This is a genomic window from Bacillus sp. VA15 (assembly GCF_055721145.1).
The window spans coordinates 1-57,671 of record NZ_JBVQPQ010000007.1 but is presented as its reverse complement, the minus strand read 5'-3'; the positions used below and the strand labels follow the sequence as shown (position 1 = coordinate 57,671).

Here is a 57,671-nt window from a genome sequence, read left to right as displayed (position 1 = left end):
ACTTTACCGAGTGTCCATGTTGTTTGAAGCCCCGCCGTTAGACCGGCCAGAAAGATCTTCTTCATCCCTCATCCCCCTTTGTTGACGTCTACTCTGCGTACCGCTCCTTCGAGTATCCCTTGACGCGTCTGAAGATGATGGCTGCCACAGCCAAAACAATCAATACGATTGAAATCACCTGAGCGATGCGAAGTGCATCAGTCAGCATTAAGCTGTCAGTCCGCATTCCTTCAATAAAGTATCGTCCGATTGAATACCAAATGATATAGATCAAGAACATCTCGCCTCTACGCAAATTTGCTTTGCGCAAGAACAGCAAAATGATGACGCCGACAAAGCTCCATAGTGATTCATATAAAAAAGTAGGGTGATAATATTGTCCATCAATGTACATTTGATTGATAATAAATTCAGGCAGGTGCAGGCTTTCTAAAAAGGCTCTGCTGACTGCCTCACCGTGCGCTTCCTGATTCATGAAGTTTCCCCAGCGGCCGATCGCCTGGCCGAGTAAAATGCTTGGCGCGGCAATATCCGCAAGCTTCCAGAACGAAAGGTTTTTCACTCTCGAAAACACATAACCTGTTAAAATGGCGCCGATCAATCCGCCGTGAATGGCAATGCCGCCCTTCCAAATCTTAATGATTTCTCCGGGATGTGCCACATAATAATCCCATTCAAATGCAACGTAATAAATTCGTGCGCAAATAATCGCAATCGGAATGGCAAACAGGACAAGATCGATAAATGTATCTTTCTGCAGCCCCCGTTTCTCACTTTCCCTCATCGCAATCCAAAGCCCAAGCAAAGCGCCGAGACCGATAATGATTCCGTACCAATGGACGGCCAACGGCCCTAGCTGAAACGCTATCGGATTGAGTGGTTCTATCGCTTCATTCATTTAACGCCAACTCCTATTCGTCTTGTTCACTGTCTTCAATGACATCCGCCAGCTTATTAGTAAATTGCTCAGCGGCGTTCAGCCCCATCCGCTTCAATCTGAAGTTCATTGCTGCCACTTCGATGATGACTGCGAGATTTCGGCCCGGACGGACAGGAATCGTCAGTTTTGTAATTTCTGTATCAATGATTTTCATGGTTTCTTCCTCAAGCCCGAGACGGTCGTATTGCTTACCCTGCTCCCAAAGTTCAAGATTCATGACAATCGTAATTCGTTTATTGCTTCTGACAGCTCCGGCACCAAACAGCGTCATCACGTTGATAATGCCAAGCCCTCTGATTTCAAGGAGATGCTCAATTAATTCAGGAGCGTTTCCGACAAGGGTATCCTGATCCTCCTGCCGAATTTCAACGCAATCATCGGCGACAAGGCGGTGCCCCCTTTTCACAAGCTCCAGCGCAGTTTCACTTTTTCCGACGCCGCTTTTTCCTGTGATCAGCACGCCGACACCGTATATATCCACAAGCACACCGTGAATGGCTGTGGTTGGCGCAAGTCTGCTCTCAAGGAAGTTGGTCAACCGGCTTGACAGCCTTGTCGTTTTCAGCGGCGATCTGAGGACAGGCACGCCGTTTTTCTCAGAAGCGTCAATCAGCTCCTGCGGGATAGGCATATCTCTAGAAAGAATAATAGCTGGTGTTACATCCGTGCACAGAGAATCCATTCGCTGCTTTTTATCCTCTTCCGGCAGCTGTTCAAAGAAAGAAAGCTCCGTTTTTCCGAGAAGCTGCACGCGCTCTCTCGGGTAATATGTAAAATATCCGGCAATTTCAATGCCTGGTCTTGATAAGTCACTCATTGTAATCGGGCGGTTAACTCCTTCTTCTCCGCTGATTAATTCCAAATTGAACTGTTCCATTACGTCTTTTGTGCGAACCTTTGCCACGATATGTTCCTCCTGTTCCGGGCTGCCCCGAGCTTGCTCACAATAATTTCATTTTATCACTTTCGGGCTTGAACCTAAAACAGATTTTATAAAAGACAGGAAAACGCCTTAGCTGGTCTAGATCACTAGTCTGAAAAGGGGTAAAATAAATGTATTCATATTCCAGAAAGGCGGATCACCTATGGCAGAAAGTCTTCTTATCAAAGGCATCGCGATCGTGACAGAAAACGAAGTAATCAAAAATGGCTATGTCGGAATCAATGAAGGAAAATTCAGCACAATCTCAACAGAACGTCCTAAAGAGTCTTATTCAAAAGAGATTCAAGCACCGGCAGATTCCGTTTTGCTTCCCGGGATGATTGACATTCATATTCACGGCGGCTATGGCGCAGATACAATGGATTCAAGCTTTTCAGCCCTCGACACCATGTCGTCAAGGCTGCCCGAAGAAGGCACGACGAGCTTTTTGGCAACAACGATTACTCAGGAACATGGGCACATTTCTCAAGCTTTGGTAAATGCAAGAGATTGGAAAGCAGCTGAGGAATCCTCTTTATTAGGTGCGGAACTGCTCGGCATTCATTTAGAGGGCCCCTTTGTTTCACCTAAAAGAGCCGGAGCGCAGCCAAAGGAATGGATCAGGACTTCGGATGTTGCGCTTTTCAAAAAGTGGCAGCAGGAGGCGGGCGGACTGATCAAAATTGTCACACTCGCGCCGGAAGAGGACCGGCATTTTGAACTGATCCGCTATTTGAAAGACGAATCGATTATCGCGTCGATGGGGCACACAGATGCCGACTCCGCATTACTGTCGGAGGCCGCGAAAGCAGGCGCGAGCCATATGACCCATCTTTACAACGCGATGAGCCCGTTTCATCACCGAGAGCCCGGAGTGATCGGAACGGCACTTGCCCATGATGGGTTTATGGCAGAGCTTATTGCCGACGGCATCCACTCCCATCCTTTAGCGGCAAAGCTTGCTTTCTTGGCAAAAGGCAGCACCAAGCTCATTTTAATTACCGATTCAATGAGGGCAAAAGGCCTGAAAGACGGCGTATATGAGTTCGGCGGCCAAAGTGTGACGGTAAGAGGAAAAACAGCTCTTCTTTCAGACGGAACACTTGCCGGTTCGATCCTCAAAATGAACGAAGGCGCACGGCATATGCGTGAGTTTACAAATTGTTCTTGGACGGATATAGCTAATATAACTTCTGCAAACGCGGCCAAACAGCTGGGCATCTTTGACCGAAAAGGCAGTGTGACAGAGGGAAAAGATGCGGATCTTGTCATTGTCAGCAGTGATTGCGAGGTGATTCTCACCATTTGCCGCGGAAACATTGCATTTATATCCAAGGAGGCTGACCAGATATGAAAGTAATAGAATGTCAAACATATGAAGAGCTAAGCCAAAAAGCAGCCAAAATAGCGGCAGACACAATCAAGGAAAAACCTGACGCCGTTCTCGGTTTAGCGACAGGCGGCACACCGGAAGGCACGTATCGCGAGCTGATCCGCCTGCACCAAACTGAGAATCTCTCATTTCAAAACGTCACCACGGTTAATTTGGATGAATACGCCGGACTTTCAAGCGATGACCCGAACAGCTATCACTTCTATATGAATCATCGTTTTTTTCAGCATATCGATAGCCTTCCAAGCCGGCATTTTATCCCGAATGGAAATGCAGACGACCTGGAAGCCGAATGCAGACGGTACGAACAAGTAGTCGAATCCCTCGGCGGCACTGACATTCAGCTTCTCGGCATCGGCCGAAACGGACATATCGGCTTTAACGAACCGAGAACGCCTTTCAAGTCGCGGACACACGTTGTGACCTTAAATGAACAAACCCGCCAGGCGAATGCCAGATATTTTCCTTCAATAGACAGTGTGCCAAAAAAAGCGCTCACAATGGGAATCCAGACGATTCTCACAAGCAAGCGCATTCTGCTGCTTATTTCCGGCAAAAGCAAGGCAGAAGCAGTGAAAAAGCTGTTAGAAGGAGACATAAGTGAAGATTTCCCTGCATCTGCTTTGCACCTGCATTCCGATGTAACGGTTTTGATTGATCGTGAAGCAGCGGCATTAAGACCTTGAAAGGAACATGCTGACTTATGAAGATCGATAAACAATCGCCTATTCCGATTTATTATCAGATTATGGAACAATTAAAAGCGCAAATAAAGAGCGGAGAGCTGCTGCCGGATATGCCTCTTCCCTCTGAGCGTGAATATGCCGAACAATTTGGGATCAGCCGGATGACGGTTCGCCAGGCTCTTTCTAATTTAGTCAATGAAGGCTTTCTCTATCGCCTTAAAGGGCGGGGAACCTTTGTCAGCAAGCCAAAAATGGAACAAGCACTCCAAGGGCTGACAAGCTTTACCGAGGATATGAAAAGCCGCGGGATGACACCGGGCAGCAGGCTCATTGACTACCAGCTTATTGATTCAACGGAGGGGCTCGCCGCTATATTAGGTTGCAGGCACCCCTCCCCTATCCATAAAATCACTCGGGTGCGACTGGCAAATGATATTCCGATGGCGATCGAATCCTCGCATATTCCGTTTGAGCTTGCGGGTGAATTAAACGAATCGCATTTTCAGTCTTCGATTTACGAGCATATTGAAAGGTACAACAGCATACCGATTTCCAGTGCAAAACAGGAGCTTGAACCAAGCGCTGCAACAACTGAAGAAGCAAGTATTCTCGGCATTCAAAAGGGGGCGCCTGTCCTGTTAATCAAACGAACAACATATTTACAGAACGGAACTGCTTTTGAACATGCCAAATCTGTATACAGAGGCGACCGTTATACATTTGTCCACTATATGGATCGGCTTTCATAAAAAAACCTCCAATCCTTTTTAAGGATTGGAGACATGGCGAAAATCTAACTGGTCTGGCGCCGGACGATATGTCTCTTTTTTCGTCTTGAACTTCCAGATCGGTGATTTCGTTTTGCCGTTAAAACTGTCTTCTACAATGATGTACCAATAATAAACAGAATGCGGCTCGAGATGATCCCAGCGGAATTCAGCAGTATCTCCGCTCTTTACTCGCTCCCGTTTTCCGAGCTCTTCATTGGTATATACATTACACTCAAAATAATCGGTTTCCACCTTTTTGATCCTCGGCTTCAAATCAAGCGAAAGAGAAAACTCATCCTTGTCACCGTGGGTATCCGCATCATAGTAGTTTTTATCTTGTAAATGCGGAGAGTACGTCGACACATGCACCATATCATTCGCCTGATCAAATTGCAGCAAACGCAAATACCCTTGCCCGCCTTCTGGCCCGCCCTGATAATCGGCCAGCATTTGATGCACGAGGCGATCCGGTTTTCCATCACCATCATCATCAAGCTCATCAGTTTTTCTCATCGCACTATGATAATGTCCGCTTAACACCATCACGACATTCGGATTCGGCTTCACGACTTTTTTAAATATTTTCTCTCCGATCGGGCTTCTGTTTCCGCTGACCAGCAAATACTCATGAAAAGCTAAAACAGCCATCCGGTCAGGGTGCTTCTTCAGTACCTGATTCATCCACGCGATGTCTTCATTGGTAATGCCCCACCCCATGTATAGCATGATGTAATCATTGCCGTTGCTTGAAATCAGGTCGTAATGCCCTCGGTTATTTTTATAGGAACCGCCATAATGCAATTTTTTATCAAAACGATCACTGCCAAAGTATTTGCCAAACGCCCTGTAGGAGCCGTCCTTATGCCCGACATCGTGGTTACCGGCCAGCACGCCGTAAGGAATCCCGCTTTTATCCAGAACGGACATTGACCGATTCGCGTTTTTCCACTGTCTGATATCAGCTGAATCATCTACAATATCACCCGTGTGAAACACATATTTGATATTGAGTTGCTTTTGATTATCTTTTATCCATGCAGTTTGTTTATCAAAAATATGCGGATAGCTTTCGGCGTAATACTGTGTATCGGACATCCAGACAAATGTGTACATATCCTTCGCAGGAGGAATTTCATCCTGTACGATCACATTCATCTTCGACTTCCGTACAAAATCGGAGGCGATCACAGACGCCTTCAGCATAAACGGTTTGTCATTCTTTGCAACAAAGCTGTCAACCGGCTGCCACTCGTTTGTCCGATAATTCCAAACATACATCGTCACCTTTCTCCCCGGCAAAGAACTTCCCTTCCAGACTGCTTCCGCCAAGTCATTCTCATCAACTGACGGATCAACCGCCACTTCAAAGCGATGATAAGGGAAAAGTTCCTTCTTTTCTGTCGATACTGTTTTTCCGTCAGCAGCAGATACCCTCTCCAATTCTTTATTCGTAAATGGGGTCTCGCTTTCCGGCACAAAGCTTTTCGGCGGTTCAGTCAGTGACGCATGCTTGAATATTTTCACATTGTTTCGCGCTGTATATTGAAATCCTCTATAAAAAGCGACATCCATGGCGTCATTCGTCGGATCCTTCACCCGCACAGAAAGCTTAGCCCTATGCGTGTCGGCTTCGCTGTCTATGACCTCCGGCTGATCTGGATGCTCTCGTTCTGTTTTAAACGTCCGCTCAATGACTGTTTTATTGCCCGCGAGATCCGTTGCTGTCACTTTTAGCGAATGTTTTCCCGGCAAAAGTTCAGAAGATGACGTATGGTATGGGAGTGTAATGCTTTCACCATCTAAAGACGCCTTCACTTCCTCAATTTTGCTCCATTTATCATACATATCCGCCTGCAGAATGAGGTTTCCTTTGTACGTTTGTCCCTCGGTGATATTCGGCTCAATGTGAGGCCCTGAATTATCTACCCGCACAACAAAGCTTACATTTTCCTTGCCGTCGCTTGCTTGAATATGGTGGACGCCTTCAGAAAGCTTTGATGTATCCCACTCCAGCAGCTGTGACGTAAACAGTCCGTCAGGCAGATTGAATTGAAATTGCCAGCTTTTATTCGAGCGCTGATTATCTCCAATAAAGAGTTCCTTCTCAGGAGAAACCCTCTGATCCCTGATCACCGTACCATCCGATAACACCAGTCGGGCGTTTTTGACTAAGAAATCATCACGGTTTTCAGCCGTATCAAACGGCGATACCTTTGAACCTGATCGTATCGTAATATGCTGCAGCTGCTTCCCTTTGCGAAGCAGCGTCTCCGGCAATGGAACAGAATAGGTGCGGTATTTATTTGTCGTATCATCGAACACCTTTAATACTTTGCCTTCCATCGTTACCGCGTTTTTAAAGTAAAGATTCGTTTTTCTCGTATCGAACGCAAAATACACTTCTTTTTCCATAGCGGGCTCTGTCACTTGTTTTTTTCCGTCAATCCACAGCCTAATGCTGTCAGTGCGCCCGTCTGTCGTCGCTTTTAGAAACTGAGTTCCCGATAGCGTGTCTCTGTTTTCAATATTCATCCGCAAACCGTGCGACTTGCTTGTTTGTTTAATATCAATCATTTTGACCGGGGTTCTTGCTTCATTGATCCCGTCCCCTGCAGTCACGTAATACTCAAGCTGATCCTTCCCGATCAGTTCAGGCGAATACACAATATAATGATAGAGATTGTCGTTGCGGTCTTTTTCAGCGAAAATGCGCTTAAACGGTTTGTTTTCATCTGTCCGATAGTAGAAAGCCGCCGTTTTCACAAGACTGCGATCCCGTATGTCAGCACGCAGCTCAATGCTTTCAGCAGGACGGACAGGCTTGCGGTCAGTCAAATCCTCAATGACTGGTTTTTCTTTATCAAGCTTGATTTTTCGTTTCTGCTCAGGCACCTGCGCCTGTAATACAGTTCCGGGGGACGGATTCTTTTCTCCGATTGAAATATTGAGAAGTTCTGCGGTACCGTCCATCGGATACTTGTAAAGCACAGATGACAGCCGGCGCAGCGCATGTTTCCGATAATGTGCAACCGAAATATCTTTTCCTGTATTCGTTGATATCACGGCTGCCCGCGGTCTGGTATTGGCCATGCCCTCTGTCTCTTCTATCACCGCAAGATTTTTCCCTTCCGTTAATTGTGTCTGATAATATCGATTGAAATCCTCCGTCGTCAATTCTGGATGTCCGGCAGGCTTCAGCCAAAACACAAACGTTTCACCGGATGGAATCGTGATCTTTTTTTCCGGTCTCCAAATCAGATCGGAGTCAGGCCCTTCTTTCGGATAGCGGTAACGGATGTGATAGTCTTTAAAATCAATCGTTCTGTCAGTCGTATTATAAATCTCAATAAATTCATAACCGTCTGCACGTCCAATGTTCTTTGTATCAACTGCTAGCTCTGTGATCAGAAGCTCCGGAATATGGGCAAGATCAGCCTGATATCCTTCGAGCTTCAGTTTCTTCATCTCCGACTCGACCCGCTGCTTCCCATTGGAAACCACAATGTAATACTCAAGCTCGCTGTTCCAAATCAATCGTTTCGGAATTTGCGCGAAAAACTTGCGGACCGCTCCAGGTGTCGGATCCATCGGCACCATTTTGTAGCCCAGCTCATTACTTTGTTTATAAAACAGAAAGGCAGAAAATGCTTGATACTCATTGTCACGCACTTGAGCCTCAATCATCAGATTGCTTTTCATTTCAGCTTTCACATCGATTTGAGGAGGATTTTCAAGCAAGGGTATGTAATGAGGCGTTTGGAATGGTTCCTGATTTATAACAGGAAAAGCTTTCGGTTCATGATGGCCGCCAGACAAAACTGAAAGAAAAGACAAGAATAAAGAAGCAATAACAGTGTATTTCCTCATCAAAACACCTCCCTTTTCATGTATTTTGCGTCTGAACAGGGAAGCTTATGAGTTCATTTTTGTGCATAAAGAACAAAAAAAGCGTCTGCCTCTTGAAGATTCCACTATTACCCAGTAAACTAAGGATAGTTAACCAGTTAACAATTAAATCAGAGAGGCAAATTGATGGACAACAGTATTCATGATGAATTAATTCAAGCTATACAACAATTCGCTTTAAAAAGGGATAAACGTGTCATGCAAAAGGTACAGATACCGTCCCGCGACATGTCCTCAGAACATCTCGAACACCTCAGAAAAGAATGGACATTGACCCAGCTTCACATTGTTTCCTGTATACATACCAGCCAAAATGTGAACAACAGCTTCTTAGCATCCCGCTTACACATTTCAAAAGCCGCTGTTTCAAAAGCAGTTCAAGCTTTGTTGAAACACAATATCATCACAGTGACAAAAAAGCCCGGCAACAAAAAAGAAATTTTTTATACGCTAACTGAAAGCGGCAGAGAACTGGCGGCATTACATGAACAGCTTCATGAGAAAGCAAAGGAGCAATACAAACAGCTCTTCAATGAATTTTCAATTGATGATTTAAAAACAGTGACTGCGTTTTTCAACTTGTGGGTAAAACATATGTAAAAAAAGCCTCCCCCGCATGGGAGAGACCTTTGAAATCTTATTACGCCCTGTCAAACGCAACGTGAAGTGAGACAGGTCCGCGTGTATACAGACCGGACTCAGCATAACGAAAACCTTCCTCTAATCTGATATTCCGCATCTTATCCAGCACAATATTGGCTACAATCTCGATTTCGGTTTTGGCAAAAGCTGCTCCTACACAGTTATGGATGCCTGATCCGAAAGCGAGATGCCGGGCGGCGCCGCTAAAAGCGCTCTTGATGCCGAGATCTTCCCGATGAATATGAAACACGTCAGGACGTTCAAACGCTTCAGGGTCCCGGTTAGCCGCTCCGATCATACAAAAAACAATCGTATCTTTTTTGATTTCCATACCGCCGACCACCGTATCTTGGGACAGCTGCCGCGGAATCAGCTGAACCGGCGGTTTATAACGCAACGTCTCCGCAATGGCTCTCGGCACTAACGAACGGTCAGCCAAAACATCATTCATCTGCTCGGGATTGTTGAGCAAATGATAAATCATCAGTGCCAGCGTCTTATCTGCCGGTTCCGTTGCGGCTAACAGCACATTGAGAATCAGTGCCAGTATATCCTTGTCCGACATCGCCATGCCTTCATATTCAGAAGTACATAGGATGGAAATTAAATCAGATCCCGGATTGACGCGGCGTTCTTCGATGACCGGCATCAAGTATTGAGAAAGCTGTTCGCTGCACCATAAAGAATGCGCCCGCGCTTCTGGAGTCTGAGAGATACTCGTAATAAAATCGGCAACCCCGCTGTGCCACTCAGCGACTTTTTCATGATCTCTTTTATCCAGCCCGAGCATGTCCATCGTGACACACACTGCAAACGTCTTTCCAAAATCATTGACGAGATCGATTCTTCCTCTTTCAAGATAAGGTGCTAACAAGTTTTCTGCATTTTGTTTAATCAATGGAGACAGATGATCCAATGCGTCCCCTACAAAGCTTCTCACTACAATTCTTCTTTTAGCGGAGTGTTCTTTCCCATGCATTTGGGCCAGCACAGGGCCGCGCATGACCGGTTCAGCACGCTGAACAAGTGATTTTGTCGTGAAAATATCAGGATGCTGAAGGATATAGCGGACATCGTGATAGCGGCTGATAAAATAGCTGTCTATCGACTCTTCATAATGAACAGGATCTTCCTCCCGCAGCTGTGAAAAATAAGCATATGGATTTTCTTGAAATTGATCAGAAAGCACGCTAAACAATTTAATGGGTTGATTCATGTTAACTCCCCCTATCATCCTTCAGATGTGATCCGTGTTTCAGAAAGCATCTGCGCCATTTCTTGCACAATGAGATACCCTTGATTCGGCCGCATACGAATAGAAAATTCATGGTTACTGATCTTCTCACCCAGCTTCCACGGACGATGATAAGCAAGGAGCGTCTCTTCCACCTCAAGAATATCCGGAGCTCCGATAAAAAACGGCAGCTCAGCAATGACATATTCCACAGCCAAATTCAGCATATCCTCACTGACTTCTTCCATCATCAAACTGATTCCGCGTGCACGCCCGATAATCGCTTCACGAGACATGTCCAAACAAGCATGCCGAAAATGTGGCTGCTCAAAAAACGCATGTTCAACTTCTTGTCTCATCAGCTGATAGGCTTTGTTTTCCGTGAAATCAGAAAATGTATGAATCGCCTTCGTGTCCCCGCCATGAGCCGCAAGAGCCCTTTCTGCAAATCTCCTGTTTCGCGATACCTCTTTCCTTACCTTTCGTTCAGCCTTGCCTCTGGGAGTTCCGAGCGCTTCAAGAAGGTTAGCCGCCTCATGCCCCGCAAGCAAAACGGAAACGCTTTTAAATTCAGCTGTCGCCCATCCAATCAATCTGTAAATATAATCTTCAGAAAACCTGCTGTTAAATGGGCTGATCCCCACCAAAACATGCTGGCGCCGTTCAAATATTTCTCTGCAATTTTGTGTCAGTGGCTCAGCAGTAAAATCTATAGGCTTTCTTTCCGTCGCCATTTCGGTCATCTCATTCACCCCTAAAAAACTTATCCCGCTTTAAGTCATCACCCTCATAAAGAGTTGGAACAACTGGCACAACTGAACAAGACGAATGGCAGGCAGCACTTAAAGTTACCAAGCGAATTATGTTAAGATTCAAACTTCTATGTTCATTTTTCAAGGTGCATATCATAATTAATGTTTACTAGTAAACATTAGTCATTTTATCCCTTATTCCTCTACCCGTCAATATAATCTGTACCCAAATATTTGAAAATAAATGTAAATGTCACATTTTTCACACACTTTTTACACTCATATTCAGCATGACGCAACACCAAATAAAGCTTAAACACCAGCAATTGACAACGAAAACAAGAAAAGATAAAATAATATTGTTCACCGGTAAACAATATTGTTTATTGTTTCATCGTAAACTATTATTCCTAAGAAAGAAGGTAGCCTATGTCTGATTTGACGAAGCAGATGATATACGACATATATGTGAGACTGCTGCACCTTAATGAACAAAAAGCGAATACTTCACTTCAGCAATTTTTTAAGGAGGCCGCAGAGGAGGATGTGATCGATATCCCTAAAAACATGACAAGCATTCATGTCATTGACTGTATCGGCCAGCATGAACCCATTAACAATGCGGGAATCGCCAGAAAAATGAACTTATCGAAAGCGAATGTAACGAAAATCAGCACAAAACTGATCAAGGAAGAATTCATTAACAGCTATCAGCTGACAGATAACAAAAAAGAAGTGTATTTCAAATTAACTCGTAAAGGCAGACGGATTTTCGACTTGCATGAGAAATTGCATAAAAAAAAGGAGCTGGCTTTTTACCAATTCCTCGACTCATTTTCACAAGACGAACAAAATGCTGTATTGAAATTTCTAGAGCAGCTGACATCTACACTTGAAGCAGAACAAAACGATGAGACTCCGGACAAACCTGTAAAGTAAACAAAAAGGCGGTGTACACTTATGACTCAAACAAAATCAAAGGCGGTATTGATCTTATACATTGTTTGCTTCAGCGCATTTTTTGCATCTTTAAGCCAAAACATTTATTCACCTATTATCCCGATTATTAAAGAATCATTCCATGTTTCCGCAGCAATGGTAAACCTGTCAGTCTCAGTTTTTATGATTGTGACAGCGATTATGCAAATTATATTAGGGACCGTCATCGATTTTAAAGGCGCGCGGTTTGTCTTGATTGCCGGAATTATGGCAACGGCAGCTGCCAGCATCGGCTGTGCGGTAACCACTGACTTTACTTTGTTTCTGATATTCAGAATGATACAGGCTGCCGGTTCCGCAGCACTGCCTCTTATTGCTGCCACAACGATCGGACAGCTGTTTACAGGCAGTGACCGCGGGAGTGCAATGGGAACATATCAAATGCTCCTGTCCGCCGCGCCGGCTATCGCCCCCGTTCTCGGGGGATTCATAGGCGGAGCAGCCGGGTACGAAGGGATCTTTTGGATGCTTACGGCCATCTCTGTCGTTATGCTGGTGACAAACAGCATCATCTTTCCTAAGGACTCTCCCGCTGGATCTAAGCAGCAAGCCCAAGGCAATGTGTTCGCTCATTACAAATCAATATTTACAAATCGAATAGGAAACGTCATTTTGACCTTAAGTTTTGTCCTCTTTTTCATTTATTTTGCGGTGATCGTCTACCTCCCGATATTGCTGACGGAGCATTATCATATTGATGTGAGCATAGCAGGACTGTTATATTTGCCACTGGCGCTAAGCACGATTGCCGGTACGTTTCTGTTTAAAAAAATACAGGCGAAAATCGCGCTGAGCACCTTGTTTATCGGCAGCAATGTAATCGCAGTCTGCAGTATCATGTTGTTCGCCGTTACACATTCCGTTTCTCTCATTCTCATGGCTCTCACACTGGCACTGTTTGGCATCTCGATGGGGGTCATCCCTCCCTTGTACTCCACAATGATCACCAATGAATTTGAACACAATAGAGGGAGTGCAATCGGAGTTTTTAACTTTATCAGATATACAGGCATGGCGGCAGGTCCGATGATATCCGCCTATCTGCTCACACTGATGCCGTCTGCCATGTCCTTTGGACTCTTAGGCCTTGTATTTGCCGCATTGAGCTTTTGCCTTCTACCGCAAATGTATCCGCCGCAGAAGCGCGTAAAACAAAAAAAACACCACATGTAAAAAAAGCTGCCTTCTGTATGGCAGCTTTTTTTATTTCTTTCGCAGCGGCTCTAAAATGCCTTTTTGAATCAGCAAATGGAACACCGACAGGATAACAGATGCCCATATCGCTGTGCCGAAGCCGTCAATTTGAAAACTGTCACCCATAATGGACGCGGTCATCATCAGGGTGATGGCGTTAATCACAAACAAGAAGAGACCAAGCGTTACCATCGTGACCGGCAGTGTAAAGATAATCAAAAGCGGTTTAATCAGCACGTTTAAGATCGATAAAATGAGGCTGGCGATAATCGCTGCCCCAATGCTGCTGACATGAATGGAGTCAATGTATCCATCAATGACGATTAATAACAATGCATTTACCAAAATGCTGACTGCCCATTTTACCATGTCATTTCATATCCCTTTCTGACGGGACGATAAAAATCCAAATGATATAAATGAGCAAAACAGGGAAAACACTTGTCATAATAGCTAGGATGACAGTTATGACTCTGAGGAGTGATGCATCCCAATTGAAATATTCCGCGAGACCTCCGATGACACCGGCCATTTTCTTGTTTTTTTCTGAACGATAAAGCCTATTCATTTGATCACCTCTGTGAGTACTTTAGTTTGATGGCGCCTGTTAATGATTCTGAGAAGACGGTGATGTTTTGATCATGTGCCTGATTTGAAGTGAACAACATTTCTTTTTGAATGGTATCATTTTTTTCTTTCAGCATCTCAACATCCATTAATTCATGGGACAACGAACCAAGATTGCTTTTTAGCTCTGCCTTCACTGCAAGATCGTCCGGAATCGAAAGCTCCACATTTCCAGTTGTCGTTTTGGTATAAATGGAGCGGCAGTCAGAGTCTGTTACGTGAATCGCAATATTTCCGTTAAAGCTTTGAACGTCAATGGATTCGCTTCTCCCACGGAGATCGATCAATCCGTTAATGGTTTCCGCTTCTATCGTGCCACAGCTGTGGCTGGCAAGCTTAATTTGCCCGTTGGCCGTTTCGGCTGTGGCTTTTTCGGCTGTTAAATGCGAGAACGACAGCACGCCGTTTGTCGTTTTCGCCGAGAACTCTTTTACATGTAAATGTTCCCCTCTGACCGGCCCATTAAACAGCTTCACCCGAATCTTATCATACTCCTTCTGGGGAATATATAAAGTCACATTGGTTTTCATTGTTTTCTTCTCAGTACGGATAAAAAACTTATTTCCTTTGATTTCACATTCAATATGCTGAAGAAATGCATGTCTCGCCGCATCCTGGCTGTCAGCGCGATATACCTTTGCCTGGCATTCCGCTCTGATATCCTCGTCTTCCCAAGGGACGATATTCACGCTGCCGTTGGCAATTTGAAGCTCAACACTAGAGAAGTCAGTATCTTTAAATTGAAAAATGTGCTGAACATCATACGCATGGCCAAAGTTCAAATCAAGGTCAACTTCCTTGACCTTTTTCACAGCGGAATCAATCCAATCAAACAGCTTGGCTCCTAAAGACGGCTTGCTGCTTTCTTTTTTTTCTGCTGTAAACGGCTCTTCCTCGTCATGTACATGAACTGAGAGCGCTGTGATTTTTTCTTCTTTTTCCTTGTAGTCGCTGTCAAGTTTTTCAATCAGTGTCAAAGCCTCTTGTGCTGTAAGCTTTCCTTCCTCAACAAGCTTAAGGATTCGTTCCTTTTCTTGCTTCATGACGATCTCCTCCCCATTGTCTACTTATGCTGCACGCAGCACCTTAATGCCCTGAATCACATTCCAAATCATAATGCCAATAACAACTAAGAAATAAATAACTGCTCCCCCAATGATCACAAATACAGGCAGCAGGCTGTCTCCATCAATGGCAATGGCTCCGCCCAGAAAAGCGATAAAAAGGACCAGCCAGCCGGCAAAAGGAACAATGTGAGAAATAAGAGAACGTATCGCATGGCGTTTTGTTTCTTTCTCATCTACAACAAAATAAGCGACAATCGGCACAATGATTGGCGCAATGAACACACTGAAATAGCAAAGTGATGCAATAATAGCTTGATTACGGTTCAATTCATTCCACACTCCTATTGTGAATTTTACCCATGACAAAAGATCAAGGACGTTTTACTTATATATACGTTTAAAACGTCAGCAGGTTTCAAACTCATTCTTTAGACATGCTCCGATTTACGGAAATTGGATTTTAAAAAGTTTTAGAAGTAGAATCCTCTGGCTGTACCGATTACAATATGTAAAAAGCTTACGGCAATCAAGGAGGCTGGACAAGCAATGGAGAAAGACCCCAGTGACCATACAGTAACACAGGAATCGGTGTTAAAGCTGATTCGTGAACAAAAAAGAATGAATCGTGAAATGATCGCTGAGCTTGAACAGATCCACGGACCTCTTCCGATCTCTCACGATATTCAATACATAAAAGTACTGCTTGACAGCAGCAACACGCATATCGTTCAAGATTTAATGAGTGTAAGTAAGCAGCTGTATAAGAAGACTTTGTAATTGCGGAAAAAGTTGCATTCATTATAACTGAAATCAAGCTAAAGGTTAGATGACAATATCTTGCCTTTTTTTGTTTTAAAGAAACAAGTGACTCCCTGGCTGTCACACAATGATTGTAACAAAAAAAGCTTGCCGGCATATCCAACTAATGGACCTGTCGGCAAGCTGTGACTATCAGAAATATATAGCCGTTCAGAAATTAACGTAATAATTGAAGTACGTTTTGCGGCTGTTGGTTAGCTTGAGCAAGCATAGCTTGAGAAGCTTGAGAAAGAATGTTGTTCTTTGTGAACTCGCTCATTTCTTTAGCCATGTCAACGTCACGGATACGAGACTCAGCAGCTGTCAAGTTTTCACTAGATGCGCCTAAGTTGTTGATAGTGTGCTCTAGACGGTTTTGTACCGCACCGAGTTTAGCACGTTGTTTTGACACATTGTTGATTGCAGTATCAATACTTTCAAGTTGAGTATCAAAAGGAGTAGTAGGAAAATCTTTTACATTAAGTGTGTCTACTCCTAAAGCATTTGCTGACATGCTGTCAATGTTAACTGTAAGCTGTTGGCCAGCATTTGCACCAATTTGGAAAGTGAAACCATCAGTTTCAGTTCCATCTAATAACTTTTTGCCGTTGAACTCAGTACGGTTTGAAATGCCGTCAATTTCTTCAATAAGTGCATCCATTTCATCTTTAATTGCACCAAGATCTTCTGCTTGCTGTGTACCTGTGTTTCCTGCTTGAACAGTAAGTTCACGCATACGTTGAAGGATCGCATGAGTTTCAGTCAATGCACCCTCAGCTGTTTGGATAAGAGAGATTCCGTCTTGAGAGTTTTTAGAAGCCATTTCTAAACCTCTGATTTGTCCTCTCATTTTTTCAGAGATCGCAAGACCCGCTGCGTCATCTCCCGCACGGTTGATACGAAGACCTGAAGAAAGTTTCTCCATGTTCTTTTGTGCTGCACCGTTGTTTGAAGATAAACGGTTCAGTGTGTTAAGTGCTGCGATATTGTGGTTAATTCTCATGTGTAAAATACCTCCATGTGTATTTGTTTTTGAAATCAAAGACTTCCTTTTCTTTGATTTCTGGCGTATGAGATCCCAGTAAAGCTTCTAACTTATGTAGATCCGGTAATTGATTAAGGATAGATTCAAATCCCTTAATAGGACTTTTTTGCTTAATATGGAAAACATCATCCGCCTTTCAATTCATTTATCGGTAGCACTTTGTAAATGTTTAGGCATTTTCCCAAAGAAATTTTCCCCATTTTAAAAAGACTATTCTAAACTATCACACAAAAACCCTAAAGAAAAAGCTTGCCTGCTAAGCCCGAGGATGGACTTGCTGACAAGCTGAATTCCCTCTGAAAAGAGGGTTTTAAGATGTTGCCGTTTCTTTCGCTTCCAAGAGCGATGTCATGCGTTTTTTGTCACGCTCCATAACAGGCTTCAAATAACGGCCTGTATACGATTCTTCCACTTCAGTGATTTCCTCAGGCGTTCCTGACGCGACAATGGTTCCGCCTCCGGCTCCGCCTTCTGGCCCCAGATCGACAATGTAATCCGCCGTCTTAATGATATCAAGATTGTGCTCAATGACGAGTACTGTATCTCCATTGTCAACCAAACGCTGAAGCACGACAAGGAGTCTGGCGATGTCGTCGACGTGCAAACCTGTCGTCGGCTCGTCTAAAATGTAGAGCGTACGCCCCGTTGAGCGTTTGTGCAGCTCTGATGCAAGCTTCACACGCTGCGCTTCTCCGCCCGACAAGGTTGTCGCTGGCTGACCGAGCGTAATATAACCTAAGCCAACATCAAAAAGGGTTTGGAGCTTACGCTTGATTTTCGGGATATTTTCAAAGAAAGAAAGAGCATCTTCAACCGTCATATCAAGCACATCAGAGATGCTTTTTCCTTTGTACGTCACTTCAAGCGTTTCACGGTTATAGCGTTTGCCGTGGCACACCTCGCACGGAACATACACGTCAGGAAGGAAGTGCATTTCAATTTTAATAATCCCGTCTCCGCGGCAGGCTTCACAGCGCCCGCCCTTCACGTTAAAGCTGAAACGGCCTTTTTTATAGCCGCGGACCTTCGCTTCATTTGTCTGCGCGAATACATCCCGAATGTCATCAAACACACCGGTGTATGTCGCAGGGTTGGATCTCGGCGTTCTTCCAATTGGCGCCTGATCAATATCAATGACTTTGTCTAAATGATCCAAACCTTTAATCTCTTTATGGCTGCCGGGCTTCGCCTTCGCTTTATGAAGCTTTTGCGCCAGCGCCTTATGCAAAATTTCATTGACGAGAGTACTCTTTCCTGAGCCGGAAACCCCTGTAACCGCTGTGAACGTTCCAAGCGGGAACTTGGCATTCACTTTTTTCAGGTTGTTTTCTGCAGCGCCTTTAATTTCAATGTAACGGCCGTCCGGCTTTCTTCTTTCAGGTGGCAATGGGATGAACTTTTCCCCCGATAAATAGCTGCCCGTTAATGAATTTGGATCTTCCATCACTTCTTCTGGCGTACCCGCAGCCATCACCTGACCGCCGTGAATGCCGGCACCAGGTCCAATATCTATTAAATAATCGGCTGCCATCATCGTGTCCTCATCGTGTTCGACAACAATCAGCGTGTTCCCAAGGTCTCTCATATTTTTCAGAGCGCTGATCAAGCGGTCGTTATCACGCTGATGCAGGCCGATAGACGGTTCATCTAAAATATAAAGCACACCGGATAAGCGCGAGCCGATTTGCGTTGCCAGCCTGATGCGCTGCGCCTCTCCCCCGGACAATGTTCCCGCTGCCCTGCTCAATGTCAGGTAATCAAGGCCGACTTTGTCCAGAAAGCTTAAACGCTCCACAATTTCACGCAAGATCAAATTGGCAATCTGCATATCCTTCTCAGAAAGGGTAAGGCCTTTGAAGAAAGCAAGTGCGTCGGCTACAGACTGCTCGGTAATTTTTCCGATGTGGCGGCCGTCAATCAGTACGGCAAGCGCCTCTTTCTTTAACCGATAGCCTTTGCATGTCGGACAAGACTTCTGAGACATATACTGCTCCATTTGCTCACGGATGAAATCAGAGCCTGTCTCCTTATACCGTCTTTCAATATTGCGCAATACGCCTTCAAATTGAATTTCGCCTTCACGGATTTGCCCAAAATCATTTTCGTAACGGAAATAAATCAGGTCGTCTCCGCTGCCGTACAGCACTTTATCCAGCTGATGCTGCGGCAGATCTTTTACTGGCACGTCCATATCAATCCCATAATGGGTGCAGACCGCCTCAAGAAGCTGCGGATAATACTGTGAACTGATCGGTGTCCAAGGGGCGACCGCATTCTCCTTTAATGACAAATCTTGATTGGGGATGACGAGATCCGCATCCACTTCAAGCTTCATTCCGAGACCGTCACACGTCGGACACGCTCCGAACGGGCTATTGAACGAAAACAACCGCGGCTCAAGCTCACCAATTGAAAAACCGCAGTGCGGGCAGGCATGATGCTCACTAAACATCAGCTCTTCCTCACCGATGACATCAATCATGACCCGCCCTTCACCTAAACGAAGCGCCGTTTCCAATGAATCTGACAGACGGGCCGTCACACCTTCTTTCACCACAATCCGGTCAATGACAACCTCAATCGAATGCTTTTTATTCTTTTCTAATTCAATATCATCAGAAAGCTCAGCCATTTCGCCGTCAATTCTGACTCTGACATAACCTTGTTTTCTGATCTGGTCAAGGACTTTGACATGGGCGCCTTTACGGCCCGATACGATCGGGGCCAGCACCTGAAGCTTCGTCCGTTCCGGGTATTCCAGAATTCTGTCGACCATTTGCTCGATGGTCTGCGATGTAATCTCAATTCCGTGCTCCGGACAATGAGGCTTCCCTACTCTCGCATACAAAAGACGCAGATAATCATAAATTTCAGTTACCGTACCGACAGTAGACCTCGGATTGCGACTCGTGGTTTTCTGATCGATGCTGATGGCGGGAGACAGCCCCTCAATCGCATCGACATCCGGCTTATCCATCTGTCCTAAAAACTGGCGGGCATAGGCAGACAATGACTCGACATACCGTCTCTGCCCTTCTGCATATATGGTATCAAAGGCAAGGGAGGATTTCCCTGATCCGGACAAACCCGTAACAACGACAAGCTGATCTCTTGGAATCGTTACATCGATATTTTTCAGGTTATGCGCCCGGGCTCCCTTCACCTCTATCCGATCCATAGCCATTTGTTCATCATCCTTCCGCTTTTAGCTCTAAAAGTAAATCGCGAAGCTCCGCGGCTCTTTCAAAGTCAAGCGCCTTGGCTGCTTCCTTCATTTCGTGCTCCATCTGTTCAACGACTTTCTGGCGTTCTTTCTTCGTCATTTTCGACAGCTTCGGCGCGGCTTTTGTTTTGTATTCCGCTTTATCCTCAGCTGCTACTGTGGCACGAATGACATCGCGAATTTCTTTATTTATCGTTTTTGGCGTAATGCCGTGCTCTTCGTTAAATCGCTCCTGCTGCTCGCGGCGGCGTTTTGTTTCATTAATCGCAATTTCCATAGACTTCGTCATTTTATCTGCGTACATAATGACGCGGCCTTCTGAGTTTCTTGCTGCCCGTCCGATGGTCTGGATCAGCGAACGCTCAGAACGAAGGAAGCCTTCCTTATCCGCATCCAAAATCGCAACGAGAGATACTTCAGGAATGTCGAGCCCTTCCCTCAGCAGGTTGATGCCGATAAGCACATCATGCTTGCCGAGACGCAGATCACGGATAATTTCAATCCGTTCAAGCGTCTTAATCTCTGAATGCAGATAGTTTACTTTAATGCCGATTTCCTTTAAATAATCGGTCAGGTCTTCTGACATTTTTTTCGTCAGGGTTGTCACGAGCACCCGTTCATTCCGCTCAATTCTTGCTTGAATTTCACCGATCAAATCATCAATCTGGCCTTCAATCGGACGCACATCAATCAGCGGGTCAAGAAGCCCTGTCGGACGGATGATCTGCTCGACCATTTCATCCGTGTGCTCAATCTCATACGGCCCTGGCGTTGCTGATACATACACGATATTGTGCATATGCTTTTCAAACTCTTCAAAACGGAGCGGACGGTTATCAAGCGCTGACGGAAGCCGAAAACCGTGATCCACGAGTACCTGTTTCCGCGCCTGGTCTCCGTTAAACATGCCGCGCACCTGAGGAATTGTCACATGCGACTCATCCACCACGATCATAAAATCGTCAGGAAAATAATCAAGAAGCGTATACGGTGTTGAACCTGGAGGCCGAAGCGTCAAATGTCTTGAATAGTTTTCAATGCCGGAGCAGAAACCCATTTCCCGCATCATTTCAAGATCATATCTTGTCCGCTGCTCTAAACGCTGCGCTTCAAGCAGCTTGCCGTTTTCATGCATGACCTTCAGCTGCTCCTCAAGCTCTTTCTCGATATTTTGAATCGCTTTCTCCATTTTCTCGGCCCGCGTTACGAAGTGGGATGCCGGGAAAATCGCGACATGATCACGGTCGCCGAGAATTTCTCCTGTCAAGGCATCCACTTCTCGGATCCGCTCGATTTCATCTCCGAAAAACTCGACTCTGATACAGTGTTCATCACGGGATGCCGGGAAGATTTCCACTACATCTCCGCGCACACGAAATGTACCGCGCTGAAAGTCGATATCGTTGCGGGCATATTGGATGTCTACAAGCTTTCTGAGCAGCTCGTTGCGCTCAATTTCCATTTCAGACCGCAGTGACACGACCATTTCCCGGTATTCTTCAGGCGAACCGAGACCATATATACAAGACACACTCGCAATAATAATGACATCTCTCCGCTCAAACAGAGACGATGTTGCGGAGTGTCTTAATTTATCTATTTCATCATTAATACTTGCGTCTTTCTCTATAAACGTATCCGTTTGAGGCACATACGCCTCCGGCTGATAATAATCATAGTAGCTGACAAAATACTCGACAGCGTTGTTCGGAAAAAATTCCTTGAACTCACTGTAAAGCTGTCCGGCGAGGGTTTTGTTATGGGCAATGACAAGCGTCGGCTTATTGACTTCTTTAATCAAATTGGACACCGTAAATGTTTTGCCCGTTCCTGTCGCCCCCAGCAGAGTCTGATGCTTCTTGCCCTCCTGAATTCCTTTTACAAGTTTTTCAATAGCTTTCGGCTGATCTCCCTGGGGCTGATATTTCGAGACTAACTCAAAGCGATCTTTCACAAAATAAGCCTCCGTTTCTTTAACGAAATCTTCCTATAGATATAGTAACACAATGGAATGCAAAATCACTAAAAATACGAACTAAAGTTCGGTGGTTTTTTATTTCCAGCTGTTTTCGTGTATAAAAAACCTGCTTTTAAAACGTAAAAGCAGGAATTCAGTCTTTATATTCATTATGTCCGATTTATTCTTCTTTTTTCTCAGCAGCTTTTTTGGCCATATAAAGCCCGCCAGCCACAAGAGACACAACATCCAATCCTACAATAAAATACGTTTCTGTATAGCCTTTTAAATAAGAGGCAAACAGCAATGCAGCTGTTAGAGCGATCGCCACATAATGATTAAAGGTGACTCTTGTAAAAAGAACAACGAGCATAAAAGGGAAAAACAATGCAAAAACGGCTTTTGTAATCAACAAAAACCCTCCTCAGGGATTCTTCATCTCATCTGATTATAGTAAAAAATGAAGAATCGGACAATCGTGCAATCGTTCCCTCTTTCTACACCATACCCTTTTTCAGCCAAAATCAATCACTATATTTGCGCTTTGGTCCCAGTCAATAGAAACATCAATAGATCAAACAATGATAAATAATAGAATGGAATGATTCACAAGATAAACAAGCAGAGTTATATAGTATGGTTGTAGATCTGGGCAGTTCAATACAAAAATGGACAGGGAGTGGACAAATATGAAGTTCAAGTTCGTTACATATGTTTCAACAGCAGCGGTACTCCCCGGTCTCCTTATGGCATCACAACCTGCTTTTGCAATCACAAGTCTAGCTGATAAAAAAAAAGTTCAGCCCTCGAAGTTCTTCTCGATAATCATTATAGATGGAAGCTTCAGACGGCTGCCGATGAAGAATGGTTCCTTTGGACAATTGTTATCCAAACTGAAGATCATGGCCAAGGAGGAACTTACTCTCGATTAAGAAGTCCGGAGAACGTGTGTATATGAGGCTGAAATCCCATGATGGCGACTACAGCACAATAAGCAACTATGATTTCACTTATTCCATAAAGTAAGAACATATATGAATTTACATGAGTGCCGCTGTTCCAATCAGCGGCACTTTTTTTATTAAAGCATGCCCGCCGCCAGATTCCGAGAATATAAGAAAAATAGGCATACAGCACCAGCCTGGCCCCATTTTTCATGATAATATAACTAACTTAACTATTCATTTTATTTAGGGCTTTCTGCGTTTGACAGCATTTTCCTGAAAACCTACAATTGAATGATAGTGTTTACTATCATTTTTTAAACACAGGCTCCGTCATAAAAAGACTAGAGAGAAAAACAAAATGAAGGAAAGAGGGGTTTCAAATATGTATTCTGTAATATTTCGCCAAGCAGAAGAGTCCAGCCAGCTTGCTGGAGCAAAAGGCATGAACTTGATTAAATTGACCAAACACGGTCTTCCTGTTCCGGACGGGTTTATTATTCAGACGAATGCGCTCGCCCGTTTTATGGAGGATAACCAGCTTCATGAAACTAGCGAAAACATCGAAAGCGGGATCATCGCCGGAACGTTTTCTGAAGAACTGAAACATGAGCTGACAAGTTCCTTCTACAAGCTGAGAGAATCATACCAATCCGTTGCCGTGCGTTCTTCATCTGCCTCAGAAGATTTAGAAGGCGCTTCATTCGCGGGTCAATATGAAACCTACTTAAATATTAAAACAGAGGAAGAGTTTCTCACTAAAGTGAAAGAATGCTGGGCCTCATTTTTCTCTGGCCGAGTCAGCAGCTATAAGAAAAAAATGAATAACCAAATCGCAGAGCCGTTAATGGGAGTTGTCGTTCAGGGCCTGATCGATTCAGAGGTATCAGGTGTTATTTTCAGCCGTAATCCTGTTACCCATGATGATAGAGAGCTATTAATCAGCGCCAGCTATGGTTTGGGGGAAGCTGTCGTTTCGGGAAGTGTCACCCCAGACACATTTATAGTCAATAAATCTTCGTTTGAAATTCAGAAAGAAATAGGTGCAAAGGAAATCTATATGGAGTCTGCAGCAGAAGGAATCACAGAAAAAGAAACGAGCGAAGATATGCGCAGCCGTTTTTGCCTTGCAGATGAACAAGTAATTGAACTGACTGAAATCACGAAAAAAACCGAAGACCTGTACGGATATCCAGTCGATATAGAATTCGGAATCGCTGATCATCAAGTATACCTTCTGCAGGCCCGCCCGATTACAACCATTGATCAGGACAAAAAGGAAGCAGAAGAAGAACGCAGCTTCATGATTACAGACGCTGATATGAATGATTTCTGGCTCAACATGGAGTCAAATATTGAAGGTCCGGTGAGCCCGTTATTTTCATCCTTGATCGTACCGGCATTGGAGTATGGCTTAAAGAAGAGCATGCAAAAGTTCCCGATTGGTGTTGTTGTTGACGAAGTAAAACTTTATCGCGGGCACATTTATTCCAAAAACCAAGGCGGACAACAGCCACCTTCTAAAGACTGCGGCAAAGAGCTTTTTCCAATATTATCGGAGCGTATGTATGACATCATCAATCACACATACCTCCCATTTTATAGAACGCTTGACCAGCTCACACAAACTGAGCATACTGCAGAAAGTGCACTAGATGCTTTTCAAAAATTAAAGGCTTTTTATCTCACGGCTTATGAGGAGCACTTCAATATCGTTTTTCCGCAAGTTCTTCTAACAAACAAATTGCAAGCGATGTACCAACATATTCAAGGAGAATCCCAAAACGCTCATTTTTACGAGATGCTGACAGGCAAAATGAACAAATCACTGGAAACAGACCGCCGCCTGTGGCTATTTTCTGTTGAAGTTCAGGAAAACCCGAATCTGCTGTCCATTTTTGAAAACACCAAGCCGGAACAGCTGCAGGAAAAAATGGAACAAACAGATGAGGGCAGACACTTCCTGAAGAACCTCCATGAATTTTTACAGGAATACGGATGGCGATCTGTAAAGAGCCATGATCTGATTCAAGAGACCTGGGCAGAAAATCCGTATTATGCCCTTGCCAATATTCAAAATTATGTCCGCAATGGCTATCATTTTGACAATGAATTTCAGAAAACGAAAGAAAAACGAGAGAAATTATACAATGAATTCTTGAAAAACATAAATGATCCCGATTTACGGAAAGAATTTGACCGTTATTATCAGTGGACGTTGAACGCTGCAAATATAAAGGATGATCATCACTTTTATATTGACGCCATGCTGGATGCCAAGGCGAGAGTCTTTTTGCTTAAGGTAGGTGAATTGTTGGCGGAAAACGGTGTCATTCAAAATTGTGAAGACCTTTGGTTCTTATATGATGATGAAGTGGAAAACGCGCTTCTTCACCCTGTATCCCTGCAAGAAAAGGCTGAAAAACGCAGACAGACCTTTCACGAGTATGAGCTTGCTCAAGCCCCTGCCTATCTCGGCACTCCGACAAAAGAACAGCTCAAAGCTGCAGAAGAAATTGTCGGCGCTGTGATAGAGGATGAAAAAAACACGGAGAATCATATTTTTGGCATTGCTGCATCAAGCGGCATTGCAACAGGTCCGGTCAAAATCATTCGGGACGCCAGTGAATTTTCTCAATTCGAGCCTGGGGATGTCCTCGTTTGCAAAATGACCACACCGCTATGGACCAGCCTGTTCCAAGACGCAAAAGCAATTATTACAGATACAGGCGGCATTTTGTCTCACGCTGCAATCATTGCTCGCGAATACGGCATTCCCGCCGTTCTCGGCACACGTACAGCAACGGAAAGACTTCGGGACGGTGACATCATCACTGTTGATGGAAGCAACGGCAAAATCACAGTTGTCAGCCGGGCCTGATGCGTCCTCCCTCTTTCTTATACAAGCGGGGCAGGTGTATACTTGTCCTGCCAGTATATTCGTGAGGTGAAACGTATTGAGACCGACAAACAAGAGAATCCTTGACGCTGCCATGCAGCTGCTTGTCAAAAAAGGATATCGCGCAACGACTACAAAAGAAATTGCAGAAAAAGCAAATGTAAGTGAAGCGACGATTTTCAGGAATTTTAAAAACAAACAGGGACTAGTCGAGGCTTTGCTTTCTCAGCATTCTCCAAACAGAAGCAGCATTCTGGAACAAACTGAAGGCGATTTGTACAAAGACCTGCTTCATATCGGAACCTGTCTCTTAGAGGAGCTGGAACATAGAAAAGATATCATTAAAATCAGCTTTCGTGAACCGGCCATGTTTCAAGATGTCATCAACCACGTAACAGAATATCCCCAATCTATGAAACAGCTATTGGTTGATTATCTCAAAACAATGGGTGAAAAAGGGGTTATTCAGACAGGAAATGAAGCGGAGCATGCCGACGTGTTTATGTCGATTATTTTCGGTTATTTTATTCACCGTCTCCATTTAGGAGACCGGGTGATTTCAATGCCCCAGGAAAAAATGCTAGAGCATAGCACAGCTCTATTTGTCAAAGGAATTTCGTGATGAACTCCTTGGCATAACAAAAAGGAGGATCCCAATGAGTTCAAGAAAAGAATGGGCGCTGATCGTCTCGCTATTATTAGGGGCCATCCTGGTTCCCATTAACTCCACGATGATCGCGGTCGCGCTCTCATCTATATCCCATACGTATAACGAGTCCATCGCCAGCATCACTTGGGTGGTTACCGTTTATTTAATCGTGATGGCAGTCACACAGCCGATTGCCGGAAAACTTGGTGACATGTACGGCAATAAAACCATGTACTTATGGGGCGTCGGCCTTTTTCTAATCGCGTCCTTAGGCTGCGCACTCTCACCGAGCCTGCTGCTGTTGATTGTCTTTCGGGCATTGCAGGCTGTCGGCGGTGCACTGCTTACGCCAAACAGCATTGCCATTATCCGTCACGTTGTTTCTGAAAAACGCCTTCCGAAGGTGTTTGGATTTTTTGGACTTGGCGCAGGACTTGGGGCAGCACTCGGGCCTTTTATTGGCTCTATACTGATTGACAGCTTCAGCTGGCATTCGATTTTTTGGGTCAACATCCCATTTCTCGCCATTGCTTTATTTACGGCATTAACCATGTTCCCTCAATATAAAGAAAATAAATCTGACGCGCCACTGGATATTATCGGCTCTGTCTTGCTTGCAGGCAGCATCGTTTCGATTATCCTGCTGACGAAAAACGAGGCTTCATGGGGCTATGCGGTATACAGTGTATTGATACTTCTTTTTGTCCCGCTTTTTTTCAGAAGAGAAAAACGCACACAGCACCCAATTATTGATTTTACTCTGTTTAAAAGCTCAACCTTTACAAATGCCAATCTATCAGTCTTATTAAGCAATCTGATGATGTATGCCGTTTTATTGATCATGCCGTTATTCATGACGAGCCAATTTGGGCTTAATACGTCTAACAGCGGCATGGCGCTCTCTGTATTTTCGATATTCATGTCGGCCAGCAACTGGGTCGGCGCCCAGCTCCATCACAAATGGGGAGCAAAAAAAATCATTTTTCTTTCATTTGCCATGATGGCTGGAGCGAATCTATTATTTTTGCTGTTAAGCAGCTCACATTCCGTCTTGTTCCTCATGCTCTCTCTTATCCTGGGCGGGCTCGCGTCCGGAGTCGGCCTGACCAGCATGCAGGTGTCTTCCCTTGCCACAGTAGACCCCGGCATGTCAGGAGTGGCGTCTGGTATTTTCTCGACCTTCCGTTATTTCGGAAGCATCATTTCATCAGCCTTAATCGGCTTGATTTCGGGATATCACACCTTATTTATGATTCTCTTTGCTGTATCCATTATTGGCGTTTTTGTTTCATTAGGCATCAAATCTGATGAAACGGCACGGATGGAAAAAAACTCAGCATAACACAAAACAGCCCGGCACCACATCTTCTCGCGGTGCCGGGCTGTCTTTTATGATCCGGACAAAGCGGCTGCTTCGTCTTCACGGTCATCCTTTACGAAAAGGATACCCAATTCATGATGTTCTCCCTCATAAGAAGCTCGCTGATCAAAACGAATTTCTCCATTCAAACCGATAATTTCAAGCTTCACATATGCACGGTTATGCTGGAGCGCTTCATAAAAATCAGAAACATTCTTAACCGGTATGCCATTAACTTTCGTAATGATTTCCCCGATTTTCAATTCCAGATCCTCAGCAGGTGTGTTTGGTATAATCCCAAGCACCATTAAGCCCTGATCACGTTTCGAGAAATAAAACGGAGCCGCGTTATCATTCACCCTTTGCTTAATGGACAGAAAAATACGTCCTAAAACAGCCACACAGACGGCTGCACCCGCAAGCGGCGTCCACAGTAAGCTCGCTGCACCGAGAACTGTGACGGCAAGGCCGAGAATACAAACGCGTTTCGCTGTGATCCTTATGCTCGTTTCAGGCAGCGACCCCTGCACCCTTTGCCCGAATCCGACAAAGTAAGGAATCCATAGAAAATGGAATGAGCCACCAGGAACAGTAAACACAGGCCACCAACTGAGGTGCGATTCTAATCCGTTACCGGGTACGAGAAGGAACAGCGGCAAAAGCCATATCCGGTTTGCCAGCTGCTGTCCAATCGGCAAACCGCGGCTGCTTACGACAAGTGCCGGTGATGTTCTCACATGTGCAGAACGATAAGCAACCGCTCCTTCAATGATAATCAGCAAGCCTAAAAACACACCCATAGCCGGCCAAACGACTGCAAATCCTTGCGGAAATCTCTCTAGAAAAGGCTCCGCCTGATACATTTGCAGTCCAAAACCTATCAGCATACTCACACTGACGATATATGCAGCAGACATCCAGTTTGCGCGAAGAGTGAGCGCTGCCACTGCAGTGATAACGGCAATAATCGCAAGTAAACCGAGAGGAATCGAGATTCCGAGTACGCCTAAAACAACTGACAAAAGGAGACCAGGGATCAGTCCCTTTGTATAAGTAAATTTCAGATCATCATAAATATCTGCTATTCTTGTATGAAAGGTTTTACGTTCCCGTTTGATTCTAACATAGCCGAAAGCCAGGCTTATGATGATAAAAAACCAGAAAAGCGGGTGTAAGAAGAACAGGCCCGCACTTTTTAACAGTTCAATTCCCCATTGAACAGACACTATCTTTCACCGCCTCAAGCCAAACATGTTACTCATATTCTATCAAATATTAAGTGGCTTGGATATCCTCAGGAGGGTTTATCTCTCTTGCGTCATCCACAGCGTGACATTCGATAGTGAAAAATCCTTTAAATAATGGTTTACATCCACATCCAATAACCCGCTGATCAGATGCATCGACCTTTTTATATCTGTCAGATTGATTCCTAGTCGCTTATGGTTTTTCATTAAGTAATTAAAATAATGTTTGGCACATTCTTCATTGATGTCATTTACTGATTCGACATTGGTGTAATTGACCAAATACCTGCTGAATAGCATAAGAAGACTTAGTGCTTTTGTAGCCGAAAATGTTACATCTTGTGTTCTGTCTTTTAATTGTTCAACTAATTCATAATATTTTTTTTCACGCACAATACTTGCCCTCTTCAATTGTGAACCCCCATTTTCTTTATACAGATAAGCACGGGCCAGTATAAGCAGCAGTACTGGAGTGCTAACAAGCATTCTCGCTAACGTTACTCTTTAATACCTGTCGTTCAGCTGCCATAAACCTGATTACTGTTCTTTTTAGAACCTTCTTATATTGTATGAAGTAAACAAAGACTAGGCAACTTGCAAAAGTTTCATTTTAAATGCATATTATCTCGTTAGAAAGTCTCTCTCATATATTGATATCGGGTAATCACAGTCCTTTATAAATGTTTATTTGTGAAAATTTTTTTAATTTCTTGTCAAAAACTCAATTTTTATGTGACTTATGGTTCATTTTATCGTTAAGTATAAAGAAATAGGAGATGGGACACCATCTCCTTTAATTGACAAATAATGATTTAAGCGCTGTTTGAAGCTGCAAGTCATTTTTTTCGTCGGATTTTTTCTTTTCTACCAGCTGATTTAATGCCTCTGCAGTGCGAGTGTCGATTACACCCGTTTTATCCAGCTTATTTTGATCCTGAAAGGCCATAACCGCTTTTTTCATGTCTTTGCTGAAATAGCCATCGTCACGTCCCGGATCAAAGCTCAGGCCTTTTAATAATACCTGTGCATGCTTGACGTCTTCATTGTTCATATCCACTTTAAGCGGCTCTTTCAGCTGCAAGGGCCCGGCGGAAAAATAATCAGGCTGCTTAATTGCAATGGTCGGCTCAATTCCTTTCTTATGAATCCAATTCCCATTTGGCGTCAGCCACTTGTAAAGCGTCAATTTGATGTTGCTGCCGTCTCCCATCGGAACAGCCTGTTGAACCGTTCCCTTACCAAAAGACGTATCACCTACAACATCATAATGCCCTGCTTCTTTTAATGCGCCAGCAAGAATTTCTGATGCGGAGGCACTCCCTTTATCCGTGATCACATTGACAGGATATGATTTTTTATGGGTCAATGTTGAAAAATAACGTTTTTTATCTCCATTGCGTTCAGCAATTTGAATATACGGCTGATCCTTTGTGACGAAGTGCTTCAGAATTTCTTCCACACTTTGAAGATATCCGCCCGGGTTGCCGCGTACATCAATAACGAGGCCTTCTATTCCTTTTTTCTCAAGATCCTTCAGCTCTTTTGCAAAATCCTCCGCGGTATGCTCAGAAAAAGTAGAGATGGCGATATATCCGACAGAATGCCCCTGCACTTTTTTCTCTGAAGCAAAAACCGTTTCGAGCGGAATCTCAGCTCTTTTGATCCGGAATGACAGCTGCTTCTTCGTCCCAGGCCGCTGAATCTTCATTGAAACGCTGGACCCTTTCTTTCCTCTTATTTTTAACACAGCGTGGTTTAAATCCTTGCCGGCCATCGATTCTCCATTGATGCTGATGATTTCATCATTAGGCTTGAGCCCGGCTTTTTCCGCTGGCGATTTCTTAAATGGGGAAACAATAATAATTTTGCCGTCTTCCATTCCAACCTCAGCCCCGATGCCTTCAAATGAGGAATCAAGAGAATCAGAAAATTGCTTAGCCGTCTGCTTGTCCATGTAGACAGAATAAGGATCATTTAGTGTTGACAGCATTCCCTGGATGGCTCCCTCGAGCAACTTTTCTCTATCAACTTTTTCTACGTACTCATTCGAAATTAACTCATACGCTTTTTCGATTTTGTCCATAGCCTTATCCCGTTCAGAGTCAGCTTGTGCCGTCGCGGGAACTGCTGCAGTCTGGGGCTTATCCATCTCAAGCAGGTTTATTCCCGCATATACACCGGCGCCTCCGAACAACATGCTCCCCGCTGCGATCACAGCCATTAATTTTTGCTTCATCCTTTACTCCTCCTGTATGCCAGACTGTCTTTATCAAAACCTAGAGATAGTATATGTAAAGGATGGAGATTTCATGTAATCATAGAAGAAAAAGAAGGCAAAAGAAAAGCCGCCCCGGTAGCGGGACAGCTTTTCTCTTTATACTCGCAGAAACTTGCGGATGGAAGTCAGACTTCCCCATACGCCAATTACGGCGCCAATTGCAATAAGCACTAACGAAATTTGGAATACAAATGGATTATAAGGAAGAAGAGAGACAAATGAACCTTGAACCTTCGGAACGACCCATCCGATGACGTATTGGTAAGTGCTCAGCACCAGTGCGATCGGAATCACTGAACCGAATACGCCAAGCAGCAATCCTTCAAGGAAAAACGGCCAGCGGATAAACCAGTTCGTCGCGCCGACAAGCTTCATGATTTCAATTTCTTTTCTTCTTGCGAAAATTGTAATTTTAATGGTGTTGGAAATTAAGAACATCGCCGTAAATACCAGGCCGATAATTAACGCGATTCCGATGTTGCGGGAAACGCCGACCACTTTAAACAAACGGCTGACCTCTTCTTTTCCGTAAGTAACTTTATAGACATGATCCATTTTTTCAATCTTTTTCGCCACGTTCGGCGTATCATGCGGATCTGTCGTTTTTACGACAAACGCGTCATTAAGCGGGTTTTCCTGATCCTTCATTGTCAGGGATTGTCCACTGTCGCCAAAGCTGTCAACCAGCTGGTCAAGCTCTTTTTCTTTAGATGAAAAAGTGACACTTTGAATGCCCTTTAAATCCTTAATATCGCTCTGCAGCTTATCCTGTGCCTTCTGATCTGCAGTCAGATCAATCAACACTTTGATTTCGACTTGTTTTTCAGCATTCGAAGCCATGTTATTCAAATTCAGCATAATCACTAAAAACACGCCGACTAAAATCAGCGTAACGGTTACAGCACTAATGGATGCAAACGTCATCCATGTGTTTCTCCCGAGAGATTTAAAACTCTCACGCAAGTGGCGCCCGAGAATTTTAATCATATGAACCATACTCCCCTCTTGACTCATCACGCACAATGATACCATCTTCGATTGCAATGACACGTTTCTTAATGGTGTTTACGATTTCTTTGTTATGTGTCGCCATCACGACTGTTGTCCCGCGGTTATTGATTTCCTCCAGCGTCTTCATGACTTCCCAGGACGTATCCGGATCAAGGTTTCCTGTAGGCTCATCAGCAATGACAACATCAGGGTTGTTCACAATTGATCTGGCAATAGATACACGCTGCTGTTCCCCGCCTGAAAGCGTGTCAGGAAATTGTCTTGCTTTATGCTTCAGCTGCACGAGATCAAGCACTTCAAGCACCCGTTTTTTAATGACAGACGGCTGTTCTCCAATCACTTCAAGGGCAAATGCCACATTTTCAAAAACAGTTAGTTTAGGCAGAAGCTTAAAATCCTGGAAGACAACACCTATTTTACGGCGCACAAAAGGAATCTCTTTTTCTTTAATTGTAGCGAGATCTTTATGATTGATTAAAATTTGTCCTTTTGTCGGTTTTTCTTCTCTGTATATCATTTTAATAAAAGTAGATTTACCCGCTCCGCTCGGACCGACAACATAAACAAACTCGCCGGGATGAATGGTAACAGAAATCCCATTGAGCGCTTTAACGCCGTTCGGATAGGCTTTGTATACTTCCTTCATCTCTATCATGAAATCACCTAATCTTTTATGTCATTTTATCTATCACACGGTCATACTCTTCGAATGTATTCGACAATTTATGACCCTTTCATTTGTAAAAAGATGAAAAATCTGAAAGTTTCATTTTTCAACACACTTCATTATACGTCAAATTTAGACATAATACTATTACAGTTTCTTTTCATTCATATTGTCATGGCATAAAAAAATCCTTGCCTGCACTGCGGCAAAGATTTTTCATCTTACTTTTTTTCTGACAGCCATTTGGCAATAACAGCGGCTTCCTTATCATCGACAAGCCCCTTCGGCATATTGCCGCGGCCGTTTTTAATAATACTTTCAATTTTGTCTTCGTCGTATTTGCCTCCGACCTCTTGGAGGTTAGGCCCTGACATACCTTCTAAATCCTTTCCGTGGCAGCCTACGCAGCTTTGCTGATATAATTCTTCCCCTTCAGATGCTGAGGCTTCAGTCTTGCTGCCGGTGTCTGTCTTCTCTTCTTTTGCATCGTTTGAACCGCAGGCAGCCAATAGAACAGAAAGCGCAAATACAAGCATTAGTATCGATAACTTTGATTTCATGTTGAGAAGCACAACTCCTTTACGATCTCTTCCATATTATAACCTCGTTTAAGCGCGTTTGAAACCCTCGCCCAGCACCTCACTCGCATCCGCCACAATCACAAAAGCTGACTCATCAATCTGTTTGACGATTTGTTTCAATTTGGTGAATTCAGTTTGCCCAACCACACACATTAAAATCGGGCGGTCATCGTCAGTATATCCGCCTACCGCGGAAATTTTCGTCACGCCTCTGTCAATTTTCTGTAAAACGGCTTCTTTTACAGCCTGCTCCTGCTTTGTAATAATGAGCGCCATTTTTGAACGATTGAAGCCGACTTGAACGACATCAATCGTTTTGCTGGACACATAGACGCCAAGCATGGCATATAAGCCTTGCTCAATATTAAATACGATCATAGCCGTAACGACAATCAATCCGTCAATGAGGGCGAGACACGTCCCTAATGACAAACCGGAGTACTTATGAATGATCTGTGCAGCCAAGGCCGTTCCTCCCGTCGAGCCTTTCCCTAAGTACACAATGCCAATTCCGACACCAATGCCTACGCCGCCAAAAATCGCCGCCAGAAGCTCATGATGGGTGGCGGGCTGAATATCTCTTGTCAAAAAGACAACAAGCGGCAAAAAAACAGAACCCGCAAGCGTCTTAAGCCCAAATTTTCCGCCGAGCAAAATGACACCGGCAATAAATAAAGGAATATTAATAATCCACTGTACATACGCCGCTTCAAAACCATATGACTGCAAAATTGTGCTGATTCCGCTGACACCGCCGGCAGCAATCTTGTTTGGAAGCAAAAATACATTAAAGGACACACCTGTAATCGCCGCGCCTATTAATATGTATACATAATCCCGCAAAACCCGAAGTGTTTGATTCCGTACATCCATCATATATCCTCCGTTTCTTCCAGTGCTCTCCGATAGCATTTTAATCCTTCCCTGATTAGATGTAAATAACACCCAAATACAGTGGTAATATGCTAAAGCAGCAGTGAAATCAAGGATATGAAGAAATTAAAAAACACACCTGTATACATCAGGTGTGTTTTTCTGCTTATGATAGCTTAGAACGCAGGTAGGCATCAATAAATGTATCAATGTCTCCATCCATTACCGCTTGAACGTTCCCCATTTCTGTATTGGTCCGATGGTCTTTTACCATGGAATACGGATGGAATACGTAAGAACGGATTTGGCTGCCCCAGCCGATTTCTTTTTGTTCACCGCGAATTTCATCCAGCTCTGCCTGCTGTTCTTCAATTCTGCGCTGATACAGCTTGGCCTTCAGCATTTTCATGGCTCTTTCACGGTTTTTAATTTGTGAGCGTTCCGTTTGGCATGTCACGACCACATTCGTCGGCAAGTGAGTAATCCGAACGGCTGAATCCGTCGTATTGACGTGCTGACCGCCCGCTCCGCTAGCACGGTACGTATCAACTTTAATATCCTCCGTACGGATATCAATATCGATCTCATCGTTAAATTCAGGCATGACTTCACATGAAACGAAAGACGTGTGGCGGCGGCCTGATGAATCAAACGGTGAAATCCGCACGAGACGATGGACACCTTTTTCTGCTTTGAGATAACCGTAGGCGTTGTGCCCTTTAATCAGCAATGTAACTGACTTGATTCCCGCCTCATCACCCGGAAGGTAATCGAGCGTTTCCACTTTAAAGCCGCGGCGTTCTCCCCATCTGGTATACATTCTAAGAAGCATAGAGCCCCAGTCCTGTGACTCTGTACCGCCAGCACCAGGGTGCAGTTCTAAAATCGCATTATTTTTATCATACGGCTCACTGAGAAGAAGCTGAAGCTCAAACTCATTGAACTCTTTTGTTAATGATTTTAGTTCTTTTTCAAGCTCAAGCTGGAGGTCAGAGTCCGGCTCTTCCTTCAAAAGATCATGAGTCATTTGCAATTCTTCATGTGATTCATTTAATTTTTTATACGAATTGACATAATCCTTTATACCGTTTGCTTCATTTATGACCGTTTGAGCTTTCTGCTGATCATTCCAGAATTCCGGATCAGCCATTTGTTCATCTAGCTCAGCAATGCGGGCCTCCTTTGATTCGAGGTCAAAGAGACCCCCTAAAGTCCGCTAAACGAGAAGCCATATTTTCGAGTTCTGCTCTAATTTCTGATAATTCCATTCCATTCACCTCATTAAAAGATCCGCGGGCGCCTACAGGCGCCGCGGTCAGTAAACTTGCCCGAGCGGACTATTCAGTCCGGCCGCAGCAATTTTTATATTTTTTCCCGCTTCCGCAGTGGCATGGGGCATTTCGGCCAATATCAACCACTTTGCGAACCGGTGCTTTCTTTGCTTTTTTGTTATCGTCGCCTTCTTGCTGCTGATGAGCCGTTGTCTGGCCCTGTACAACCTCTTCACGCTCCAGATTGTTTTCAATCTCAGCTTTCATCACAAATTTTGCGACCTCGTCCTCGATCGATTCAATCATATTCTCAAACATCGCAAAGCCTTCCATTTGATACTCTCGAAGCGGATTCGTCTGTGCATACGCTCGAAGGTGAATTCCTTGGCGAAGCTGATCCATTGCATCGATATGATCCATCCATTTTGAATCAACGGCTCGAAGGACGATGACTTTTTCGAATTCACGCATTTGCTCTTCGCCGAATTTCACTTCTTTTTCATTATATTTCGTCATGATGCGATCCATAATGAGTTCATGCATTTCATCCGGCTCTTTGCCAAAGATATCGCTCTTCTCAAGCGCACCTTCATCAAGATAAGTCGTGTTGACAAGCTCAACAAGACCATCAAGCTTCCACTCCTCAGGAAGCTCTTCCCTTGGCGTATAGGCTGCAATTGCACGTTCGAGAGAAGACTTGATCATATTTTCAACGATTTCGCGCAAGTTTTCAGAGTCAATGACTTCAAAGCGCTGCTTATAAATAACCTCACGCTGCTGGCGGAGAACGTCATCATATTGCAGAAGCTGTTTACGTGAATCGAAGTTATTGCCTTCGACGCGTTTTTGAGACGATTCAACCGCGCGGGATACCATTTTGCTTTGAATTGGAGTAGAGTCGTCCATCCCGAAGCGGTCAAGCATTGCCATTGTCCGCTCAGCTCCGAATCTGCGCATCAATTCATCTTCCATAGAAAGATAAAATTGGGTGATCCCCGGGTCTCCCTGACGTCCGGAACGTCCTCGGAGCTGATTGTCAATCCGGCGTGATTCATGGCGTTCCGTTCCGACAACTGCAAGACCGCCAAGCTCTTTTACACCTTCGCCAAGCTTAATGTCCGTTCCGCGCCCCGCCATGTTTGTCGCAATCGTAACTGCGCCTTTTTGGCCGGCCTCTTCAATGATCTGCGCTTCACGTTCATGGTTTTTGGCGTTTAACACTTGATGCGGGATTCCTTTGTTTTTAAGCAGCTTAGAAATCAATTCAGATGTTTCAACCGCAACCGTACCGACAAGAACAGGCTGTCCGGTCATGTAACGCTGTGCGACATCCTCCGCAACAGCCTTAAACTTACCTTCCATCGTGCGGTAAATTAAATCCGGACGGTCGTCACGGACAACAGGCTTGTTAGTAGGGATTGTGACAACCTGCATGTTGTAGATGTTGCGGAATTCTTCTTCCTCTGTCTTAGCTGTACCAGTCATACCGGCAAGTTTTTCGTACATCCGGAAGTAGTTTTGGAACGTAATGGTCGCCAAGGTCATGCTTTCGTTTTGAATCTCAAGCCCTTCCTTTGCCTCAATTGCTTGGTGAAGTCCCTCGCTGTAGCGGCGGCCTTTCATCAGACGTCCCGTGAAGGAATCAACAATAACAACCTGTCCGTCTTCCACTACATAGTCAACGTCCTTCTGCATCGCAGCGTGCGCTTTTAAGGACTGGTTGATATGGTGGTTAAGCGCGACATGTTTCACATCAAACAGGTTATCGATGCCGAACGCTTTTTCTGCCTTCGTCATTCCTTCCTCAGTCAGCTGTACACCTTTTGTTTTGATATCATACGTATAATCCTTCTCTGCTTTTAACGTGCGGACAAAAGCATTTGCCTGCACGTACAGCTTAGTGGATTTCGCAGCTTGTCCAGAAATGATAAGCGGTGTTCTCGCTTCATCAATTAAAATAGAGTCAACTTCATCTATTACCGCAAAATGAAGCGGGCGCTGAACCATCTGCTCTTTATAAAGAACCATATTGTCACGCAAATAGTCGAAACCAAGCTCGTTGTTTGTGGAGTAAGTAATGTCAGCGGCATAAGCTTCCCGTTTTTCGTCTTTTGACATTGAGTTTAAATTTAAGCCGACAGTCATACCGAGAAACTCGAAAATTTTCCCCATCTGCTCAGCGTCACGGCTTGCCAAGTATTCGTTGACAGTCACGATGTGTACGCCTTTACCTGTTAACGCATTTAAATAAACAGGCAGAGTAGACGTTAACGTTTTCCCTTCCCCTGTTTTCATTTCAGCGATATTTCCGTCATGGAGCGCTACGCCCCCCATGAGCTGGACTTTGAACGGAAACATTCCGGTTACGCGGCGCGAAGCTTCACGAACAACAGCGAATGCTTCAACAAGAAGATCATCAGTTGTCGCCCCTTTTTCAAGGCGCTCTTTAAATTCAATCGTTTTATGCTTCAGCGCGTCGTCAGAGAGATTTTCATAGTCTCCGCGAACCGCATCAATATCGTTAGCTATTTTTTCGTATCTATTCAGCGTACGTTTTGTTGGATCAAACATTTTATTTAAAATTCCAAGCATTTATAACGCTCCTCTATCATCACATGCCTGATTTGCAGGCATGTATAAATAATTTACTAGTCCATGTATACCTCTCATTATCATATCATACCTTTTGTTATTTCCAAAGAATTTGCAAATAAGAAAAACAAAAACCTTCCGCGGTCATCACGGAAGGCTTTTGTTCTTTATTCAGTCGGTTCAATCAAGCCATATTTCCCATCATTTCTGCGGTACACGACATTTGTAAGGTTTGTTTCTGCATTTGTGAAAACAAAGAAATTATGGCCGAGCATATTCATTTGCAAGATCGCTTCTTCACTGTCCATCGGCTTTAAATTAAAGCGTTTCTGACGGACAATGTCCAAGCTCTCCTCATCTTCTATTTCATCCTGAACCGCAATATCTGTATCAGAGCCAAGGCCGTTTGCCAATAAGTATTTTGGAGAGCCCTGCTCACGGAATTTACGGTTTACTTTCGTTTTGTGCTTACGGATTTGACGTTCCAGTTTGTTTGTTGCGAGATCAATTGCGTTGTACATATCCTCGTTATGCACCTCGGACCGAAGCGCCAGATCTGTCATCGGAATCGTAACCTCAACTTTAGACTCCTTGTCGTTGTAAAACTTCAAGTTGACGTTCACATCGGCATTCACGCTATGGTCAAAATAACGCTCCAGCTTGCCGATCTTTTTCTCGACATGATCCTTTAACGCGGGTGTCACTTCAATATTTTCTCCTCTGATGTTATAGTTCATCAAAGAACGCCTCCCTTTTATTAAGGATATGTATCTATTTCTACTTTACCCTTTACAATTCCTGCTGAAACGTAAACCTTTTGTGAAAATTCAGTGAACTTTGTCGAATTGTGTTTGTATGTGCTGATGATTTGGCGGTTCGGAGGTATATGTATATGCTGATTGTAAGAAACAAATACCTCACCCTCGCCTAATTGATTACAAAGGGCTCCATACATTGATGAATGGACAGCATCCATTTTCTATAATGAATCAGAAAATGTTCTTTTAAAAACTCGCAGAACTCATAAGAGGGAAAAGAGAAAGAAACCAATTGATCAAACTCCGCAAAAATTTCGTCAAATGCTTTAATACATATTTCAGCACACCGCGTGTTCATAACAAAGAGGAGTGTTGAATGTGTTGAATCCAAATAAAAAAAGGCTTGGATCAGATCTTGGTAGATCCGATCCCCTTCTGTTTTTGATAAATTCTGTTCAGCTTCTATCAAATAACATAGCCCTTCCTCAATGGTAAAAAGAAGATGATAATAAGCTGATAAAAGCGTATAATCTTCAATGCTCTTCAAGGCACTCACCTATTTACGCTTGTCATAATATCTGCCGTCAATCGTAATGTTGTTATAAGGATTTAAATACGTCGTGTGCATCGCACGTTTTCTTTTTACCTGCTGAAGTTCTGTTGCGATTGACTGCTTTAGTCTTTTCATTTCCTTCACAATAAGCTGATCCCATGTCAGGACAAGCTTCATCTGCTTTTTTTCTTCTTCTGAAAGCGGCAGAGATATCTCCTGAATAAGTTCAGACCGTTTAGCCACAAAGTCTTCAATTTGCTTTAAAAGTTCATCGCTTTCAGGTGTATCTTGTATGTGTGACAGCATACTCTGCGTCTCAATGTATAGTTGATCTATGTTATTCATGCGATCCCGCCTGATCCGTGCCGGTCCTTCCGTTCACTTTGAATGGCTTGTTTCCATGCATCGCGAAAATCTGTTACATATCCTTCAACCTCAGCCAGCATGCTCGTATCATTTTTGATGTTTGCCTGTACCAATCTTCGATACATATAATCGTACATCGCACCCATGGAGGCGGAAAGCTCTATGTTGCGGTTCAGCGTAAAATTTAATTCCTGAATGATATTTTGCGCTTTAATCAGATTTTCATTTTTACGTTCCATATCATCATTCTCAATGGCCTGAGATGCGAGTCTTATAAATTTCAAACAGCCATTATACAGCATAAGTGTCAGTTCACCTGGTGTAGCAGTATTCACTGAATTTTGCTGATAGGCTGTATAAGGATTTTGGATCGCCATGTGTCATCCTCCAAATTACATTTATTGTACAAGAAGCTGTGATAAATAGGACGCTTGTTCGTTCATTTTTTGAATCGCAGAATCCATTGCACTGAATTTTTTATAATAACGGTTTTCTATCGTGTTCAACCGGTCCTGCATTTTGATGATATCAGTGCTGATCGTGTTTAAATTTTTACCGATTGAGTAGTTATCGGCGCCCATTGTCGAGTTGCCGGCTTTTGCTTCAATGCTTTTCACTGTGCTTTTCAGTGTATCACCGATGCGTTTCATAATTCCTTTATCACTATAGTCACTGCTGTTCGTTCCGCTTGTAAATAAGGCGGCAACACTTTGCGGATCTTCTTGTATTTTGGCTTTCAATTTGTCTTCATTAATCTCCAAATGCCCCCGCAATTGGTAAGCACTTGAAGTTGTGATGCCAAATTCAGTTAATTGATAGGTTTTCCCATTCGCATTTACTTGAGAATAAAAATCAGTCCGCATTTGGTTCGTACCGGTGCTTATACTGGTATCATTTCTTAGCAAACCGCTTTTCGCTTTCTCTTCCCAGAGTTCTACCTCTTTATCGGACATTGCTTCTTTTTGTTCACTCGTCAGCGGCGTATAATCTCTGTATTTTTCTTCCTTAAGCTTTTCATTCAGGCTGTCAACCAATTCATTATATTTATCTACAAACTCTTTAATTTGATTATAAATCCCGTCAACATCAGTAGAAACAGATGTGGTAACAGGGCCTGTGGCTGCCGTTGTATTTTTGATCGAGTAGGTAACGCCATTAACCGTAAAGTTGTTTGTCAGCTTCTCCATTTCAAAGCCATTAATTGTGACTTTTGCATTTGTTCCTTCTTTGTAAGCAGTTAGCTTATTATCAGCGTCTAAAGAAAAACCAAGCTGTCCGGACATAAAGTCGGCTGTAGCAGAGTCTGCTGCCTGTATGCTGCCTCCTGCACCTGTTGCTTTAGAAGAAAACGCAATCGTTTCTACATACTCTGTACCATTCCAAATTTTATCTTTAAATGCTGAGACTCCTAGATCTGAGCTGTTAAGTTTAGAAATCACATTATCAATCGTATCTGCGCTCGTCACACTGATGTTTACTGTTTTTGCTGTTGTCTCGCCAGGCGCCACAACGTTAAATGCCAAATTATAATCGCCTTGTGTGTATCCCGTGTAATTATCTGCCTTATACGTTGCTGCGGTTGCCAAGCTCGCTACTTCAACAGTAGAAGAAGAATTTGGCGCACTTGCGTTTCCTGTAGCAGTTAACACAGACTCATTGGAGCTGGTCACAGTTTTGCTCTGATACGTACTCGGATATGTCAACGTATTTTTAGACATATAATCTTGCAATTCTTTTATTTTTGAGTTTACTTCACGATAGCTGTCACGCTGCCATTCAAGAGTCTGCTTTTTTTGTGTCAGCTTATCAAGCGGCGCTCTTTCTGTCTGCATCAGCTTTGATACGATATCATCTATATCCATTCCTGACGCCAGACCTGTTATTCTCGTGACCATTCCAAACCACTCCTAATCTACTTTTTTTCATCTACAAACAACCCAAGAAATTCAGTCATAGCCGCATAAAAATCAAGCCACCGTTTCGGCGGAATTTCGCGGATAACTTCATTTGTAGAGTCTTCTATTACTTTTACATAGTATTCATTTAACTTTTCATGAAGCTCAAACTTCAGGTGAACTTGCGAAGGTTCCAAAAGCTTGTTCATTTCCCCTACCATTTCAGCAAGATTGGTATATGAAACTTGATGAACAGGACCCTCACTCTCATGATCTTTCTGATTATGTATTTGAGTATCATAACGATCCCAAACAGGTTGTAACGTAGTGAGCCTTTCAATGTTCAATTGATCATCCCCTATGCCCCAATCTATCGTTTATATCGACTAAGTAGAGAAAAGATTACACATATTTTTGGAAAAAAACTCATCTGTTTTAGATTTCTTGTTTGGAAATACATTTATAAAGCAGGTGAAGAATCTGATTATTATATCACGAGTAATAGACAGCAAGGGGAATGATTCGGAGATAAAAACATAAATAAAAGACCCTGGCAAAGCCAAGGTCTTTTTAAAAAAATTAACGTAACAATTGAAGTACGTTTTGCGGCTGTTGGTTCGCTTGAGCAAGCATAGCTTGAGAAGCTTGAGAAAGAATGTTGTTCTTAGTGAACTCGCTCATTTCTTTAGCCATGTCAACGTCACGGATACGAGACTCAGCAGCTGTCAGGTTTTCACCAGATGCTCCTAAGTTGTTGATTGTGTGCTCAAGACGGTTTTGCACCGCACCAAGTTTACCACGTTCAGAAGATACTTTGTTAATTGCAGAATCAACTTTTTCTAAAAGCGCATCTGTGTTAGCTGCTGTAGCTGTTGTTACAACGTAATCTGCTTTTAACATGTCTAGGCCTGTAGCAGCAGTACTCATATTACCAATATTAACTGTTAATTGTTGACCTTTGTTGGCGCCAATTTGGAAAGTGAATCCAGCTGTTTCAGTTCCATCAAGAAGTTTTTTACCGTTAAACGCTGTACGTTGAGAAATTCCATCTACTTCATCAAGAAGGTTGTTAATTTCATCTTGAATTGCTACAAGGTCTGTCGTTGCATCTTGAGTACCAGTGTTACCGGCTTGAACAGTTAACTCACGAACACGTTGAAGAATTGAGTGAGTTTCAGTTAATGCACCCTCAGCTGTTTGGATAAGAGAGATTCCGTCTTGAGAGTTTTTAGAAGCCATTTCAAGACCTCTGATTTGTCCTCTCATTTTTTCAGAGATCGCTAGACCTGCTGCGTCATCTCCAGCACGGTTAATACGAAGACCTGAAGAAAGCTTCTCCATGTTCTTTTGGCTCGCGCCGTTGTTTGAAGACAAACGGTTCAGTGTGTTAAGTGCTGCGATATTGTGGTTAATTCTCATTGTTTTGTTCCTCCCTGAATGTGTTTTTAGGCACGTCCTTGTGCCTCATTTTTGTAACCGGCGAAGTCATTTACGCTTCCTCCCGGCTACATCATTAATATCGGATTGTCTCTGATTTTGTTAATACCAAAATAAAAAAATCCTCACTTTTTTTGTGAGGATAATGCGGAGATTACATCGCTGGATAACGCTGCCGCACGGTTATTTTCTTCCTGAATGGTCAAATATATTTCTTTCCTGTGAATATCAATATGCTTTGGGGCGTCAATTCCAAGTTTCACTTGGTCACCCTCAACCGCAATGACTTTCACTTCTATATCAGCACCTATTTGAATCGCTTCGTTTATTTTCCGCGATAAAACTAGCATGATTCTCCTCCAATCGGATGCTTTGTCGTATATGAGGAGTCGTGTAAAACGACTTGCTTAGCCATCATGTTTTTACGATTCACAATAATGGGAGCCAATAAATTGGCAGTAGATTTTTCGAACGGCTCTGCCATGGTCAATATTGTCATAACTTCTACGTCTTCAATATTATCGATATCCAAAAGTTCAGCAGTTGATTCATCAAGGTCAAATTCATAATTCTTAAAAAAGATGAACGGACTGACAACGATGAACGCAAGATTTTCTGAAGTGACGGACTGCAGCGCCACGAATGGAGAGTCTTCTGAAAGCGGAAGAATGACGAACTGTTTTTCTTCTAAAAAGCCTGGAATCCCGTTTTCAAAAAGAATGATTTGTTCTTCTTTTACGTTCATTTGGCCATGGTACTTTGTATGAATGATCATTGTTCACGATCCTTTTCTGTTTACTTTTCGTGTGATTCTTTCGGGTATTCTACATCTATATTTAAATCAGGGTATTGAAGCATGTCAACCTTAACGTTTCCAGGCGTATATTCAACAATTGGTTTATGCGGTTCAGCCTGAATAACAGGCTTTTGCAGCGTAATCTGAATATCAAGCTCTGACGGGGTATATTGTATTTTCACCCTTGAAAGAGAAGGAGCATAATGTTCGCCTAATTGAATCTGGTGCATCTCAGAGTTCCTCCTTGCTTGTGAAGCGATTGGGTTCCCCTTATTTTCAATTCTCATAAGCTCGGCTCCTTCTTCTGCAGTGCGGGCTATTCCCTCCAGTACATCCTCATGCCCTTGTTGCGCGGCTTCTTCGATTCTCTTGAATATATGTTTTCTGTCTAATTCTTCCCATGCTTGCGTCTGGTCAATCGTGAGTTTTCCAGGCGTCACCGAAATTTCCATTTCCGCGCTTGGCTGTTCGATCTCTAGGTTGGCTTGCGGCTGCTCCATTTTTAAGCTGGCGGGCGTCGTTGTTAAACCAATTTTCCCTTGAACACTATGCATAATCAATCTGGGAATTTGCATCACTCTACCTCCTGAACTATAAAAAAAGCGAACTCCTGAGAGCCGCTTTACTTTAAAAAGTCAATCAATGTAGGCTGAACAATTTGTGCATTTACAGCCAGGGTAGCCCTGTGCACGCTTTGCTGCGCAATAAATTCTGTTATTATTTCTTCCAGTTCTACATCTTCATTGTCTGACAACACTTTTGTAGCTGTTTCTTCTTGAGCTGAAAGTCTTGTATTAACCAGTTCAAGACGATTATATCTAGCTCCAAGATCAGAACGTTCAGCGCTCATGCCGCCAGAAAATTGATCAATATCATCTAAAACATTGTCCATGCCATCTAGTGAATCTGAACTCAGTGCTTTCTCAAATGAGTCAAGCATTTCAAATACATTCTGTCCGCTTTCAGAAGTGCCCCCAAAAGCTGACTTTGGATCTGAATTCACTTTCAATGCCATATTATTTGATATATTGACAACAACATCAGCAGTATCAGAAATTGTATAAGTTCCGTCTCCGTTATCTGTAACCGGAGGCTTGTCTGAATTTGTGCCGTTAAAGATATATCTTCCGTTCACTTGTGTATTCGCAATATTTAAAAGCTGCTCCTTTAATTGCTTCACTTCTACGCCAATCGCTTGCCGCTCCGCTTCGCCGTTTGTATCACTTTGAGCTTGAACAGCTAATTCTCTGACCTTTGATAGGATGTCAATTCCTTCAGTAATGTTTGTTTCTGTGTTTTCGAGCCAGGTAAATGCCTGAGAAGCATTGCTTTGATATTGCTGCACTTGTGACAATTGATTATTATACTTTAAGCTTTTCATCGCTACTACAGGATCGTCAGAAGCTTTTGAGATTTTTTTTCCTGAAGAAATCTGTGATTGAAGTTTATCCAGCTTCGAGTAGCTTGAACCGATATATCTCAATGAGTTTTGCTGAATCATCCCTTGTGTTACTCTCATTTGATCTACCTACCTTCCTCCGACACCCATGCCATTGATCACTTTGTCGAGTATTTCGTCTTGTAACGTCACCATTCTCGCAGCAGCATTGTATGCGTGTTGGAATTGAATCATATTGGTCATTTCTTCGTCTAAAGAGACCGCGCTCATTTGCTGACGGTTGATGTCAGCATCATTGAGCTGTGTTTCTGTATTAGACGCCAGGCGATTTGCCTCTTGAGCTTTGATCCCCAGCTCGCCAATCAAACCCGCATAATAATCTAACACACTAGTTTCTTTGCCATTAATGATCATTTTACCGGTTAAAACATTCGCTAATTTTGTAGCATTTGCATTATCGTTGGCTGCACCAGTCAGTGAGAAAGCAATGTTTGCGCCTTTAGAATCTATTATGCTGTCAGCAACTTTAATCTTGCCCGCTGCTCCCTTTGCAGGCTCAGTGTCACCGCCAGTAAAATCAAAAAAGTCCCCGCCTTGTTCACCGCTCTTGGTCAAACCATTTCTGTGCACTTCATTGAAAACTTTCGCGAATTCAAGGGCCATATTGTCAAGGTCAGTTAGCATTTCAGGGTATATGCCCTTTTCTTCACCGTCAGCTGTTATATACCCGTAAGACTCTACAAATCCTAAAAGGGATCCCTTACTGCTGAATGACTCCACCTGTACAGCCGTATCTCCGATTGAAATACTTGATACTAACCCAGTTTCATTATCATAGTTGGCTGCAAGTTCTGAAACCGCGTAATTTTTACCGTCCAAAACAGTTCCCAGCGACTGTTTATTTTTATCAAGGATTTCAATTGATACAGTTCCCTCAGCAGAAGAAAGTGCATTCCCTCCTGATTTGTTGTAGCTGACTTTGATATCAACCATTGAGGATAATTTATCTATCAGCAAATCTCGCTGGTCATATAAGCCATTCGGAAGAAGTCCGACCGGTTCTACTTGTGCAATTTGCTTATTTAAACTGTTTAATTGAGAAAGCAGAGAATTAACGTCCAACACAGTTGTATTTAGTTCTGCTTTTAAGTTCGATTGAACATTTGTAAGTGATTCAGAAATATAATTAAACGTTTCAGCTACAGCTTGTCCTTTTCGAGCAACAACAGAACGCGCACTGTCTTCATTAGTATTATTCGATAATTCCTGAAGGGAATTCCAAAACGAATTGAGCACACTGTTCAAGCCGCTGTCATCGGTCTCATTTAAAACGCCTTCCATTTGGGACAGAGCTTTGGCTTTCGTGTCATAGTATCCGGCACTGTTGTTTTGAAGGCGGTATTGGTAGTCAAGAAAGATATCTCTTATTCTCTCAACTGACTTCCCTTGAACACCCGTTCCCATTTGTCCCGCGGTTTTTTCTGCATTTTTTGATACAGCAGGGAAATAGTCAGTTGCCTCTAATGAGACTCGCTGTCTTGTATAACCATCAGTATTGGCATTTGCCACGTTATTTGCAGTAGTGCTTAAAGCTGCTTGCTGAGCGCTTAACGCCCGCCTTGCAGTTTCAAGCCCCATAAAGGTAGATGTCATATTCTGAATTCCTTTCTGCTAAGCTTTTGAATCAAAAAGTTTCATTGGGCTGCTCTTTGGAAGCTCAGCTTTAATTGATTTGCTGTAATTGAAATTATTTTCCTTAGGAACCAGCATATCGTACGAAATAGAGATGAATTGCAGCGCGTCTCTCGTCAACTGCCTATTCATCTCATTCACTTCTTTCAGATGTCCGAGAACGTTAGAAAGAGCTTCGTATAATTGTTCCAGCTCTTCCTTTTCACTGCCTGAAGTTTTGGCGATACATGCGGAAATGGTGTTATTGTCGCTGTATCCGAGAAAGGCGGAAGTCGCCTTGATCCGGTCATCTTCTGTCTGCCCGATTGCTTGAATATACTTTTGTTCTTTTGTCAAAATGTTAGAAAGCTCTTTTGTTTTGCCGGCTTTGAGCGCTTCCGTCTTTTCCTCAGACAGCGTGAGCAGGTGCTCATGCAGAACGCAAAGTCGCTTCAATTGTTCAATAATTGGCTTTGCTGACATGGGCTTTCTCCTTTTTATTGCTTTTTATAAAAATCAATCATATTTTTTGCTATATGATTTGCGTCTACTTTGTATGACCCGTTTTCAATTTGCGCTTTAAGCTGCTCAATTTTTTCCTGGCGTGAACCAGTGACTGCGTCGGATGCATTTTGCAGTTCCTTAGCCTGTGATGAAATTTCAATTTTATCTTGAGGCTGTGCAGCAGTTTTTTGCACCGCTGGCTTTTCATAATTTTTTTGGTATGGATTAACGGATTGTGTTCCAAATTGATTGATTTTCATAGGATTCCTCTCGCTTTCCGTTGCAGTCTTTAAACAATCTAACCCTTTTATCGACTGCGGTTTCAGTTAGTTTAGGGAATCAGTTGTTTTTGGTATTATAGGCATAGTATGTGTCTTTTTTACTATTTTCCTTCTCTGTTTTCAGTGCGTCCTCGTGGTCCAAATGATCCATTTGAGCCTTTAAATCGGACTGACAAGCCTTGCAGAACTTGCCTTCCCGAATCGATGTCCCGCACCTTTCACATGGGTATGCCAAATTAGGGAGATGAGTGATTTGAATGCGTTTCTGCCTGATGAATTTCAATATCAGCTCTTCTTCTACACCTGTTTCCTCGGTTATCCGGCTCAAAGTCGATTGCCGGTTTTCCTGCTTCCTTAAAAACTTATATACAATCTCAAATGATTTTTCTTCTTCCTTAATACACGCCTGACATACGGTTTGCAGCTTTGTTTTTAAAAATAAAGCATTGCATTTCGGACAATTCGCCAGTTCTCCCATCTTTTTTCTCCTTATTCGATAATATGCCTGTGTTAATTTCTAGTGATTATATCGGCATAAAAACAGAATCATTTAGCTTCTGATTAAGGTAAAAGATGCCACTGAAGCGGCTTTTCCTTTCTCTAATAAACAGCGGGCTGCAAAATGCAAAGTGGCGCCTGTTGTATAAAGATCGTCTATTAAAATGATATTCATACCTTCGGCTGAGTTGTTTTTTGTATCAAAAATACGCGCTGAAAGCAGGCGTTCTGTTTTCTTTTTCTTAGACTGTTTCTCATTATTCAGGCGGATGAGGGGATGGTGGATAGGCCGGTCTAAACATTCTGCCAGGAGCTGTGCCTGGTTAAATCCGCGCTCTTTTTCCCGTTCCTTGCTCAGCGGAATAGGAACAAGAACAAAATGCTTATCGGGGTAAACCTGTGAGAAGGTTGAAGAAAAATCACTTTTAAAAGCATTTATGATTTCTGCATCTCCTCTAAATTTAAAACGGGAGAGCGTTTCTTTCATCATATCATTATATGTGTAAACTGAACGGTTTTGGCGCAGCAGCAAGCTGTCACTGACTCTTGATTTCCACGCCTCGCAATCCCTGCATACCGCATGAACGGATTGAGGCCTGCCGCACAGGGTGCAGATATGTCCTGTGATTTTCTTTAATTTGCTTCTGCAGGTATGGCAGACCTTTTCTTCAGGCTTTAATAAAAAAAGAGCTCTCCATGTAATAGCTTGAAAAAATGGTGAATCGCATAATAGACAGATCAGTTTATAAATGCCCCCTCCTGCTTCATTTGGCATAAATCGCTTGGACTCTCTGAAACCACAGCAGCAGATTCAGCCAAAATGACAAGCATAGCCGTGTTTTTTTGTTTATCTACAAGCTCAGCTTTTGTATATGCGATCTTTTGAAGATCAGTGACGTAGGATGGTCTTACTTTGTTTAAAGAAAGTGCCAATACATCGTTTTTGCATACTTGGCAAGTGCAGATCATATGAAGCTGATCCATATATCGGTCGAGCAGTTCTTTCATTACGATTTCTTTTGAATTGACAAGCATTTTTACAGCTCCTCATCGTCGGTTATATGAGTATACTGTACCACGTTTTCAAATAATGGCTAGTCTGTTCATTCATTTTTTGCTGCCAAGGCATTCATTTCTTTTATATGCTTTCTTGCATCCAGCATACTCTTTGTTTTTCCGTAGTGAAAGAAAATGACATCACCGTCTGCATGCGCTTTATGCCGCCCGGTTCTTCCTGCGATTTGAACAAGTGCGCTTTCCGTAAAGATAGGCGATTCCGCCCCTAATACACCCGTTTGCACCTTGGGAATCGTGACGCCTCTTTCTAATATAGTTGTTGTGATTAAGAGATCAAGCTGACCGTCTCTGAATTGCTGTACTTTCTCTTTTCTGTGTTTATCTTCCGCATGCACTGCCGCTGCTCGGCAATTAACATCTTTAAAGCATGCAACTGCCTTTTCTAGAACAGTAACGGAGGGAACAAACAAAAAAACAGGCCTCCCTTCTTCCACATGAAACTCTATCCATCTTTTTACCGCTAGCGGGATTTTATTTCGGTATAATTTCTTTTTCCAGTTTCCACACCATAGAAAGCGCGGTTCGGGCAAAGGTTTCCGATGGTGTCTTGCTGGAATACGGACTGAATATAACTGTCCATTCAGTGTTTTTCTTTTTAATTCTTGAGGAGGTGTTGCACTTAAATAAACAAGGGTGCTGTTTTTCTTTCTAGCTTTTTGAACAGCGAACTGAAGTGTTTGATCAGCAGAATACGGAAACGCATCAACTTCATCAATGATTATAACGTCGAATGCCCCTTTATATCGCAAAAGCTGATGTGTGGTAGAAATCATAAGCGGAGATAAACAGCCTTTGTCATCACTTCCTCCGTAAAGTGCTGAAATGTCAGCACACTGAAAGGCAGCCTTGAGTCTAGGAGCAAGCTCTAATACTACATCGGTGCGGGGTGTCGCAATACATACACGCAACCCTTGATTTAACGCGGATTCTATACCGGGGAATAACATCTCTGTTTTGCCAGCGCCGCAAACAGCCCAAATGAGGAGCTCTTCTTTTTTTGATATTGCATCAATTAAGACATTGGCGGCTTTTTGTTGTCCGCTTGAAAGCTTGCCATCCCATGTCAGCTTTATTTGCGGCCAGTTTGGTTCATCCTCCTCTATCCACGAATATAAAGGAACATTCTCACTCACTCTGCCCATCATGACACAGGAACGGCAATATAGCTGATTCTTTCCAGATGAGAGATAAAAAGAAAAATACCGCTGATCATTTTGGCCGCACCTATTACACTTATATCCCCGTTTATTTATGGATATAGAGTTTTGGGCAGCGACATATCCATTTTCGATATGCCATTCAATCAACTTATCGGAAAATGGGAGTTCGGTTCTGAGCAAATGACGGCTTTGAAGCGTCTGCTGCAATTCTTTTGAAAAAGAAATGTTCTTTTCTGCTGGCACAATCAGCATAGCACCGCCTCCTTTCGAGACAGTATGCCTTAGTGAATATTTTCTGTCCAGCAATCAAAATAAGAATATAAAAAAATCTCCGCTGTTAAAACGGAGATTTTACGTTATTTAAAACACCAGCATATTCCTAGCGCACCCTCACCCAAATGAGTGCCGATTACCGCGCCAAAATAACTGTTATAAAATTCAACGTGAGGATATTTTGCAGAAAGCTCTTCAATGATTTTCGCTGCTTCTTCTTCTCGATTAGCGTGGATAACAGCAGCACGCATAGGCAATCCTTTACTCGCATCTTCGTCTAAAAGCTCATAAATTCGCGAAATTGCTTTTTTACGTGTGCGAATCTTCTCAAAAGGCACAATTACCTTATTGTCAAAATGAAGAATAGGCTTTACCTTTAGAAGACTCCCAATGAAGGCTTGAGCGCTGCTTAATCGTCCGCCCCGCTGAAGATGGGCTAAATCATCTACCATAAAATACGCCCGAACTGTTTTTTTCATTTCTTCCAGTTCTTTTATGATATCTTCCGGCGATGATGCTCCATTTCTGATTAATTCAGCAGCTTTAAGAGCATAAAAGCCTTGAGCCAAACAGCTGATCTCTGAGTCAAATGAATACACTTCAATATTGTCTACCATTGTGTCAGCCGCTGCTGCACTGCTGAACGTTCCGCTGATCCCGCTGGAAAGATGGATACTGATGACCGCATCATAAGACTTGCCAAGCTCTTCATACAAAGCAACCAGCTCGCCGATTGACGGCTGAGAAGTCGTCGGAAGCTCGGTATGTTTTTTTACTTCATCGTAAAAGCTTTTCCAGTCCAGTTCGATTTCTTCACGATAAGTTTCTTCACCAAAAACAACCTGGAGAGGGATCATATGTATTTGATGTTGTTCACGCATTTCTTTCGGAATATATGCCGTGCTGTCTGTTACGACTGCAATATTCATAGCTTCGATACCTGCCTTATTGCTTTATAACTCTATTGTAAGGGAAACGGCAGCCTAAAAAAAGACCTGCCTAGTAAAAGGCAAGTCTCGTATTATACTATCTCATTTCTACCCAGCCATTTTTAATGGCGACCACAACGGCTTGCGTCCGGTCGTTTACATTCATTTTTTGCAAAATATTGCTCACATGGTTTTTAACGGTTTTCTCACTGATAAACAATGATTCACCAATACCGCGGTTGCTTTTTCCGTCTGCAAGCATCTGCAGCACTTCACATTCCCGCCGGGTTAAAATATGTAATGGTCTGCGGATTTCAGGGTAAACCTCATGCTGAGGATGTGCAGAAACTCCGCTTGTTGCAAGACGGCGGAATTCGTTAACGAGATTGTGAGTAACCTTCGGATGAAGGTAAGAACCGCCCTCGGCAACTACTTTAACCGCTTCGATTAATGTATCAGCATCCATCTCTTTCAGCAGATAACCTCTTGCGCCTGTTTTCAGGGCATGTGTTACATAATTTTCGTCATCGTGAATTGATAGAATAATTACTTTAGATTCGGGATACAGCTCTACAAGCTGTTTTGTAGCTTCCACACCATTTACGTTTGGCATATTGATATCCATGATCACAACATCAGGATGATAGTGCTCAACAATACGAGCCGCTTCGTCTCCGTCGTCACCTTCGGCTACCACTTCAAAGGTAGGTTCAAAATCCAATATCCGTTTAACACCTTCACGAAATAACTGATGGTCGTCGATAATAACAATGTTTACTTTAGTCACAAGCCACGCCTCCTTGTATTATTGTTCAATATACTCTAGCATTCGGTCAATATGCCTTTTGGCTCTATTTTACAAATCATAGTCAAAGAGATAACGGAACCTTAATCATAATAAATGTCCCAAGACCTATTTTCGAATCTATTGTCATGGTTCCTTCCAATAGATCTACTCTTTCTTTCATGCCCAGCAAGCCGAATGATTTGTTTTTCTTCTCTTTCGCTTCCTTCAAGTCGAACCCTTTTCCGTTATCTTTTATCATTAAAATCACAAAATCCTTTGTGATTTCAACTTTGACTGTAATTTCTTCAGATTCAGAATGCTTTAGCGCATTAGACACAGCTTCCTGTGCGAGCCTGAAGAGCGCAACTTCAAACTGAGGCGCAAGCCGCTGATCCTCTGTTTCACCAATGCACTGAAAATGTATTTTGACCTTCCCGTTATATTCCTCGGTTGTATATAGATATTTTCTTAAAGTTGGAATCAGGCCTAGGTCATCAAGGGCCATCGGTCTTAAATCATATATAATCCTTCTCACTTCGTAAAGGGCATTCCGCACATTTTGACGGAGATTTTTAATTTCTTGGAATCCGTCCTCAGTACCCCGGTCACGGAAAATCCGCTCGATTAATTCCGATCTCATCATAACATTTGCCAGCATTTGAGCAGGTCCGTCATGAATTTCTCTGGAGACTCTTTTTCGCTCTTCTTCCTGTGCCTCAATAATTCTTAAGCCGAAATCCTGTTTTGCCTGAGCATCAGCAAGAAGCAGTCCGACCTCGCGCAAATCCTGATTCAAGTAGTTAAGCACAACTGTTATTTGGCTTACTAATGATTCAGACCGCTCAATGATTTCCTGAAGGCCTAACAATCTTCGCTCTAAATCATCCCGGCGTTCCCGCAGTTGCTTCTCACGTTGCTGGATCATCGTCAATTCTACCTGCAGTTTATGGGCTTTTTCGTAAGCATTGCGGATTTCTTCTTCACTGAACCTATGAAAATTGCGGCTGACCTCGGATAAACGGTTTCTCGCATGGCGGGTTTGCACTTCAAGTTTATCGCCAAGCTCGATAACTTCATACACCTGCTGTTTAATTTGTTTCAGTTCTTCAACCAGCTGTTCATACTGCTGGCGTGACTGCTCCCCGATTTGAAAAACCTCGTCCTTGCTCCCGTCAACGGTTTTCAGCATCTTCATCAAAATAGAATCCAGAACTTTGGAATCCATCTTTGTTTTATTCATAATTTCCCTCCGTCACGGCGTTGTCATATATTTTTATTATAAATGTAATTGATCTGCAAATTATGTCGAATTATAATGAAAGAATGCGTATATTCTAGAAAAAAACAATTTTATATACCTTCTATTCTTTATGATACCAAAATACGCACAAAAATTCTAAAGACTGTACGAATTTGTATAGGCAGTCTTTTATGCTTAGCAGGGGGTCAGCAAGCATGCTGCACAGCTATTTTACTGTGAAAGAAGCAGGAGAACACGAGATTGTTATAGAAAAATCGCGTTTCATCTGTCATTTAAGCCGTGTTTCTACCGAACAAGAGGCACAGGAATTTATACAGAAAATAAAGAAACAGCACTGGAATGCGACTCATAATTGCTCGGCTTACGTAATTGGCGAGAACGATCATATCCAAAAAGCCAATGATGATGGAGAACCAAGTGGTACAGCGGGAGTGCCAATGCTTGAAGTATTAAAAAAACGCGGACTTAAGGATACTTGCGCCGTCGTTACACGATACTTTGGAGGCATTAAACTTGGAGCCGGCGGATTAATTCGCGCTTATGGGAAATCAGTGTCTGAAGGATTAAATCATATAGGTGTTGTAGAACGGAAGCTTATGCGGGTCATGCACACTTCCGCAGATTACACTTGGCTTGGCAAGATAGAAAATGAATTAAGGGAATCACAATTTCTGTTAAAGGAAATCCATTATGCCGAAAATGTTGAATTCGATGTATACGTAGATGAGAAAAGAACTTCCGAATATTCTCAATGGATTTTAAATTTAACGAATGGATCATGTTATACTAAACTTGGTATTTTGAAATACCTTGAAAATCAAGTTAAAAATCAAAAGGAGAATAAATGATGCCAGAACGAGTTAAGGTTCGTGTAAAGAAAAAAAAAAATAAACGAAAAATTATTTTAAAGCGAATACTCTTGCTCTTTTTCCTATTTTCTATAGTATTCGCCGGGCTAATTGGGTATAAAGTATATAAAACACTTCAAGCCGCTGACAGTTCTTATAAAGAATTAGACCGTGGCGAAAAATCGAAATTACGTAAAGAGGTAGTAGACCTTAAGAAAAAACAACCTTTTTCTGTTCTTTTGTTAGGAGTTGAAGACTATGCAACAAATGGAAAAGGAGGAAGAACTGATTCTATTATTGTTGCTACTATAAACCCTAAACAAAAGACAATGAAGTTACTGAGTATTCCTCGTGATACAAGAGTTGAAATATCTGGTGATACTTCCGGGACAAAAACGAGAATTAATGCTGCCTATGGCAAAGGCGGAGCTCAAACAACTGTCGAAACTGTTGAAAACCTTTTAGATATACCTATTGACTATTACGCCACTGTGGATTTTAAAGGATTCAAAAAAACAATTGATGAAGTTGGCGGAGTTGATGTTGATGTACCCTTTGATTTTAGTGAGAAAAGTGATACATCAAAATCTAAAAAGTTTTATTTCCAAAAAGGGAACATGCATTTAAATGGGGAAGAGGCTCTTGCTTATGCACGAATGAGAAAACAAGATCCACGGGGAGACTTTGGACGTAATGATAGACAAAAACAAATATTGATGGCTATGTTAGATCAAACATCAAAACCTTCTAATCTGGCAAAAATTGATACTTTAGCAGATCAAGTAAGTGATAATATAACAACAAATTTAAGAATTACCCAAGTCCTAGCACTTCAACAAATTTTCAGCGGTTTTAAAGGAAGCGACGTTGAAACATTAACTTTAAAAGGCTCCGATTTATATATTGGAAATAAGTATTTCTTCCAACCTGACGCTGAAGAGTTAACAAAAATTCAAGAAGAACTTTATAACTTTTTGTACCCTAATAAATAATAATTCGCAATATTCCACTCTGTACTGTCAAAGTTTCAGACTGTGGTCAATAAGAGGCTAAGAATTCAAATTTCTTAGTCTCTTTTTTGATTTTAAACAACTATGGATTTGATCTCTTTCGAAACCGATTTTCCAGATTCAATGTGTTAAACAAATATTGTTGCACGAAAGTCGACTAATGAATTTGTATTCAAAAGCTCATAGAGACCCAATTTATTTATACTATAATTGATCTACTCTCCACATTTTTAGTCGTTTTTAATTCTGAAGATAATTGAAGGATTTCCACCTACTAAATAATAAGTATGTAACATTAGTTTAAATGCGATAACTGAATATTGTATGGAACAATACCCGAACTTATATTGTTATAAACCATTACGATAATTACTAATGGATTATACTCGACATTCCATAGCTGAACCTTATCAAAAAAACAATCTTTCTCTAAAAACCACACCCTTATAATTTGAACACTTATAATACTCCATACTATTTTTCCTTTTGCTACTCTCCTTTACATTCACACAAAGCCTGCTCGACTATATGAAGAGAAGCACCTTAAACCAGTTATTTAGTGCATTAGTACTTTACAGGTGCATAGTAGACATTTGAAATACAGACAAATTATCCTTTAAAATTAGTTTAATTTTCTATTTAAACCTTTAATTTTCTATATTCCATGGTATAATTACACAGAAAATCAAATTAAAGGTTTAGTGAGGAGGTGAAAAAGTTGAAGATGAGTTTTAAAAAACTTATTGGAGCTGTAACCATTACTGGCTTGGTATTGACTGGTTTTGCCGCGACTAATGCTCAAGCAAAAGCAAATACAAGTGATTCCAGTTTTAATTTGAAGTTTAGTGGTAATAGTACAGCTTATACTCCAGTAAGAACCAAATATAACTCTACAAGTGCTTACATTAATGTCAAGACAATTAGTGATGGCGATCCGTACTATAAAGTATCTCTTGTAAAATCGAACGGGAAAAATTTCTCTAAAACATGGACATATACATTTGGCACATATGATGCTGAAAACCCTAAATTAGCTAAACATTATATCAAGAATTATGCTATGGAGGATAGTCACGGTTCTCCTGTTAATGTAAAAATTAAAGCAAGAGGTTATAGAGGAGCCGCTAGTTATAATTGGCACTCTCGTGGTGTATGGAGCCCTGATTCCATCTAAAAAGTTTAAGCTATTCTTTAAAATTTAAAATTGTGAATAAGGAGAATCATATATGAAGACTAAATTAAAAAAACTTATTGGAGCTGTAACTATTACTGGTTTGGTATTAACTGGGTTTTCCGCAACTAATGCTGAAGCAAAAGCAAATACAAGTGATTCTAGTTTCAATTTAAAGTTTAGTGGTAATAGTACAGCTTATACTCCAGTTAGAACTAAGTATAACTCTACAAGTGCTTACATTAATGTCAAAACAATTAGTGATGGCGATCCGTACTATAAAGTATCTCTTGTAAAATCGAACGGGAAAAATTTCTCTAAAACATGGACATATACATTCGGTACATATGATGCTGAAAACCCTAAATTAGCTAAACATTATATCAAGAATTATGCTATGGAGGATAGTCACGGTTCTCCTGTTAATGTAAAAATTAAAGCAAGAGGTTATAGAGGAGCCGCTAGTTATA

At 42.7% G+C, this 57,671-nt stretch carries 59 protein-coding genes (1 of these 59 running past the window's edge); 15 read left to right on the top strand and 44 right to left on the bottom strand.

Annotated elements, in window-relative coordinates:
* The 3 genes in view from AC0DBE_RS16860 to hprK are tightly spaced (at most 23 nt apart) and all read right to left on the bottom strand, a layout consistent with a single transcriptional unit that may run on beyond the window.
* Positions 1 to 65, bottom strand: the 5' end (the start) of a protein-coding gene (locus AC0DBE_RS16860; protein WP_472962968.1) for a nucleoside recognition domain-containing protein. 874 nt of this gene lie to the left of the window's left edge; the window shows 65 of its 939 coding nt (coding positions 1-65); it begins with the start codon at positions 63 to 65; its stop codon lies off the left edge, out of view.
* A gap of 23 nt (positions 66 to 88) precedes the next feature.
* On the bottom strand, positions 89 to 898 hold the full coding sequence (gene lgt, locus AC0DBE_RS16855) for a prolipoprotein diacylglyceryl transferase (RefSeq protein WP_114151191.1): 810 nt from the start codon (positions 896 to 898) through the stop codon (positions 89 to 91).
* Positions 899 to 911: 13 nt separating this feature from the next.
* Positions 912 to 1,844 (bottom strand): HPr(Ser) kinase/phosphatase, encoded by a 933-nt coding sequence (hprK, locus tag AC0DBE_RS16850; protein ID WP_014115306.1) that lies wholly within the window; start codon positions 1,842 to 1,844, stop codon positions 912 to 914.
* A 181-nt stretch (positions 1,845 to 2,025) separates the two neighbouring features.
* Between hprK and nagA the strand changes: the two genes are divergently transcribed.
* From nagA to nagR, 3 genes are read left to right on the top strand one after another with little or no spacing between them, the layout of a single operon-like run.
* Positions 2,026 to 3,216 carry an N-acetylglucosamine-6-phosphate deacetylase gene (gene nagA, locus AC0DBE_RS16845; protein ID WP_472962965.1) on the top strand — a complete coding sequence of 397 codons (1,191 nt, stop codon included), beginning with the start codon at positions 2,026 to 2,028 and terminating at the stop codon, positions 3,214 to 3,216.
* On the top strand, positions 3,213 to 3,941 hold the full coding sequence (gene nagB / locus AC0DBE_RS16840) for a glucosamine-6-phosphate deaminase (protein ID WP_372402123.1): 729 nt from the start codon (positions 3,213 to 3,215) through the stop codon (positions 3,939 to 3,941). Before nagA ends, nagB begins: the two co-directional genes overlap by 4 nt.
* Positions 3,942 to 3,958: 17 nt before the next feature.
* Positions 3,959 to 4,690 carry an N-acetylglucosamine utilization transcriptional regulator NagR gene (gene nagR / locus AC0DBE_RS16835; protein WP_326229016.1) on the top strand — a complete coding sequence of 244 codons (732 nt, stop codon included), beginning with the start codon at positions 3,959 to 3,961 and terminating at the stop codon, positions 4,688 to 4,690.
* Positions 4,691 to 4,708: 18 nt separating this feature from the next.
* On the opposite strand, the gene AC0DBE_RS16830 is transcribed toward nagR, so the two are convergent.
* Positions 4,709 to 8,578 carry a lamin tail domain-containing metallophosphoesterase family protein gene (locus AC0DBE_RS16830; protein WP_472962962.1) on the bottom strand — a complete coding sequence of 1,290 codons (3,870 nt, stop codon included), beginning with the start codon at positions 8,576 to 8,578 and terminating at the stop codon, positions 4,709 to 4,711.
* Between the two features lie 165 nt (positions 8,579 to 8,743).
* Here AC0DBE_RS16830 and AC0DBE_RS16825 point away from each other — a divergent pair, with 165 nt between their 5' ends.
* Complete coding sequence (locus AC0DBE_RS16825; protein ID WP_014115311.1) at positions 8,744 to 9,217, top strand: MarR family transcriptional regulator; 474 nt, start codon at positions 8,744 to 8,746, stop codon at positions 9,215 to 9,217.
* Between the two features lie 40 nt (positions 9,218 to 9,257).
* Here the strand turns inward: AC0DBE_RS16825 and cypX are convergent, their stop codons facing one another.
* Entirely contained in the window at positions 9,258 to 10,475 is a 1,218-nt protein-coding gene (gene cypX, locus AC0DBE_RS16820; protein WP_472962960.1) for a pulcherriminic acid synthase, read from the bottom strand.
* Between the two features lie 14 nt (positions 10,476 to 10,489).
* Positions 10,490 to 11,236: a cyclo(L-leucyl-L-leucyl) synthase gene (pchC, locus tag AC0DBE_RS16815; RefSeq protein ID WP_072182558.1), complete on the bottom strand. Its 747-nt coding sequence runs from the start codon at positions 11,234 to 11,236 to the stop codon at positions 10,490 to 10,492.
* A 438-nt stretch (positions 11,237 to 11,674) separates the two neighbouring features.
* On the opposite strand from pchC, the gene pchR reads away from it, so the two are divergent.
* Positions 11,675 to 12,184 (top strand): pulcherriminic acid biosynthesis transcriptional regulator PchR, encoded by a 510-nt coding sequence (gene pchR / locus AC0DBE_RS16810; protein WP_014115315.1) that lies wholly within the window; start codon positions 11,675 to 11,677, stop codon positions 12,182 to 12,184.
* Positions 12,185 to 12,205: 21 nt separating this feature from the next.
* A complete protein-coding gene (locus tag AC0DBE_RS16805; RefSeq protein WP_472962957.1) occupies positions 12,206 to 13,417 on the top strand; it encodes an MFS transporter in 1,212 nt (403 codons plus the stop codon).
* Between the two features lie 30 nt (positions 13,418 to 13,447).
* On the opposite strand, the gene AC0DBE_RS16800 is transcribed toward AC0DBE_RS16805, so the two are convergent.
* Genes AC0DBE_RS16800 through yvlA form a run of 4 tightly spaced genes read right to left on the bottom strand, consistent with a single transcriptional unit; the run spans position 13,448 to position 15,459 of the window.
* Positions 13,448 to 13,807 (bottom strand): phage holin family protein, encoded by a 360-nt coding sequence (locus tag AC0DBE_RS16800; RefSeq protein ID WP_003219771.1) that lies wholly within the window; start codon positions 13,805 to 13,807, stop codon positions 13,448 to 13,450.
* A gap of 1 nt (position 13,808) precedes the next feature.
* A complete protein-coding gene (locus AC0DBE_RS16795; RefSeq protein ID WP_014115317.1) occupies positions 13,809 to 14,006 on the bottom strand; it encodes a PspC domain-containing protein in 198 nt (65 codons plus the stop codon).
* Between the two features lie 4 nt (positions 14,007 to 14,010).
* On the bottom strand, positions 14,011 to 15,108 hold the full coding sequence (locus tag AC0DBE_RS16790) for a DUF4097 family beta strand repeat-containing protein (protein ID WP_061187838.1): 1,098 nt from the start codon (positions 15,106 to 15,108) through the stop codon (positions 14,011 to 14,013).
* A 24-nt stretch (positions 15,109 to 15,132) separates the two neighbouring features.
* Positions 15,133 to 15,459, bottom strand: a complete 327-nt coding sequence (yvlA, locus tag AC0DBE_RS16785; RefSeq protein WP_003219765.1) for a protein YvlA — start codon at positions 15,457 to 15,459, stop codon at positions 15,133 to 15,135.
* Between the two features lie 219 nt (positions 15,460 to 15,678).
* On the opposite strand from yvlA, the gene AC0DBE_RS16780 reads away from it, so the two are divergent.
* Positions 15,679 to 15,909 (top strand): hypothetical protein, encoded by a 231-nt coding sequence (locus AC0DBE_RS16780; protein WP_472962953.1) that lies wholly within the window; start codon positions 15,679 to 15,681, stop codon positions 15,907 to 15,909.
* 199 nt (positions 15,910 to 16,108) lie between these two features.
* On the opposite strand, the gene hag (AC0DBE_RS16775) is transcribed toward AC0DBE_RS16780, so the two are convergent.
* The 4 genes from hag (AC0DBE_RS16775) to AC0DBE_RS16760 form a co-directional block, all read right to left on the bottom strand.
* Positions 16,109 to 16,933 (bottom strand): flagellin Hag, encoded by an 825-nt coding sequence (gene hag, locus AC0DBE_RS16775; protein WP_061187836.1) that lies wholly within the window; start codon positions 16,931 to 16,933, stop codon positions 16,109 to 16,111.
* A 352-nt stretch (positions 16,934 to 17,285) separates the two neighbouring features.
* Positions 17,286 to 20,159 (bottom strand): excinuclease ABC subunit UvrA, encoded by a 2,874-nt coding sequence (uvrA, locus tag AC0DBE_RS16770; protein WP_472962951.1) that lies wholly within the window; start codon positions 20,157 to 20,159, stop codon positions 17,286 to 17,288.
* A 7-nt stretch (positions 20,160 to 20,166) separates the two neighbouring features.
* On the bottom strand, positions 20,167 to 22,152 hold the full coding sequence (gene uvrB, locus AC0DBE_RS16765) for an excinuclease ABC subunit UvrB (RefSeq protein ID WP_014115321.1): 1,986 nt from the start codon (positions 22,150 to 22,152) through the stop codon (positions 20,167 to 20,169).
* Positions 22,153 to 22,336: 184 nt separating this feature from the next.
* On the bottom strand, positions 22,337 to 22,567 hold the full coding sequence (locus AC0DBE_RS16760) for a CsbA family protein (RefSeq protein ID WP_003228053.1): 231 nt from the start codon (positions 22,565 to 22,567) through the stop codon (positions 22,337 to 22,339).
* Positions 22,568 to 22,844: 277 nt separating this feature from the next.
* Between AC0DBE_RS16760 and AC0DBE_RS16755 the strand changes: the two genes are divergently transcribed.
* The 4 genes from AC0DBE_RS16755 (at position 22,845) to AC0DBE_RS16740 (ending at position 27,989) form a co-directional block, all read left to right on the top strand.
* Entirely contained in the window at positions 22,845 to 23,087 is a 243-nt protein-coding gene (locus AC0DBE_RS16755) for a hypothetical protein (RefSeq protein ID WP_242733829.1), read from the top strand.
* A gap of 397 nt (positions 23,088 to 23,484) precedes the next feature.
* The gene (locus AC0DBE_RS16750) at positions 23,485 to 25,980 is read left to right on the top strand and encodes a PEP/pyruvate-binding domain-containing protein (protein ID WP_472962947.1); all 2,496 of its coding nucleotides are present in this window, start codon (positions 23,485 to 23,487) and stop codon (positions 25,978 to 25,980) included.
* A 76-nt stretch (positions 25,981 to 26,056) separates the two neighbouring features.
* A complete protein-coding gene (locus AC0DBE_RS16745) occupies positions 26,057 to 26,620 on the top strand; it encodes a TetR/AcrR family transcriptional regulator (protein ID WP_014115324.1) in 564 nt (187 codons plus the stop codon).
* Between the two features lie 34 nt (positions 26,621 to 26,654).
* Positions 26,655 to 27,989 (top strand): MFS transporter, encoded by a 1,335-nt coding sequence (locus AC0DBE_RS16740; RefSeq protein WP_061187833.1) that lies wholly within the window; start codon positions 26,655 to 26,657, stop codon positions 27,987 to 27,989.
* A gap of 47 nt (positions 27,990 to 28,036) precedes the next feature.
* On the opposite strand, the gene minJ is transcribed toward AC0DBE_RS16740, so the two are convergent.
* The 30 genes from minJ to degS form a co-directional block, all read right to left on the bottom strand.
* Positions 28,037 to 29,233, bottom strand: coding sequence for a cell division topological determinant MinJ (gene minJ / locus AC0DBE_RS16735; protein WP_014115326.1), 1,197 nt, complete (start codon positions 29,231 to 29,233; stop codon positions 28,037 to 28,039).
* A gap of 78 nt (positions 29,234 to 29,311) precedes the next feature.
* The gene (gene swrA, locus AC0DBE_RS16730) at positions 29,312 to 29,665 is read right to left on the bottom strand and encodes a swarming motility protein SwrAA (protein WP_015251121.1); all 354 of its coding nucleotides are present in this window, start codon (positions 29,663 to 29,665) and stop codon (positions 29,312 to 29,314) included.
* A 382-nt stretch (positions 29,666 to 30,047) separates the two neighbouring features.
* A complete protein-coding gene (gene ctpB, locus AC0DBE_RS16725; RefSeq protein WP_061187832.1) occupies positions 30,048 to 31,490 on the bottom strand; it encodes a carboxy-terminal processing protease CtpB in 1,443 nt (480 codons plus the stop codon).
* A 138-nt stretch (positions 31,491 to 31,628) separates the two neighbouring features.
* A complete protein-coding gene (ftsX, locus tag AC0DBE_RS16720; protein ID WP_061188071.1) occupies positions 31,629 to 32,519 on the bottom strand; it encodes a permease-like cell division protein FtsX in 891 nt (296 codons plus the stop codon).
* Complete coding sequence (gene ftsE, locus AC0DBE_RS16715) at positions 32,512 to 33,198, bottom strand: cell division ATP-binding protein FtsE (RefSeq protein WP_003219741.1); 687 nt, start codon at positions 33,196 to 33,198, stop codon at positions 32,512 to 32,514. The genes ftsX and ftsE overlap by 8 nt, the downstream gene beginning before the upstream one ends.
* Before the next feature lie 233 nt (positions 33,199 to 33,431).
* Complete coding sequence (gene cccB / locus AC0DBE_RS16710; protein WP_014115329.1) at positions 33,432 to 33,770, bottom strand: cytochrome c551; 339 nt, start codon at positions 33,768 to 33,770, stop codon at positions 33,432 to 33,434.
* A gap of 48 nt (positions 33,771 to 33,818) precedes the next feature.
* A complete protein-coding gene (locus AC0DBE_RS16705) occupies positions 33,819 to 34,664 on the bottom strand; it encodes a YitT family protein (protein WP_014115330.1) in 846 nt (281 codons plus the stop codon).
* A 166-nt stretch (positions 34,665 to 34,830) separates the two neighbouring features.
* Positions 34,831 to 35,932, bottom strand: a protein-coding gene (gene prfB / locus AC0DBE_RS16700) for a peptide chain release factor 2 (RefSeq protein WP_114151180.1) whose coding sequence is annotated in 2 segments (ribosomal slippage) — positions 34,831 to 35,859 and positions 35,861 to 35,932 — 1,101 coding nt in all. Because the reading frame shifts where the segments join, the coding sequence is not laid out codon by codon here.
* Between the two features lie 69 nt (positions 35,933 to 36,001).
* Positions 36,002 to 38,527 (bottom strand): preprotein translocase subunit SecA, encoded by a 2,526-nt coding sequence (gene secA / locus AC0DBE_RS16695; RefSeq protein ID WP_014115334.1) that lies wholly within the window; start codon positions 38,525 to 38,527, stop codon positions 36,002 to 36,004.
* Positions 38,528 to 38,694: 167 nt separating this feature from the next.
* A complete protein-coding gene (gene hpf / locus AC0DBE_RS16690; protein WP_014115335.1) occupies positions 38,695 to 39,264 on the bottom strand; it encodes a ribosome hibernation promotion factor in 570 nt (189 codons plus the stop codon).
* A 190-nt stretch (positions 39,265 to 39,454) separates the two neighbouring features.
* Positions 39,455 to 39,832, bottom strand: a complete 378-nt coding sequence (locus tag AC0DBE_RS16685) for a DUF8042 domain-containing protein (protein ID WP_014115337.1) — start codon at positions 39,830 to 39,832, stop codon at positions 39,455 to 39,457.
* Positions 39,833 to 39,841: 9 nt separating this feature from the next.
* On the bottom strand, positions 39,842 to 40,183 hold the full coding sequence (fliT, locus tag AC0DBE_RS16680) for a flagellar protein FliT (RefSeq protein ID WP_061186920.1): 342 nt from the start codon (positions 40,181 to 40,183) through the stop codon (positions 39,842 to 39,844).
* A complete protein-coding gene (gene fliS / locus AC0DBE_RS16675) occupies positions 40,180 to 40,581 on the bottom strand; it encodes a flagellar export chaperone FliS (protein ID WP_003219733.1) in 402 nt (133 codons plus the stop codon). Before fliS ends, fliT begins: the two co-directional genes overlap by 4 nt.
* A gap of 21 nt (positions 40,582 to 40,602) precedes the next feature.
* Positions 40,603 to 42,099: a flagellar hook-associated protein 2 gene (locus AC0DBE_RS16670; protein WP_472962938.1), complete on the bottom strand. Its 1,497-nt coding sequence runs from the start codon at positions 42,097 to 42,099 to the stop codon at positions 40,603 to 40,605.
* A gap of 17 nt (positions 42,100 to 42,116) precedes the next feature.
* Positions 42,117 to 42,446: a flagellar protein FlaG gene (flaG, locus tag AC0DBE_RS16665; RefSeq protein WP_072182547.1), complete on the bottom strand. Its 330-nt coding sequence runs from the start codon at positions 42,444 to 42,446 to the stop codon at positions 42,117 to 42,119.
* Between the two features lie 232 nt (positions 42,447 to 42,678).
* Positions 42,679 to 43,518: a flagellin Hag gene (gene hag / locus AC0DBE_RS16660; protein ID WP_242733820.1), complete on the bottom strand. Its 840-nt coding sequence runs from the start codon at positions 43,516 to 43,518 to the stop codon at positions 42,679 to 42,681.
* Positions 43,519 to 43,661: 143 nt separating this feature from the next.
* Positions 43,662 to 43,886, bottom strand: coding sequence for a carbon storage regulator CsrA (gene csrA / locus AC0DBE_RS16655; protein ID WP_003219727.1), 225 nt, complete (start codon positions 43,884 to 43,886; stop codon positions 43,662 to 43,664).
* Complete coding sequence (fliW, locus tag AC0DBE_RS16650) at positions 43,880 to 44,311, bottom strand: flagellar assembly protein FliW (protein ID WP_014115344.1); 432 nt, start codon at positions 44,309 to 44,311, stop codon at positions 43,880 to 43,882. Before fliW ends, csrA begins: the two co-directional genes overlap by 7 nt.
* Before the next feature lie 20 nt (positions 44,312 to 44,331).
* The gene (locus tag AC0DBE_RS16645) at positions 44,332 to 44,907 is read right to left on the bottom strand and encodes a DUF6470 family protein (RefSeq protein WP_472962934.1); all 576 of its coding nucleotides are present in this window, start codon (positions 44,905 to 44,907) and stop codon (positions 44,332 to 44,334) included.
* A gap of 47 nt (positions 44,908 to 44,954) precedes the next feature.
* Complete coding sequence (gene flgL, locus AC0DBE_RS16640; RefSeq protein WP_014115346.1) at positions 44,955 to 45,851, bottom strand: flagellar hook-associated protein FlgL; 897 nt, start codon at positions 45,849 to 45,851, stop codon at positions 44,955 to 44,957.
* Between the two features lie 9 nt (positions 45,852 to 45,860).
* Entirely contained in the window at positions 45,861 to 47,384 is a 1,524-nt protein-coding gene (flgK, locus tag AC0DBE_RS16635; RefSeq protein WP_472962931.1) for a flagellar hook-associated protein FlgK, read from the bottom strand.
* A gap of 18 nt (positions 47,385 to 47,402) precedes the next feature.
* A complete protein-coding gene (flgN, locus tag AC0DBE_RS16630; protein ID WP_014115348.1) occupies positions 47,403 to 47,885 on the bottom strand; it encodes a flagellar protein FlgN in 483 nt (160 codons plus the stop codon).
* Between the two features lie 14 nt (positions 47,886 to 47,899).
* Complete coding sequence (gene flgM / locus AC0DBE_RS16625) at positions 47,900 to 48,166, bottom strand: flagellar biosynthesis anti-sigma factor FlgM (RefSeq protein ID WP_472962929.1); 267 nt, start codon at positions 48,164 to 48,166, stop codon at positions 47,900 to 47,902.
* Between the two features lie 79 nt (positions 48,167 to 48,245).
* A complete protein-coding gene (locus AC0DBE_RS16620) occupies positions 48,246 to 48,665 on the bottom strand; it encodes a TIGR03826 family flagellar region protein (RefSeq protein ID WP_079288824.1) in 420 nt (139 codons plus the stop codon).
* 72 nt (positions 48,666 to 48,737) lie between these two features.
* On the bottom strand, positions 48,738 to 49,460 hold the full coding sequence (locus AC0DBE_RS16615) for a ComF family protein (protein ID WP_061186927.1): 723 nt from the start codon (positions 49,458 to 49,460) through the stop codon (positions 48,738 to 48,740).
* A complete protein-coding gene (gene comFB, locus AC0DBE_RS16610) occupies positions 49,424 to 49,720 on the bottom strand; it encodes a late competence protein ComFB (protein ID WP_014115352.1) in 297 nt (98 codons plus the stop codon). The genes AC0DBE_RS16615 and comFB overlap by 37 nt, the downstream gene beginning before the upstream one ends.
* A 68-nt stretch (positions 49,721 to 49,788) precedes the next feature.
* Positions 49,789 to 51,171, bottom strand: a complete 1,383-nt coding sequence (comFA, locus tag AC0DBE_RS16605) for an ATP-dependent helicase ComFA (protein ID WP_079288868.1) — start codon at positions 51,169 to 51,171, stop codon at positions 49,789 to 49,791.
* A 107-nt stretch (positions 51,172 to 51,278) separates the two neighbouring features.
* Positions 51,279 to 52,124, bottom strand: coding sequence for a DegV family protein (locus tag AC0DBE_RS16600; RefSeq protein WP_079288825.1), 846 nt, complete (start codon positions 52,122 to 52,124; stop codon positions 51,279 to 51,281).
* 97 nt (positions 52,125 to 52,221) lie between these two features.
* Positions 52,222 to 52,911: a two-component system response regulator DegU gene (gene degU / locus AC0DBE_RS16595; protein WP_003219701.1), complete on the bottom strand. Its 690-nt coding sequence runs from the start codon at positions 52,909 to 52,911 to the stop codon at positions 52,222 to 52,224.
* An 82-nt stretch (positions 52,912 to 52,993) separates the two neighbouring features.
* The gene (gene degS / locus AC0DBE_RS16590) at positions 52,994 to 54,151 is read right to left on the bottom strand and encodes a two-component sensor histidine kinase DegS (RefSeq protein WP_014115355.1); all 1,158 of its coding nucleotides are present in this window, start codon (positions 54,149 to 54,151) and stop codon (positions 52,994 to 52,996) included.
* 215 nt (positions 54,152 to 54,366) lie between these two features.
* Here degS and AC0DBE_RS16585 point away from each other — a divergent pair, with 215 nt between their 5' ends.
* From AC0DBE_RS16585 to AC0DBE_RS16570, 4 genes are all read left to right on the top strand, one after another.
* On the top strand, positions 54,367 to 55,020 hold the full coding sequence (locus tag AC0DBE_RS16585; protein ID WP_242733815.1) for a YigZ family protein: 654 nt from the start codon (positions 54,367 to 54,369) through the stop codon (positions 55,018 to 55,020).
* Positions 55,020 to 56,012, top strand: a complete 993-nt coding sequence (locus tag AC0DBE_RS16580; protein ID WP_041521082.1) for an LCP family protein — start codon at positions 55,020 to 55,022, stop codon at positions 56,010 to 56,012. The genes AC0DBE_RS16585 and AC0DBE_RS16580 overlap by 1 nt, the downstream gene beginning before the upstream one ends.
* A 742-nt stretch (positions 56,013 to 56,754) precedes the next feature.
* Positions 56,755 to 57,204: a hypothetical protein gene (locus AC0DBE_RS16575; protein ID WP_238528883.1), complete on the top strand. Its 450-nt coding sequence runs from the start codon at positions 56,755 to 56,757 to the stop codon at positions 57,202 to 57,204.
* Between the two features lie 52 nt (positions 57,205 to 57,256).
* Positions 57,257 to 57,671: hypothetical protein (locus AC0DBE_RS16570; protein WP_472962926.1), on the top strand; the 415-nt coding region annotated here is incomplete at its 3' end.

What these genes read in the sequence shown, in the direction of transcription:
- lgt (WP_114151191.1), bottom strand. Translation starts at nt 898, where the DNA reads ATGAATGAAGCGATAGAACCACTCAATCCGATAGCGTTTCAGCTAGGG.
- nagA (WP_472962965.1), top strand. Translation starts at nt 2,026, where the DNA reads ATGGCAGAAAGTCTTCTTATCAAAGGCATCGCGATCGTGACAGAAAAC.
- nagB (WP_372402123.1), top strand. Translation starts at nt 3,213, where the DNA reads ATGAAAGTAATAGAATGTCAAACATATGAAGAGCTAAGCCAAAAAGCA.
- nagR (WP_326229016.1), top strand. Translation starts at nt 3,959, where the DNA reads ATGAAGATCGATAAACAATCGCCTATTCCGATTTATTATCAGATTATG.
- AC0DBE_RS16830 (WP_472962962.1), bottom strand. Translation starts at nt 8,578, where the DNA reads ATGAGGAAATACACTGTTATTGCTTCTTTATTCTTGTCTTTTCTTTCA.
- AC0DBE_RS16825 (WP_014115311.1), top strand. Translation starts at nt 8,744, where the DNA reads ATGGACAACAGTATTCATGATGAATTAATTCAAGCTATACAACAATTC.
- cypX (WP_472962960.1), bottom strand. Translation starts at nt 10,475, where the DNA reads ATGAATCAACCCATTAAATTGTTTAGCGTGCTTTCTGATCAATTTCAA.
- pchC (WP_072182558.1), bottom strand. Translation starts at nt 11,236, where the DNA reads ATGACCGAAATGGCGACGGAAAGAAAGCCTATAGATTTTACTGCTGAG.
- pchR (WP_014115315.1), top strand. Translation starts at nt 11,675, where the DNA reads ATGTCTGATTTGACGAAGCAGATGATATACGACATATATGTGAGACTG.
- AC0DBE_RS16805 (WP_472962957.1), top strand. Translation starts at nt 12,206, where the DNA reads ATGACTCAAACAAAATCAAAGGCGGTATTGATCTTATACATTGTTTGC.
- AC0DBE_RS16800 (WP_003219771.1), bottom strand. Translation starts at nt 13,807, where the DNA reads ATGGTAAAATGGGCAGTCAGCATTTTGGTAAATGCATTGTTATTAATC.
- AC0DBE_RS16795 (WP_014115317.1), bottom strand. Translation starts at nt 14,006, where the DNA reads ATGAATAGGCTTTATCGTTCAGAAAAAAACAAGAAAATGGCCGGTGTC.
- AC0DBE_RS16790 (WP_061187838.1), bottom strand. Translation starts at nt 15,108, where the DNA reads ATGAAGCAAGAAAAGGAACGAATCCTTAAGCTTGTTGAGGAAGGAAAG.
- AC0DBE_RS16780 (WP_472962953.1), top strand. Translation starts at nt 15,679, where the DNA reads ATGGAGAAAGACCCCAGTGACCATACAGTAACACAGGAATCGGTGTTA.
- hag (WP_061187836.1), bottom strand. Translation starts at nt 16,933, where the DNA reads ATGAGAATTAACCACAATATCGCAGCACTTAACACACTGAACCGTTTA.
- uvrA (WP_472962951.1), bottom strand. Translation starts at nt 20,159, where the DNA reads ATGGCTATGGATCGGATAGAGGTGAAGGGAGCCCGGGCGCATAACCTG.
- AC0DBE_RS16755 (WP_242733829.1), top strand. Translation starts at nt 22,845, where the DNA reads ATGAAGTTCAAGTTCGTTACATATGTTTCAACAGCAGCGGTACTCCCC.
- AC0DBE_RS16750 (WP_472962947.1), top strand. Translation starts at nt 23,485, where the DNA reads ATGTATTCTGTAATATTTCGCCAAGCAGAAGAGTCCAGCCAGCTTGCT.
- AC0DBE_RS16740 (WP_061187833.1), top strand. Translation starts at nt 26,655, where the DNA reads ATGAGTTCAAGAAAAGAATGGGCGCTGATCGTCTCGCTATTATTAGGG.
- ctpB (WP_061187832.1), bottom strand. Translation starts at nt 31,490, where the DNA reads ATGAAGCAAAAATTAATGGCTGTGATCGCAGCGGGGAGCATGTTGTTC.
- ftsX (WP_061188071.1), bottom strand. Translation starts at nt 32,519, where the DNA reads ATGATTAAAATTCTCGGGCGCCACTTGCGTGAGAGTTTTAAATCTCTC.
- ftsE (WP_003219741.1), bottom strand. Translation starts at nt 33,198, where the DNA reads ATGATAGAGATGAAGGAAGTATACAAAGCCTATCCGAACGGCGTTAAA.
- cccB (WP_014115329.1), bottom strand. Translation starts at nt 33,770, where the DNA reads ATGAAATCAAAGTTATCGATACTAATGCTTGTATTTGCGCTTTCTGTT.
- AC0DBE_RS16705 (WP_014115330.1), bottom strand. Translation starts at nt 34,664, where the DNA reads ATGGATGTACGGAATCAAACACTTCGGGTTTTGCGGGATTATGTATAC.
- secA (WP_014115334.1), bottom strand. Translation starts at nt 38,527, where the DNA reads ATGCTTGGAATTTTAAATAAAATGTTTGATCCAACAAAACGTACGCTG.
- hpf (WP_014115335.1), bottom strand. Translation starts at nt 39,264, where the DNA reads ATGAACTATAACATCAGAGGAGAAAATATTGAAGTGACACCCGCGTTA.
- fliT (WP_061186920.1), bottom strand. Translation starts at nt 40,183, where the DNA reads ATGAATAACATAGATCAACTATACATTGAGACGCAGAGTATGCTGTCA.
- fliS (WP_003219733.1), bottom strand. Translation starts at nt 40,581, where the DNA reads ATGGCGATCCAAAATCCTTATACAGCCTATCAGCAAAATTCAGTGAAT.
- AC0DBE_RS16670 (WP_472962938.1), bottom strand. Translation starts at nt 42,099, where the DNA reads ATGGTCACGAGAATAACAGGTCTGGCGTCAGGAATGGATATAGATGAT.
- hag (WP_242733820.1), bottom strand. Translation starts at nt 43,518, where the DNA reads ATGAGAATTAACCACAATATCGCAGCACTTAACACACTGAACCGTTTG.
- csrA (WP_003219727.1), bottom strand. Translation starts at nt 43,886, where the DNA reads ATGCTAGTTTTATCGCGGAAAATAAACGAAGCGATTCAAATAGGTGCT.
- fliW (WP_014115344.1), bottom strand. Translation starts at nt 44,311, where the DNA reads ATGATCATTCATACAAAGTACCATGGCCAAATGAACGTAAAAGAAGAA.
- AC0DBE_RS16645 (WP_472962934.1), bottom strand. Translation starts at nt 44,907, where the DNA reads ATGCAAATTCCCAGATTGATTATGCATAGTGTTCAAGGGAAAATTGGT.
- flgL (WP_014115346.1), bottom strand. Translation starts at nt 45,851, where the DNA reads ATGAGAGTAACACAAGGGATGATTCAGCAAAACTCATTGAGATATATC.
- flgK (WP_472962931.1), bottom strand. Translation starts at nt 47,384, where the DNA reads ATGACATCTACCTTTATGGGGCTTGAAACTGCAAGGCGGGCGTTAAGC.
- flgN (WP_014115348.1), bottom strand. Translation starts at nt 47,885, where the DNA reads ATGTCAGCAAAGCCAATTATTGAACAATTGAAGCGACTTTGCGTTCTG.
- flgM (WP_472962929.1), bottom strand. Translation starts at nt 48,166, where the DNA reads ATGAAAATCAATCAATTTGGAACACAATCCGTTAATCCATACCAAAAA.
- AC0DBE_RS16620 (WP_079288824.1), bottom strand. Translation starts at nt 48,665, where the DNA reads ATGGGAGAACTGGCGAATTGTCCGAAATGCAATGCTTTATTTTTAAAA.
- AC0DBE_RS16615 (WP_061186927.1), bottom strand. Translation starts at nt 49,460, where the DNA reads ATGCCAAATGAAGCAGGAGGGGGCATTTATAAACTGATCTGTCTATTA.
- comFB (WP_014115352.1), bottom strand. Translation starts at nt 49,720, where the DNA reads ATGCTTGTCAATTCAAAAGAAATCGTAATGAAAGAACTGCTCGACCGA.
- AC0DBE_RS16600 (WP_079288825.1), bottom strand. Translation starts at nt 52,124, where the DNA reads ATGAATATTGCAGTCGTAACAGACAGCACGGCATATATTCCGAAAGAA.
- degS (WP_014115355.1), bottom strand. Translation starts at nt 54,151, where the DNA reads ATGAATAAAACAAAGATGGATTCCAAAGTTCTGGATTCTATTTTGATG.
- AC0DBE_RS16585 (WP_242733815.1), top strand. Translation starts at nt 54,367, where the DNA reads ATGCTGCACAGCTATTTTACTGTGAAAGAAGCAGGAGAACACGAGATT.
- AC0DBE_RS16580 (WP_041521082.1), top strand. Translation starts at nt 55,020, where the DNA reads ATGCCAGAACGAGTTAAGGTTCGTGTAAAGAAAAAAAAAAATAAACGA.
- AC0DBE_RS16575 (WP_238528883.1), top strand. Translation starts at nt 56,755, where the DNA reads ATGAGTTTTAAAAAACTTATTGGAGCTGTAACCATTACTGGCTTGGTA.